The sequence below is a fragment of the Bacillus sp. URHA0034 genome, assembly GCF_056280405.1.
On sequence record NZ_JBWCDK010000002.1, the window covers coordinates 1,379,779 to 1,437,449 of the forward strand.

Genomic DNA, 57,671 nt, shown 5'->3' on the forward strand with positions numbered 1-57,671 from the left:
GGCTTGAATGGATAACTTAGCAACGTTTGCCACATCTTTTTTGGTTGGAAGATTCATCACACCGGCCACTAGTTCTTGTCTTTTTCTGAGCAGTTCCAAATAACGAGCATGACCTTCTGTCCCAGCCTTTAGGAGTTTAACGAATTCATTGTTGTCGCTCATCATGTATAATAAACCATTCATTTGTCTTTCCCACATTTCGCTAATTCGTTTGATTCCTTCAAATGGTTGATATGATTGATATGTTTTATCATTTGTCATCCAAATCACTCCTTCTTTTGGTCATTTTACAATTTCATCTGGTTTTTCTAAATGCTTACTTAACGGGAACATTAATGCTTTAATCTGCCTGGCAAAAAGATTTACAAAGCTCTTTTGATTTTCATATAATAAGCTGCCGGCTTGTTTGACAGTTTTTATATACTGCTCTCTGCCTCTCTTTCTTAGTGCAATATATTTTTCTATCATCTCAAGATACTTATCCATCGACATGGTTCTGGCAAACCGCTCGCATGGGGCTGTTACTATATTTAGCGTTTTTTCTTGGACCTGGTCAATTTGGGTATTAATATCTTCATAAGATTTTAGCGGGAAGAAATGCTGCTGGCTGGTTGTAGACATTAAAAACTCTTCTCGGGCAGTTTTTTCCCAAGTCGAAAATTCTTGATAAAATTGAGCAGCAAGTTCAATAAGATTTCCTTGATTCCGCTGAACACCATCAGCAAACTGCTTTGCCGCTCTAAAGAATAACCAATCCCGCTGATTTGCGCGCATCGCCCATTCGTCTAATTCACCAAAGACATGCTGCCATAGCAGGTCTAAGCTCGAAAGCTGTTCTTCGCTTTTTTCCTGTTTACCAGTATCTTCTACTAGTTGTTTTTTCACATCCGTATCTTCAACCTTATTTTCCTCTTGCTCGGATAAATCTTTCTCCGTTTCTTTTTTGTCAGCCATTCATTACTCACCCTTTCAAAAGTTATTAACCCTTATTCCTATAATTAACATGGAAGATTTTGTAATCTCTTAAATTATTGTTTTAAAAAAGAAATTTGTAAACATCCTAATTTCGACAAAACACAACATATTTTTAAAATAATTCTTTTAATCACAAATGGTTCTTGCGGTTTATCTCCATTTTCAAACTAGAACTAATGTTAATACCGGTATTTTTCGACATTCTTGCTACTTTGTTCACAAAAAATTCGATAATTCCTATCTCTATCTAGTCAATGAGCATCCTTATTTACAATCACTGAGAATCTAATGTTGTAACAAGTAATTCAGTCCCAAGGTATGGGACTGAATATAGATCAGCAGCGTTCTAGATTCCTTTGAAGGCCTGTTGATAGATGTCAGCTAGTTCGCTGATAAATGGCTGTTTTGGATTTGCGATTGTATCTTGATCATCAAAGGCATGTTCCGCGAGTTCAGCGACCCTGCATTCAAATTCTTCCTTATTTACACCATTTGCTTGAATACTCATTGGAATATCCATCTCTTGTGCAAGGGCAACTACTGCTTTTATTAAGCTATCTATTCCCTCCTCTGTGGTGCTGGCAGGGAGACCGAGCATTCTAGCAATTTCCGCATAGCGCTCATCCGCAATAAAGTGTTCATATTTAGGATAAGTCATGAATTTATTTGGTTTTGCAGCGTTATAACGGATTACATGAGGTAATAGGATCGCATTGGCACGGCCATGTGAAATCTTAAACTCAGCTCCCAGCACGTGGGCAAGGCTATGGTTAATTCCTAAGAAAGAGTTAGCAAAGGCCATCCCTGCTATGGTAGAGGCATTGTGCATTTTTTCACGGGCCAGTTCATCACTGCCATCTCGATATGCTCTAGGTAAATATTGAAAGACAAGCTGAATAGCCTTTAAAGCAAGTCCATCTGTAAAATCATTTGCTAATACCGAAACATAGGCCTCAATGGCATGTGTCAAAACGTCCATCCCCGTATCAGCCGTTACATGATTAGGAACCGTCTTAACAAACTGTGGATCCACGATTGCTACATCAGGTGTAAGCTGAAAATCGGCAAGCGGATACTTAATATTTGTTTTTTTATCTGTTATTACTGAAAATGCCGTAACCTCTGATCCTGTACCAGAAGTTGTCGGAATCGCAACAAATTTAGCCTTTGTCCGCATTTCCGGAAATTTTACGACACGTTTTGTCGGATCAAAGAATTTATGTGTTAAGCTCCGAAAATCTGTATCAGGATGTTCGTAAAAAAGCCACATCGCTTTGGCCGCATCCATTACCGATCCTCCGCCTAAGGCAATAATGCAATCAGGCTGGAACTTACGCATTCTTTCTGCTCCATCCATAACTATTTCAATGGTTGGCTCGGGTTCAATATTTGAATAGGTTTCAAATTGAATGCTGTTCTGATTCTTTTTTAAATAATAAAGAACCTTATCGACATAGCCATTTTTCACTGGACTCTCGCTTGTAAGGATAAAAGCTTTTGTAATACCCGGAATGGAAGCTAGGGTTTGCACCGAATTTCTCTCAAAGAAAACCTGTGATGGTACCTTAAACCATTGCGTGAACGTTCTTCTTTTTGCAACTTTTTTTATATTAATCAGATTTTTGGCCCCGACATTCTGTGACACAGAATTCCCTCCATATGTTCCACATCCTATTGTTAAGGATGGAAGCGATGTATTATAAATATCCCCGATCGCTCCATGTGTCGAAGGTGTATTAACCATAATCCGCCCCGCCTTTAAACGTAGTGAAAATATATCTACCAAATTCTGATTTGAGGTATGAATAGCTGCTGAATGTCCTAACCCGCCGTATTCTAATGTTTCTTCAGCAACTGTTAAGCCTTCTGCAAAACTATTAACTTTGTAGCAGGCTAAAATCGGACTTAATTTTTCGCAGGATAGCGGTTCATTTGGACCTACTCCTTCTAGTTCTGCAATTAAAATTTTTGTATTATCAGGTACCTTGATTCCAGCAAACTTGGCAATCTTAGCGGCAGGCAGCCCTACAATTAAATTGTTAATCGAACCTGTTTTTTCAAAAATAACTGCCTTTTCTACCATTTTTCGTTCATCTTCACTTAGAAAATAGCAATTATTTGCAATTAGTTCTTGTTTTACTTCATTATATATTTCTTGATCAATAATTAAGGCCTGTTCTGAAGCACAAATCATTCCGTTATCAAAGGTTTTAGATAAAATGACATCGTTGACAGCACGTTTGATATTGGCTGTTTTTTCGATATAACACGGTACATTACCAGCTCCCACACCAAGTGCCGGTTTCCCAGAGCTATACGCTGCCTTTACCAAGTTTGGTCCTCCTGTAGCTAAGATAAGGGAAATCTTTGGCTGTTTCATTAAGGTTTGAAAAGCTTCATGCGAAGGAGATTCAATCCACTGGATACAATTTTCGGGAGCACCTGCTCTAATCGCCGCATCCAGAATTATTTTTGCTGTTTCAGTACAGCATTGTTGACCATATTGTGGAAAGGCAAAGATAATCGGATTTCTTGTTTTAAGTGAAATTAAAGATTTAAAGATAACTGTGGATGTTGGGTTTGTAATTGGGATTACACCAGCAATAATTCCCACTGGTTCTGCAATTTCAACCATTCCTTCATTTTCATCCTCATTAATTATCCCTACCGTTTTCATTTCGCGAATGTTATTGTAGATAAACTCTGTTGCAAACATATTTTTAAAAACCTTGTCTTCATAAACCCCGCGTCTCGTTTCAGTTACCGCTAGCTTCGCAAGCTTTTTATGATTTTCTAGCGCAGCTAAAGCAACTTCCTTTACGATCTTATCGACCATTTCCTGTGTATAACCGCGAAATTCCCCCAACGCTTTTTCTGCGTTATCTGCTAACTGGTTAATTGCTGCTGTGATCATTTGCTTTTCTTGAACTACTTTCTCTTCTACAGCCATTTATTTTCACCTCATATTTTGTCAACTTCCTGCCTGCCCAAAACAGAATGCAATAGGTTAAGACCTTTAATTCTTCTGGCTAAAATATATCATCTGAGATTCTCGAAGTTTGTCGAAATTTGCGTAAAAATGAATGAATAGCCATTCATTTTTGAATAATTCACAAAATGTTCAATAATAACAGTGGCAGCATAAAAAAAGATCCTAAACTCTGTTTTGCTAGAGTTTAGGACCTTCTTCAATTTAATCAGCCTGTATTACGGAGTCCTGCAGAGATTCCACTAATAGTAAGAAGGACTTGGGTTAAGATTTCCTCATCCGGCTCTTCTTGTTTCCGTAATTCTTTAATCAGTTCAACTTGTAAAAAGTTTAACGGATCCACATAAGGATTGCGTCGATATACTGATTCCTTAATGTTCGGTGTATGGTCGAGTAATTCGCTATCTCCTGTGATCTTAAGGAGAATCGCTTTTGTTTTTTCATATTCCTCAAGAATATTCGTAAATATTCTGTCGGCTATGGTTTTGTCTTCAACAAGCGTTAAATATTCTTTGGCAGTTGTGATATCTGCCTTCATTAAGGCCATATTTAAATTATCTATTGTAGATTGGAAGAATGGCCATTTCGCATACATCTGCTGTAGTAGCTGCAGATTTTCCGTGCCTCTTGATGCGAAACTGTCTAAACCTGTTCCAGCAGCATACCAAGCCGGAATTAGCTGACGGCTCTGCGTCCAGGCAAACACCCATGGGATGGCCCTCAGGTCTTCAAATCTTCCACGATTCTTACGGCTCATTGGTCTTGAACCAATATTTAAGTCTCCGATTTCTTTTAACGGTGTTGCTTGGTTAAAGTAAGTAAGGAAATCAGGGTCACTAAAGACAAGTGATTGATATTTAGATAAAGCATAACCAGAAATTTCCTCAACGGCCTCTTCCCAAGCACTTTCACGGAGTGTTCCCTGCTCTTTTTGTAAAGAATGGGCCGCTGAAAGAAGAAGGGTGGATGTTGCTTGCTCCAAACTGCGATAAGCGATATCTTCAAGCAAGTACCTAGAAGATAAAACCTCCCCTTGCTCGGTAATTTTAACACCATCACCAATTGTTTCTGCCGGTTGTGACAGGATACTCTTATTTAAGGTACCGCCGCCGCGTCCTAATGACCCGCCGCGGCCATGGAAAAACTTAGGACCAATTTGATATCTTTTCGCCAACTCATGAATTTCGATTTGGGCTTTATACAGTTTCCAGTTAGCTGTTAAGGTTCCTCCATCCTTACTTCCATCAGAGTAACCAAGCATGATTTCCTGTTGATCCCCTAAGATTTGAAGATGCTTACGGTAGATAGGCATTTCAAAAAGGGTCTCCATAATTTTCGGACCTGCTGTTAAGTCATCAATTGTTTCTAAAAGCGGTGCAACATTTAGGTGGCTTTCAAGTGTACCATCCGCATGAAGACGGTAGAGACCCGCCTCTTTTGCGAATACAAGTACTTCTAATAAGTCACTTGCAGATCTCGTCATACTCACAAGATAGACGGTAATTGCATTTTTGCCAAACTCTTCATGTGCAGATTTTATCATTTGGAAAACTTTGATCATTTCTTGTGTTTCTGCTGAATAGTCCTCATTCAACAATAACAGTGGACGTGGATCCATTAGGATATTTTGTAATAGCTGTAATTTTTCCTGTTCAGGAAGTTCTGCATAATTTTCGGTGATTCTCACTTTACGCAGGATTTCTGTCATCGCGGCCTCGTGTTCTCCGCTATGGTTTCTAATATCAAGTGTCGCCAAGTGGAAGCCAAATAATTGTACTTGTCTAATTAACTTTTGAATGGTCCTTAGCTCATGATCACTAGGGTGATGCCTTTTTAAACTCCTATTAATCATTTTTAAATCAGCCAGTAATTCATCTGCTGTTTTGTATCCAATCTCGGATTTACCTACCTGCTTAACGCGTTCAATAATTACCGCTACGACACGACGGTAAACCTCCGTATGATTTGGCCACTTTTTATCATCGGTTAAGTATAAATCTTCTTTTTCCTCAAGGAATGTAAGAATTTCCTGATTGACGTTCACCCTTGTTGTCGAATGGCTGTATCGTTTCATGATGTCAATTAAAATATTTTTATATTTCTTTAATACAACTCTCCGCTGTCTTTGGAGTGTCTCCCAAGTAACATCACTTGTTACGTTCGGATTGCCATCACGGTCTCCGCCGATCCATGATCCAAAACGAAGGAAATTAGGGACGTTCCATGAAGTGGTTGGATAATATCTTTCAAGGCACTCTGCTACTTCCTGATGAATTTCAGGAAGAACGTCGAATAAGGTTTGGTCAAAATAATAGAGTCCATTACGCACTTCATCCAACACTGTCGGTTTGTGATCACGTAATTCATCTGTCTGCCAAAGGATTGCTACCTCATTGAATAGATTGTCCTCGAGCTTTTTCTGCTCCCTAGTCGTCAAAAGAGGATGATCGAGATTTTTCAAAATGACCGCAATACGCTGCTGTATCTCGAGAATAGAACGTTTGGTAGCCTCTGTTGGATGGGCAGTTATAATGAGTTCTAAAGACAATGTATGTAAGACTTTCTGGATCACATCTTCACTTACACCATGCTCTTTAAACTTTAGAATGGCACTCTCAATAGAAGCAGGCTGAACGATATTTCCTTCTTCAAGCTGATATTGTCTCCGTCTGCGAATGCGGTGATTTTGCTCCGCAGCATTGATCAAATGGAAATACATTGAAAATGCACGAATGACTTGTTTACGTATTGGTGAATCAAGGCTTGCAATTTCCGCCTTTAATTCCTCGTAAACTCCTTCATCGAAATGCTCCCGAAGTGTTTTGCACATGAGTCTTATTTTTTCAACTTTATCAAAAAGCTCGGGCCCGCCATGGTCGACAAGAATATCACCAAGCATTTTCCCCAGTAATTTCACATCACGACGCAATGGAAGACTGCTGTCATTTACTTTCAATTCTGTTGTCATTCTATCACCTTCCCCTTAATTCAAAAGATTCACTAAATTTTTTATATATAAATATAACATATTTTTTTGAATCATGTTCAACTTTTTATTTCATTTTTCTATTTTTTCTAAAAAAAATAAACCAGACTAGTATTTTTTCAGGTTTATTCTCCTTTATAGACATAGGTTTCACATTAAGTCCCTGCTCTATCAAAAACTAGTACATAGGTTTTTCGGTCGGTATTATCATAGGTTACCCTGATAGAAATTATTGTTTTATTGTCGTCGTCCAACTGGATCGTTTTGCTAGTTCCCCCTTCGATGGTTATTTCAGAATTGCTATAACTTGCGGTTGGATTAATCGTTACGGTTTTGGTATCACTTGCAACGGCTACATGATAAGTATACTCGCTTGAAGTAAATGTACTATCCCATGTTCCTTCAGATACCGTTAAGTTTGAAAGTGAAGCCTTGGTTGTTTTTTGAGCGGTTCCTATTGTAATCTGCCGGTTAGCGGCAAGCTGGGAAGAATTCGAGTTTGTTCTGGTTTGTGTTGGAAAGGAGCTTCCAGTCTGAGTTGGGAGTCCGCTTCCGCTTTTCGTTGAACTGTTACTTCCATTTTTTGTTGATCCAGTTCTTCCGTTTTGGGCTGATCCAGTGCTTCCATTTTGGGCTGGAACGTTGCCTTTTCCTGACGATGTATCTTGGCGTTCCACATGAACTGTGTACCTAAGCTTCGCTCCATTCTCAGCTGTTACTACGATATGGATATCTGATTTGCCCACCGGAACATTAACTAGGACGCCTTTTAACGTCACCTCTTCTCCATTCACTTCAATTTCAGCAGTTTTTTCCGCTGCAATTGGCAGGACCGTTATGGTTTGGGCAGCATTTGGGAGTTGCACAGAATAATCTGTCACAGCAGGTGAAAAAGCAGGTGAAAGTTTGCCTGTTGATAGTTTAATATCTTGAAGCTGATTCAAGCTGCTTTGCTTTCTAGTAACAATTAACGTATAGGTATTGGTTAAATTACTGCTATTATCCTTTACAGTGATAAGAAAGATATTTTGCCCGGTTTGCAGTGAGTATTGCTCAGCGGTCCCGCTTGTGATCGCTTTGTCATTAATACTTATGATTGAATTGTCATTGCTGCCTTCAACAAGCAGATGAATCGACTCTGTTTCATTATCTACTGTAGCTGAATATTGATGATTATCTGCAGAAAAATCTTTGTCGAGCTTGACTCCATCGATTTCTAATTTTGAGAGTGTATTTGTTGTTTGGGTTACTTGAGTCACACTTTCAGCATAGACGGTTGTTGGCAGATTATATCCAGTTCCCAGAACAAGTAACGAAACAATCAGGACCGCGTTACGGCCTTTTTTTGGTATCTTTGTTAGCATTGTTAATCCTCCCACTTTTAGCTAAGTGATTTTGGACTAACTTTACCATTGAATGCTTAAGAATATCTTAATTTTTATGAGAGATGTTTATTCTTAAGGATAGTTACCCTTTTAGCGGTAAATAAAACCATCTTTTTAAAAAAAGCCGCTACCCGATTGAGGGGGTGCGGCTTTAGCATTTACTTATTATTAAATTCTTCGAGTTTAGAAGAAATGGCGGCTGCTACCTCTTCATCAGATAGATTAACGGCTTTATTAAAGAGGGTATTTGCCAGTGTACCCATTGGCCCTGTTGCGTTTATATCAAGATAACCGGTCAGGCGGGTTTTATTTTTGTTGATGGCTTTTGCTTCAAAATATCCTTCCCCAAGATACTTTTCGTTCTTCCGCCTTAATTCAAAGCTCACCTTACTTGGTTCGTTCCACTCCTTAATATCAATTAACAAGGTGACCTTTTTTTTGACAATCCCGAGGTCGCTTTTAAACTCCCAGCTAATCTGCTGGTCATTCACCTTTTGATGTTGAATATAACCAGGGACAAGTGGTGCCCAATTGTTTTCATCTCGAATAAAGTCCCATATGACCTCAATCGGGATATCTAATTCTACATGTTGTATTTCACTTGGCATTGCGGTATCCCTCTTTCATTATCAAAGTAAAAGACCTTCAAGGACTGAAGGTCTTTTTTTTAAAATATATGTTTACTTTGATACTTATAGAAGAATAATTAGTTTTTTCTATACAAGGAAAAAACCTTGTGCATTGCTAGTTACATCACTTTTCTTATTTTTCAATTAAACGATCCGCTAAAAATTGTTCGATCCGTTCTGCAGCCTGGGAAAGCATCACGGGCGGCTGGACAAGGGCAATGCGGACATAGCCTTCTCCTAGTGAACCGAAAGCATCACCAGGGATCACAGCTACACCAGCTTTATCAATTAATTCAAAGGCAAATTGACGTGACGTCCACCCCTCCGGAATCTTTGCCCAAACAAACATTGTTGCTGGAGACTTTGCGACCTGCCAGCCGCCTTTTTTAAGTCCGGCAATCAAAGCTTCTCTGCGGAGCTCATATTCCTTTACCTGTTCATATAAATATGAAAAATCAGAAGTTAAAGCCTTCACAGCCGCTTGCTGAATGGGATAAAAAACTCCGTAATCAATGTTCGATTTAAAGGTTGCTAATAAATTGATAGCTTCCTCATTTCCTACCACATAGCCAATCCGGCAGCCGGCCATATTAAATGTTTTCGAAAGCGAGTTAAACTCGATTCCTACTTCTTTCGCTCCAGGAACGGCCATAAAACTAATTTGTGGATGATTGTCAAAAATCAATTCGGAATAGGCAAAATCATGAACTACTAAAATATTATGTGTCTTTGCAAACTCGATAACCTCTTCAAAAAATGCCTCATCCGCCAATGCGGTAACCGGATTCCCCGGATAACTTATAATCATCATTTTAGTTTTCGGTAATACCTCTAGAGGGATATCATTTAAGTTTGGTAAAAACCGATTCTCTGCCAGTAATGGCATTGGGTAGATTATCCCTCCAGCAATATTGACACTCGCCTCGTAAATTGGATAACCAGGATCAGGTACTAAAACATACTCCCCAGGGTTAATAATAGCAGAGGCCAAATGGGCTAAACCGTCTTGTGAACCCATCAACTGCAGCACTTCTTTAGCATGGTCTAAATCAACGCCATAACGCTGCTTATAAAAATAACATACCGCCTCATTGAATTCGGCTATTCCTTTTAATGTATAGCCATATTTACTGGTATCTTTAACAGCTTCAACTAAGGCATCGACGACAAAGGACGGTGGAGGAAAGTCTGGACTCCCGACACTAAGATCGATCACGTCGATCCCCTTTTTCATTGCCTCCACTTTTCGATCAGCCACTTCTTGAAAAATACTAGCTGACATTTTTTGAAGTTTTTCCGAACCGATGAAATTCATAGACATTCCCCTCTAATTGTTTACTTTTGTAATTTTAATTATTTTAACATATTTCTGATTATAGCAATCCATTTAAATTATCCTATGAAATAAATTAACCATTGATTATATTCGATAGATATCATAAGATTTTTAGAGTGGGTTTTTAATATTCAGAATTGTCGTTCTCCGGAGGTTTATCTGAAATGAAATTATTTCAATACTGTCTATTCTTTTTAGGATTAACCTTTTTTGGCTTAGGCAACGCTATAGCCGTAAAGGTGAAATATGTTGGGTTACATCCGTGGGAAGTGTTGAATGTCGCCCTTTATCAGCATTTTGGTTTAACAATTGGGACTTGGGGTGTCATTTGTGGTTTGGTTCTAATCCTCATCTCATTATTTGCTGCCAGAAGTTATATTAACATTGGGACCATCTTAAATGCCTTGTGTATTGGACCCATTATGGACTTCTTCCTTTGGTTAGACATCCTGCCAAAAGCAACGAATACTTGGGTCGATTATCTGATCCTTCTCTCTGGTATTGTTATAACTGGGATAGGTGGAGGCATGTATGTAGCTGCAGGAATTGGTGCAGGCCCGCGTGATGGCTTTATGCTGTCGATTTCAGACAAAACAGGGTTATCTATTAGCAAGGCCCGGGTCATCGTTGAAAGTTTTGTTTTAGTGATAGGTCTTAGTTTAGGAGGCCCGGTATTTATCGCAACTTTTATCTACACCTTTATTCAAAGCCCTATTTTCCAGCGTTCCCTTAAGATTTTTAAAGGAATAAAGGAAAGGGTTAAGACACAAAATGTGGTCTCATTCAAAAAAAATCCATCAAATGATGGACTTAAGTTATGAAATGTTCGGTACGTATACCTTATTTAACCCTTTTACCGTGAAAAAGCTTGCCAAGATTAAAAATGCAAATAACAGAAAGATATTGTTTACACCCACTCTTGAAACAAGAAAACCTGTTGTTAGTGATGTACTGATTTTCACAATAGAGGCTAGAATTGTCCTTAAACCAACTACTCGGCCGATATATTCTTTGGTCGAGTTCAACTGTATCAAGGTTTGCGTGATAATTAAATGTGACATCGTAAATAAGCCAAACACAAAGATTAGTAAGGCAGCAACTGTTTTCAATTGATTCAAGTGTAACAATAATGCACATAGAGTCATACCAGACATCGTAAGCAAGATTGCTTTTTGCTTATATTTTTTTATAAAGAAAGTCACTACAATTCCCGCTAAGATACCTCCCACTGCAAAAGATATATCGAATAACGAATAAAGTCCGCTTCCACCTTTAAACGTCTTTGCAAGCGGCAGTAGAATGGTGGTCGTCATTTGAATACTGACACTGTTTAAAACCGATAAAAACATAAGATATTTCATACCTCTGCGCTGATGAATATACTTCCAGCCTACCAGAAGCTCTGAAAAATATTGAATTTTCCTCTGAATTTTCTGCTTAGCACTGATCCGGATTATAAGAGTGTAGAGAACTGCAGCTAATAAAAAGGTGGCAGCATTAATAAAAAAGCTTAATTGTAAGGATAGTTTTATTAATAAAATTCCCGATACAGCCGAACCAGTAATAAGTGCACTTTCATTTAAGGAAGTTGATTTTGATATGACAAATGGAATATCCTTATCCGAAAAAGATTCTTTGATGAAAGACTGCTCAGCAGGTTTATAAACCGTATAACAAACTGCCAGGAGAAATTGTAAAAAGTATATAAGAGAAGCAGACTCTATTTTAAAGAAGAGGAATAAGCCCATCGTAAGGACAATAAAGAAACGAAGGGTATCTGTTAAAACGACAATGAATTTGGAATTACGGTGATCAATATATACAGAGACAAATGGAGTTAATATAATACTTGGCAGATAATAAATAGCAATCATCAAACCAATTGAAAGTGCTTCCCCTGTTAAATGATAAATATACCATGTTACAGCAATTTGCTGAATTCCATCCCCAAAATTACTAATCATGGATCCAAGCATATATAATCGTTGATTTTTTCTCATGAAAATTCCTCCTTTTCCGCCTCCCCTATTGTAATTCTTATGGTTAATATGGAAAATTAGAAAAAGTTAATAACTTTCCTTAAGAAATTCTTATAGTAGAAAAGCCCGCCATTTGGCGGGCTTTAAAAGTCTGACTATGATTGGGACCACACTTCTTGAAGCACTTTCCTAAATAACTCATTTAATTCTGTAGTATAGTCCGTTGTTGGTCCTCTCAATTTCTTAGCATAATCCTCAAGATGGTTGATTTCTTTTTCAATGAAGTCATAAATAATCGGGAAATTAAGTTCATAATCGGGATCATCCTGGTTTATTTTTCTTTTGATAAGAGTATGAATTTCCTGCTTTACTTCCTTCTCTCTAATCAATTCCTCTATTAATCGGTGGAGGTCATTTGGAGGGAAGTTGTTATATCTTTTTATCCATATACCAGCTAAGATGGGCCGAATTATATTTAGACAACGCTTACTATTTATGGGTTCTGTCTGAGAACAATTCCGATAATTCCCTTTTGCCATGTTTAAATAATGAAATAGGGACGCCCTTGGTTGAAAAATTTCCTTTTCTAATTCCTTCATCCTTTCAAGCAGTGAAAAAGCTTGATAGTAAACGATATCAGAATGAAGCCATTCCAATAAGGAGGGATTTGACTTTTTAAATAGCTGAAGGGCTTTCCGCAAATCCCATCCATTTAGATCAAGTTGTTCATTTATCGGCTGTTCAATGACATCACGTTTTTGATCAATTGATAAATACCAATCTTTTTTATGAACATATATGAACCGGATGTCGTAATCGCTATCTTTTGAAGATGTGCCCCATGCCCGGCTTCCAGCCTCAACGGCGTAGCATATCTTCACTACAAATTCCTGCTCAATCCTTTTTAATTCCTCCATGATCCTTTCTTCCACGATACTTTCTCCCTAAATCATTCTCTTTGGTTTTTTTAAATCTTCTATTGATTAAAGGAAACAACTTCGAAATTGTTACTTGTATACTTTAATACAGAAACACTAGAATTTTTAATATCTATTCCCTTATCAAGTTCAGTTGAGAATTTACTAATGATATTTCTTATTATAACGCCATGTGTTACAAGTAATATGTTTTCATTATGACTTTGACTACTTGAGACAATCTCATTTAATCCTTTTTCAATCCGTTCCCACAGTTCATTGTAATTTTCAGCATGATGAAATGGGTCAGATTTTTTAAAGAAATTCATTACGTCTTCTAGATTATGTTTTTGAAACAATTGCTTCGTGCTTGAACAGTGATTGTCTTCGGCTATTTTTCGAAAAACAACCTCAGAATATTCTCCCTCAAAGCTTCCAAAAAAACTTTCTCGAAAGGCTTTTCTTCTATTTATCACCAAATTATTCCTGTATTTATTTTGTTGAAGGATTAATTCAGCGGTTTCAACTGTTCTACCTGAATCGCTTGTATATACACGGTCGAAAGGAACAGTGGCCAATGTTTTACCTGTTTCAGCAGCAACAGCCTTCCCTTCGTCAGTTAACGGGCTGTCAGCCCAGCCTTGCATTTTTTTATATCGATTCAAATATGTTTCACCATGTCTTATTAAATACAAATTGAAACTAGTATCCATGGTATCCCCCAGCTCTTTTTTGGATTTAGCAATTTAACACAATAGAAAAGATTTATCAGCGTTTATTCCACAAACAACTAACCCACTTATTAACGATACCATACTAACCAGAAACCAGAAAGAAGCCCTTATCCAATTAAGGATAGGGCTGGTTTTGGATATTAGATTAGGTAAGAAATGAATTATGAAATCATCTTTAGCTCTTCTGTTAACTTAAGGAATAACTCTTTATCCCCATTTTGCAATGTTAGGTCGATTTCCTTTCGGATATTCTCCTTCTTAAATTCGAGCAAGGCATTGTTTAGGAACATCTCAGCAATAACAGCATCTTGATTCTCATCCGAATGTTGTGGTGAATTTAATAATTTCTTTTCCATGGAAATCAACTCCTTGAGCTTTTTTTCATTATACAAGGAGTTTTCTAAAAATTCAAACACTTTATTTCAATTTCCCAAAAATATTTTTACCTTGTTGGTGTCAGGCACCACGAAAAGACATTTGTCTTTATAGAGTAGACACTAACTTTTAATTCTTTCTACATATTTACCTTATATTTCTTATTATAACTAGGGGCATTTTTTTCATGGTGTGGGGAAAATTAATGGCAACTATTATGTGGAGCAGGAGGAATGATGTATGGAGCAGGCAGCTTTTACCGGCTATCAGACGGTAAATAATATTAATGTTTATTATGAATTTTATCCCCATCAAACAACGAATAAAACGTTTGTTTTATTACATGGATTTCTTTCATCCACCTTTACTTTTCGCCACTTAATTTCATTGTTAAAAAAAGATTTTCAGGTTTTATCTATTGATCTCCCCCCGTTTGGAAAAAGCGAAAAATGCAATCAGTATGTGTATTCCTATAAAAACCTAGCACAAACAGTCATTCAATTAACAGAATCCCTCGGTCTTAAAAACATGACCTTTATCGGCCATTCAATGGGGGGACAAATTGTTCTCAATATCCTTCATATGATGCCGGATATTGCGGATAAAGCGATTCTCCTCTGCAGCTCAGCATATTTAAAGCGATTTAAGTTCCCTTTAATCTTAACTAGCTATTTACCTTATTTCCATCGCTTTGTTAAATACTATTTCGCCCGTACGGGAGTGAAGAAGAATCTCCAGGAAGCATTGTATAACCATTCCATCATTAATGAGGAAATGATTAACGGCTATCTTCAACCTTTTTTACAGGATGAAATATTTAGAGCACTAACCAGAATGATAAGAGATCGGGAAGGCGATCTTCCAGTTGAAGTGCTTCAGCAAATCAAAACACCTTGTTTATTAATTTGGGGCGATCATGATAAATCCATGCCTCTTAAGGTAGGAGAGCAGCTGAATAAAGATTTAGCCAATTCCGAACTGATCGTATTAAAAGAAACCGGACACGCTGTACCAGAGGAACGTCCATTTGAGGTTTTTGAGTACATCAAAAACTTTTTAGACAGATATCAAACAGCTATTGAGTAAGAGGAAAGTCTCCGCAAAAAAAGGTGTATTCCCAAGAATACACCTCATTTAAACCAGCCCTTTTCTTTTGAATGAGTGATAGCTTCAATCCTGTTTTTAACTTCCAATTTGTCTAAGATAATGGAAATGTAGTTACGGACGGTACCTGTTTTGATACTAAGGGTTTCCGCAATTTCTTTGGTGTTTTTCCCGTCTGCCACAAGCTCAAGAACTTCTTTTTCCCTGTCCGTTAATGGATTTTCTTCCCCGTAAACATCATCCATTAACTCTGGCGCATAAATGCGTCGTCCCGCCATTACATTTCGGATAGAATTGGCTAACTCCTCACTTGGGCTATCCTTTAACAAATAACCGCTTACTCCTGCCTTTAAAGCCCGCTGGAAATAACCTGTCCGCGCAAAGGTCGTTAGAATGATGACTTTACACCCCAGACCCTTTAGTTCCTCTGCAGCTTCAAGTCCGCTTTTTCCAGGCATTTCAATGTCCATGATACATACATCAGGCTTATATTTCTTTACAAGAGCTACAGCCTCCTCACCATTTGAAGCTTTACCGACCACTTCCATATCATCCTCCAAATTAAGCAGGGAACCAAAAGCTCCAAGCAGCATTTGCTGGTCTTCCGCGATAACGATTTTAATCATTTGCCATCCTCCTTATCAATTGGCTTTACGTCATTTGGGACGGTTACGATTAAAGTGGTGCCGTCCTCTGTCAAAAGCTCTAAGCTGCCATTAATAAATTCCAGACGTTCCTTCATACCAATTAAGCCATGCCCCTCAGCCAGTTCATCTGTATTGCCCTTGAAAACACCATCATCATGAATCGTCATGACCGTTTCTTTCAACAATTGTGCGATAGAAATAGTACAAGTCTTTGCCTCACTATGCTTCACCACATTGTTCACCGCCTCTTTTAAACACATACTTAAAATGTTTTCGGTTAGCAGCGAAACATGTTGAAGTGCAAACTCGCCATTACATTCAAAATTAATCTGGGCAGCCTTTATCATTTGTTTAACTCTGAATATCTCATCTTTCAATCGAATCCCCCGCATGGAAGACACCATTTTTCTCACTTCACTTAAGGCAGTCCGGGCTGTCTGCTGCACATCCTTTAATTCATCCCGTGCCTGCTCAGGGTCTTTCAAAATTAACTTCCGAGCTAAGTCTGTCTTTAGGCCAATCAAAGAAAGTTTTTGCCCTAGTGTGTCATGCAGATCACGAGCAATCCGATTTCGTTCCTCCAGCTTCACAAGCTCTGAAATTCGCTTGTTGGCGTCCTCAAGCTTTTCTTCAAGCTGGCCGCGCTCTTTCCGGTTATAAATACTAAACGGGAGAAGGATCACACTAATCCAAATAATGATGACAAATGGCAGCTGCTGAAGGAACAATTTTTCTTGCATAACAATATTATAGTTGATCGATGCTGACGTACTTATGAGATGAATAAAATATAAAGTTAAAAACGCAATCCGGTCCTTAATATTACCGATAAAATAAGCAAGAAAGAAAGCAAAATAAACATAGCTATAAAGACTGGACGCTGTTATGGATATACCAATTAAAATTAAGGTCCATAAATAGACAGGCCAGCCCTTAGAAATAAACGCAATCCGGTAGAGAATAAAGAATACCAAGGTCAGTAAAATCCCTAGAACAATCCCGAGCGTCGAAGTAGACTGGAATATAAAGTAAAAGGGAAGTATACCAAGAATGGTCCATATATAGGGGGCAATACCGTTACTCTTTTCAAAGGTTAAATACTTTTTAATCATTTGTAGTTCCTCATTAGATTAATACTTCCTGCCTCACTGATTTTTTTATCATCTTAATAATTCATTTTAGCTGATATCCCTCCATCTTAAAACAAATTACTCTTCATTACTGAATTTTCTTTATATATGTAATTTACATATATTGGTAATAAATAAACTCTTGTGCCTATATAATTAATTAATCAGAGTTTTATAAATGTTTACACCTTACAAATATTGGCAACATATGTTTATAAAAACACTAGGAGGAAACAAAATTGGGAGAATTTTTTATTAGCGGCTCCGAAATTCCTTATTTACGATTTGGTGAGGGTGAACCATTAGTCTTTATTCATGGCCTTGGAGAGATAAAAGAGGGTTGGTCAAACCAGTTCGAATTTGCCGATCAGTATGATTTAATCATACCCGACTTGCGTGGTCATGGTGAATATCAAAAGCCTGGAGAGATTTCAATCAAACACTTTGCTGAGGATGTTATCAGCCTATTAAGCGGCCTCGGGATTGAAAGCGCACACATCTGTGGCTTGTCTATGGGCGGCATGGTAGCTCAGGAAATCTACCGTCAAGCCCCTGAAATGTGCCGTTCCTTAATGCTGGTTAGTACTTTTCACTATGTGCCTGAAACGCTTGGAAAGCTCTTTTTAAAGTATCGGAAAGCACATGCGGCAAATAAATCACCGGACGTATTAAGAGAAACGGCCGCAAAAATTTGCCTCTATTCATGGAATAAAGATAATTTTGAGAAGTTTTACCAATTTTACCGTCCGAATAGAGAATATTATTTTAAATCGATGGAAGCATGCCTGGAAGTGAATAATTTAACTTTACTTCCTAAAATTAAGGTCCCAACCTTAATCATTGGCGGACAATATGATTCCGTCATTCCTGTCTGGGTACAGCTGCTGATGCATAAACAAATTCCTCATTCTGAATTTGTGATTTTCAGAAATACCGGGCACATTGCCAAGCTTGAAGCAAAAGAAAGCTTTAATAGAACACTAAGAAGTTTTTTAAACAAGCACAAAACAGCAAGTTGAAGGGGGGAATTTGCATCCTCCTCCCCTTGCCTATACCCTATTATATATTTACTTGTACCCGAAATTATGACTAATTTTAAAGCGGATTGGAACGGCTCGATGCCCATTGATGGACAATTTTTGCAAACAAACCCGTCAAAGCCAAACTGACATGACCAGCTTCAACCGTGATATAGGATTTATCCTTACTAGAGGCCAAATCCATGATCGGTTTACTTTGCTCTTCAAGAATTAAATTGTCTCGTGAACCGGAAACGACAAACAAGTTGGCCTTAATATTTTTTAAGTCTACTTGTTTATCTCCAACCATCATACCTCCTTTAATGAGCTTATTCTCTTTAAAGAGGTCACTTGCCAATTGACGATATGCTTCACCCGCAAATGGAACTTGATCAAGTGTCCATTTATTCATCCTGCGCCACTTATCCACATATTTGGAATCATGTGCCCGATGCAACAGCGTGGTATAATTTGTAAAATAAATCGGTGCACCGATTGCCCTGAACATACCTTCCACTAATTTTGGAGGAATAATCCCGTAGGTTTCAATAAAGCGTTCGAAGTTTACATCTCCCTCTCTAAGCCCTTCTGCCCACTTATCAGGTCCCATAAATGGCTGAAAATCAATTGGTACAGTCGCAACAATCAGATTCTTGATTGGCTCTTCTGCAATCGACGCATAAATGGATGCTATCGTCCCGCCTAAGCAATAGCCGATTAAAGTAATTTCAGCAGCGCCTGAATGGCGAATCGCCCGCTTAACAGCTGTCCGCAAATATTTTTCAATGTAGGTGTCAATCCCCATCTGCTTGTCTTCATAACCCGGTGAACCCCAATCTAATAAATACACCTCGTAGCCCATGTTAGTAAGTCCCTCAATGACACTAGCCTTAGGGGCGATATCTAAGATGTATGGTTTATTAAACAAGGAATAAACGAAAAATAAGGGAATTTCATATTTTTTTTGTTTTGCTGGATAGTGCCATAAAACGGATTTATTTTTCCTCCAAACTTCATTCCTTGGAGTATGGCCAATTTTGGGCTCGGGTTCACTTAGAATCTTAAACACGTTAGCCCAGCGCTGCCTTTCCTTGTCATAATCAAAGTCGGGCATGAACTCTGTTAAAGGTGAATCTGCTGCCAATGTAGTTTTCTCCCCCTTCTGTTAGTTTCCTGACGATGTGCCTGTTAACACAGGTTCGATAGACTTTTCTTCTTTAATTAACTCTTTAATCGTCTCAAATTCCTGTTTAAAATCATTCAGTTTTAATAATTCAAATTTCAATTCCTGCAGTTCGGCATGCAGGCCCTTTGTATCTGCTAGTTCTTTCTTCGTCTTAACTAATTCCGTCTTTAATTGCTTGGTAAGTTTAATGATTTCTTTGGATACTTCGACAACACTTTCAATCTCTTTATTTTGTGACTTTACAGAATCCTGTAAATCCCAAATTTGCTCCTCTAAGGCTTCCATTTTTTCTTCCGCTTGAAGGGTTAGGTTAGCCACATTTGTGACATCATTTTTTGTTGGTAAATTAAGGGCACTTGCCAATGATTCTTGATTCTTTTTAAATGTTTCAAGATATTGCGAATGCAGATCTGTCCCTCTGTGTGACATTTTTACAAAGTCTTTATTATTGGTTAATAGAAAGATAAAATCATTAATTTGTTTTTCCCACAATAAACTAAATTTATGAAGGGATTCATATGGATCGTAATTTTTTTTGTCAGACATCTACCTTCACCTCTTGTTCTTTTGTTTACTCTATTACTTTTTCAAATATTTTTGAAAAGGTAAAATAGCTGATTTAACCTGTTTCGTAAAGACGTCAACAAATAATTTTTGATTTTCATAGAGGACATTTGTTGTTTTCTTCACACTCTCGAGATACTTTTCGCGTCCCTTTTTCCTCATTGAGATAAATTGTTCTACTGTTTCTAATAACTTATCAAGAGCCTGAATCTGGCCAGTTGTTAATTTTTGAACAGGGGTAATTAATAGTTGAGCCGATTTGTTCTGAATATCTTCGACTACTCGATTGATTTCCTCATAGGATTTAACAGGGAAGAAATTCTGCAGCGATGTAGTAGTCATTAACAGTTCTTCACGTGTTGACTGTTCCCATTCCTTTAGCTCCAAGCCAAATTGAGCCGCAACAGTAATCACATTTTCCTGATTTTGCTTGGCCTTTTCGACGTAGTTCCTTACTGCCTCTAAGAAACGCTCATCTTGTTTATTAAACCTTTCAGCCCATCCGTCTAATTCATCAAAACCAAGCTTCCATAACAAGTCAAGACTCGAAAGCTCCTTTTCTAATTCCTCTGTTCCTTGATTTTCTAATACTTTTTGATTATTTTCACTCATAATCGATTTCCTCCTTAATAAATATCCATTTCAAATAGTTTCTTTAATTCCTGTAATTCAATTTCTAATGTTTTAATAGGATGGCTGCGTTTATCGCTTACCTCACTATTTAAAAAAGTGGACCATTCTTCCAGTGATACCCGAACCATTGCCAGCTTTTGTTGATTTGTTTTTTGTTGGATAATGATCTCATAGATGGCATCATCCAAAGAATCAATCTGCCCCTCAACTTCTATGATTCTATTAGCAAGGGCAGCAAGTTCATCCTTAGTGGCGAGGCTCTTACGATTTAGCCATCTGGTGGTTAATCGCTTATAGGTCCTTACTTCTCGAAGATGTGAATCCATTGCCTTGCCAACTGCCATTGTAAAGGCTCGGGAATTGGTACTAGCATGAATTCTTTTATTTATCTCTGCTTCGATTTGTTTATAAAATTGAATTGGATCTTGCTGTTTAGAATTCATGGTTGACCTCTTATATTCCTGCCTATTGAAAAATTATTGGACAGCTGCAGTGGTTCCCCCATCCACGACTAAAATATGACCATATACATAATTAGACGCTTCTGAGGCCAAAAACAATGCAGGACCCTTCATGTCGTCATCTGAGCCAAAACGTCCTGCCGGAGTCCGCTCGAGTATCTTCTGTCCCGAATAATCAAGGATCGCTTTTGCCATTTTTGTTGGGAAAAAGCCTGGGGCTATGGCATTTACATGGACATTATATGGGGCAAGTTTTACCGCCAGGTCCTTGGTCAAGGTTATAACCGCCCCCTTACTAGCAGAATAGCCAATCGCATCCATTACCAATGGGTCTTGTCCGCCTACCCCTGCAATGGATGCAATATTAATCATTTTCCCGGACTTTTGCTTGACCATGATTTTTCCTACAGCTTGAGAAAATAAGAAAACACCTTTAAGGTTAATATCCATCACCTTATCCCATTTATCTGCAGGCATTTCTAATGCCGGTGCCCCCCAGCTCGTCCCACTGTTATTTACTAAAATATCAATTCGTCCAAATTCCTTTAGAGTCTCATCGACGACATACTGAATATCTTCAGGATCAGAGACATCACATTTGAAGGCTAAGGCACGAACTCCTTTTTCCTTTAGTGCTTCGGTAAATTGTTTGCAGGCATCTAAATTTCTAGAACAAATAACGATATTTGCTCCTGCTTCTGCGTAAGCCGTGGCAATTTGCTGGCCCAGTCCTCTGCCGCCGCCTGTTACAATCGCTGTTTTTCCTTTTAAGCTAAAAAGCTCTTGAATATTCATTCGGTCCCCTTCTCTCTAGTGTGCTTATACTTTTAATAATTCTTGTTCCCGTAAAACCCTTCTAAGGAGTTTTCCGACCGAAGATTTCGGCAGGTCCGAACGGATTTCTACTTCTTTTGGTGCTTTGTAGGACGCGAGATTTTCCCTTCCAAATTGTTTAATTTCCTCTTCGGTAGCAGAAAATCCTCCTTTTAGTTTTACGTAGGCTTTTACGGTTTCACCACGGTATGAGTCTGGAACCCCAATAACAAGTGCCTCTTCAATGGCTTCGTGCTGATAAAGGACGTCTTCAATTTCACTAGGATATACATTGTATCCGCTTGCAATAATCATATCCTTTTTTCGGTCAACAATATAAAAATAGCCGTCCTCATCCATCTTGGCGATGTCTCCTGTATACAGCCAGCCATCTTTTATAGTCTCCTCCGTATCCTGTGGACGGTTCCAATAACCCTTCATCACCTGAGGGCCTTTAATGACTAGTTCCCCCTCAATTCCTACTGGTGCATCAACGTATTCCCCATCTTGCTGAATAACGATTCTAGCAATCGTACTTTGGACAGGGATTCCAACGCTGCCGTATTTTCTAGGAACAAATGGTGGACTAAAGATAGCCGTTGGTGCCGATTCAGAAAGACCATACCCATCCAGCAATTTCACACCGGTTCTCTTCTCAAATAATTTTGCTGCCTCTACAGGCAGCGGTGCCCCTCCGCAGCTAACGTAATACAACTGGTCAAAACCGGATTCTTCCAAACCTGGCTGGCTGTTTAAAGCAAAATACATGGTTGGAACTCCGGACATTTGGAAAGGTTTTTCACGTTTTACGGTTTCCATTACTTCCTTAGGATCAAACCGCGGCAAAATAATCTGGTTGGCCCCTTCTCGAATCCCGCAAAGGGCCGTACTGGATAGTCCATACACATGGAACATAGGAAGAACAGTTATCATTTTAAAATCATCTGGTTTCTCACAGGTCTTATAAGCAAAATCACAAACCTGATTAAAGTTGGCGAGGAGATTAAGATGAGTAAGCATGACTCCCTTAGAAGGGCCAGTTGTTCCGCCAGTATATTGAAGCAATGCAACATCATTTTCACGATCGATATGTACTTTAGGGATGTTTATATGTTGATGTAGGAATTCGTCGAAGTATTGGTCTCCCTCAGCAAGAGCGGCTCTCTCGCCCCCTAGGCTGACCACAATAATTTTTTTCAAAGATGTTTTTGGCTGGACTTTTTTAACTTTATTATATAGAGTATCTAGAACAACGATATACTGTGAACCTGAATCGATTAAAACATGTTCGATTTCTCTTTCAACGTACATTGGGTTTACCTGCACCGCTATTCCGCCCAGTCGAAAAATCCCAAATAAGCTAAAAATATAGTGTGGAGTATTAGGAAGCATAATGGCTACGCGATCACCTTTTTGAAAGCCCTCATTATATAGACCTGCAGCAAACCGGTCTGTAACCACCTTGGTGTCATTAAAGCTCCAAACCTTTCCATAAAAGGTGAAGGCAGGTTTATCATGATATTGGGTAACTGCTCCTTGTAAAAAATCATAGAGCGAAGTGTGTTCAATTAACACATGCTCATCGATTCTTGGATCATAGATTCTTAACCACGGCTTTTGCTGATAAACCATAAAAAAGATACCTCCTAAGAATTATAGTAACCTAGCAAATATTCTCTTTAATAATGCCGTAAGTCTTAGAAGTAAATCATTTATTAATAGAATATTGATATAACTACGATTATTGTAGGAAAATGCTATTTTGTAAACCCTTCCTTATCGACATTTTTCTTCATTTCCCCAATTCCTCTCGTCCCCTATTAAAATGCGAAATGAACAAACCTTTATATATAAGAACTTTCTAAATAGCTAGGTGTTCCAAACATTCACAACATGATGAATTTTGTCGAAATATTTTATTATTTAGTGAGGTTTTCGACAACGATTAACAGTCACTGTTCTAAAATCTCTTTGTCAAATAATGAAACAAAAATTTTGATATTAATATTCTTCTATAAGATTCTAATCAAAATTAAGGGACTAAGAGGTTAACCTTTAAAAATTAAGAAGACTTACCTTTTTGGCTGGTCTTCTATAGAGCTTTCTTTCATATTATTTACTATTATTGGAAAAGAAAGGGTGGTAGAGAATGCCTATAACCAATGCCAATGGGATTGAGCTTTATTATGAGATACACGGGGAAGGCGAGCCGTTATTATTAATTATGGGATTAGGACTGAATTCAAAGTCCTGGTTTAGAACACTTCCGGCGTTAAGTAAGAAATACAAGGTCATTATTTTTGATAATCGTGGAACAGGGGCGAGCGGTAAACCCAATACACCTTATTCAATCGAACTAATGGCTGACGATAGCCGTGCGATACTAGATGCTGCTGGAATAGATTCCGCTCATGTCTATGGTATTTCCATGGGGGGCATGATTGCCCAAAGGTTTGCATTAAAATATCCAGAACGGACCCGCTCGTTAATCCTTGGCTGTACAACTTCCGGCGGGGTACAACATGTTCAACCTGACGCTGAGGTTTCTATGATGATGCTGTCCAGAGGGTCTGCGACTGCCACACCCGAAGAAATAGCATGGGCTACAGCACCAATCCTTTACAGCCCAGATTTTATTGAATCCTACCGCGACCTGGTGGCAGAAGATATTCGAAGAAGGGTCGAAGTCCCTGTTATGCCCTATGCTTACCTGCTGCAGCTTCAAGCTTGTTTAGCCCATGATACCTATAACGAAATTAATTTAATCAAAGTTCCCGTTTTGGTCATCCACGGCAATGCGGACCGCTTGGTGTCATATGAAAATGGAGTGACCTTAGCGGAGAACATTCAAAACGCTGAACTATTGACGATCAATGGTGCTGGACACATTTATGTGACGGAGGCGAATGATTTAGTAAATGAAAGAGTACTAGACTTTTTAGCAAAAGTTAAATAAAGAAAGGCCCGATTAGAACCTAGTCGGGCCAATTCTCTGGTTATTTTTATGGCTTAACCTTCATAATTTCCTCATCTCGAAGCACCTTTCTAAATAATTTTCCAACTGATGACTTTGGTAAGTCGTCAAGAATTTCGATCTCCTTTGATACCTATACCCTAGACGAAAAAGATGAACTAAAGTTCATGTTTTATTGACAAATAAGATGACAATATGTCATAATTAAACATTAGTTCAATTTTTATGTTTAATAGATTAATAGATTAAGACTGGAGGTGTAGGCCTTAACCTTTAAGGCTATACATTTGGAAATAGTTAACCTGATCATCATCGCCATTTTTATTGCCCTCACAGCCTTCTTTGTGGCTGTAGAGTTTGCAATTGTTAAAGTAAGAGGCACACGTATTGATCAACTTTTGAATGAAGGAAAAAAAGGAGCCAAAGCTGCGAAGCAAGTCGTTACACATTTAGATGAATATCTATCTGCTTGTCAGCTCGGAATAACTGTTACAGCACTGGGGCTTGGATGGCTGGGAGAGCCAACCGTATCTAAATTGTTACAGCCTCTTTTCACCTTACTACACATAGATAGTGCTGTAACACATTTCTTATCCATCGTATTAGCTTTTGTTCTTGTCACCTTTATTAATGTAGTCGTGGGCGAATTAGCTCCGAAATCTTTTGCGATACAAAAATCAGAAACAATTACGCTTCTCTTTGCTAATCCGTTGATTTGGTTTTATAAAATTTTCTACCCATTCATTTGGATTTTAAATACTTCTTCTCGATTGTTAGTCGGTTTGTTCGGTTTAAAACCCGCTTCTGAAAATGAGTTAGCACACACAGAGGAAGAATTGCGAATTATTCTTTCAGAAAGTTATCAAAGCGGAGAAATTAATGAATCGGAATTAACCTATGTAACTAACGTATTTGATTTTAATAATCGGATTGCAAAAGAAATTATGGTACCTAGAACAGAAATGGTAAGTATATCAGTCGATGATCATCGTGATGATATTCTCTCATTAATCAAGGAACAAAAATATACACGCTACCCCGTCATTAACGGGGATAAAGATAATATTATCGGAATTATTAATATCAAGGATATCTTAACCACTAAATTGGATAAGAACTGGACAGAGAAAAAAGCTCTATCACATTTCATTAAACCGGTCATCACTGTTATTGAAACCATTCCTATTCAACACTTATTATTAAAAATGCAAAAGGAAAGGACCCATATGGCGATCCTCTTTGATGAATTTGGTGGTACATCTGGTCTGGTAACAGTTGAAGATATTATTGAAGAGATTGTTGGTGATATTCGAGATGAGTTTGACACTGACGAAGTTCCTGATGTACGTAAATTAGCCAATGAACATTATATTGTCAGTGGTAAAGTCCTAATTGAAACAGTGAACGATATTTTAGGTACTTCCATCTCAAATAAAGATTTAGATACGATTGGCGGCTGGTTCTTGTCAGAAAAATTTGATGTTAAAATGGATGACCTGATAGAATATGACGGTTATTTATTTAAAATTAAGGAAATGGAAGAACATCATATATTATTCATTGAGATTAAAAAACTAGCTCAATTAGCATCCCTACTCCCCCAAAAGTCTGTTTCCTAGAAAAAGATGATTCCATTGAAAACGGGCTGAAATTATTCAGCCCGTTTTTTGCTTATATAACTTATGGAATCATATTGCCTGCAGCTTTATAAATCTGATACCATTCTTCTCTTGTTAATCGGATATCAGAGCCTTGACACGCGTCTTTTAGGCGCTCAACTTTAGTAGTTCCTAGCACCACCTGAATATTAGCCGGGTGGCGTGTGATCCAAGCAGTCGCAATGGCCGTATTGGTCACACCATATTTTCCGGCGATACGGTCAACTACCTCGTTAAGCTCCGGATAGTGCTCTAAATCACCTAAGAAAGACCCGCCAAAGAAGCCATGCTGGTAAGGAGACCAGGCTTGGATGGTAATGTCGTTTAAGCGGCAGTATTCCAAAACACTCATATCGCGGTTAATCGCTTGGTCAACCTTCATGTTAAGGGTTACCCCTGAGTCAATTATTGGTGTGTGGGCAATACTCAACTGTAGTTGATTCACTACTAACTTATGTGAAGTGTATTTTTGCAATAGTTCTATTTGAGCAGGATTATGATTGGAAACTCCAAAATATCTAACCTTCCCGCTCGTGTGTAGTTCTTCAAATGCTTCTGCAACCTCAGCAGGTTCCATTAATGGATCAGGACGATGAAGGAGGAGAATATCAAGATATTCTGTATTTAATCTCTTTAATATTCCATCCACTGACTCAATAATATGCTCTTTGGAAAAATCAAAGTAGCCGTTACGAATCCCGCATTTACTCTGTAAAATCATCTTTTCGCGGATAGAAGTATTCAATTGAATCGCTTCAGAAAAAATCTCCTCCGATTTACCCTTCCCATAAATATCAGCGTGATCAAAGAAATTAATTCCCTCTTCCATGGCGGAACGTATTAAGTTCTCTGCTTCAGTTATTGATAGCTGTGGTATGCGCATATTGCCCATAATAATGTTTGATGCTTGAAGATCTGTGTTTGCGATGCTTATGTATTTCAATTAAAACTCCTCCCTTCTACTTTCTCTTCCATTATACCCCACGATGAAAGCGCGTACCAATGATTCAAACTTTGTTTAAACCAGTTATGTTTTCTTTACTGCCTGTTCTCTGAATTCTTTTGGTGTCCGGCCATACTTTCCTTTAAAAATACGATAAAAATAGCTGATATTATCATAGCCAACTTCCTCTACAATCGTAGAAATGGACATCTCAGTACTCTCTAATAATTCTTTTGCTTTTACGAGCCGTCTTTCCTGAAGTAATTCTTTGAAGGTGTGAGAGGTTGCTTTTTTTATTGTTTTACTTAGCCCATAGTGAGATTGGTTTAGTTTATTAGCTAACTCATATAAAGAGGCATTATTGTAATGTTCTTCAATGTATTGAAGGGACTCGACCACTAAATAGTGATTCATCGATGCCTCTTCTTTTCTTTCCACAAGGTCAGTATTCTTAATCAGTTCAATCATCAATAGACCCATGTAAAGCTTAATTGTGGATTCAGAAAATGTAGAAGGATGCATGATTTCATAAATGATTTTCCCAATCATATCCTGGATAGGCTCAACATCAGCCACTTTAAAATAAAGGAATTGTCCATTTTGCGTGTTGTTATATAGACCGCTTATTAAGAAATCACTCACAATGTTGCCTGAATTTAGGAACGAAAAAATAAAATCAAAGAAGGCAGGACGAATGATAAAGTTGATAACAATATCTTCCTTGGCACATGCTTTAATTTCATGTTCAATATGCTGATTTAGTAATAACAATTCCCCTGTTTTTAAGGTAATGGGTCTGCCTCCCGCCGTTTGCTTCAGTTCACCATTATAGACATAATTAATCTCAATATAGTCGTGCTTATGCAAAGGGAAATCCACAAATCGGGTATGCTTTCGAACCATAATCATTTTGTCTTTACTAAGAAATTTTTCACTCTCTATAACAAAGTTTGTCTTGCTCGTGTAAAGTTCTTTACTTACATTCTTGCGCTGATCGAGAATGAGTTTTTCTTCATCCGTTACCTGGAGTAGCTCATTTAATAGGACCTGGTTCAACATGACTCACCTTTTCCTAAATACAATTTTCTTATTTAAGCCAAATCATATCATATTAGGATGAACTACCTGAAAAATAAATGCAGGAACTTTAAATTAAAAACCTGGATCAACGAAAAGTTGAACCCAGGTTATGTTAACTTTATGCAATTATACAGCTTTGCCTTTAAATGCTTTTGATTTTCCAAACCGTTCTTCTTCAATTTGTTTTAATGTTTTTCCATTCGTATTCGGAGCAAGAATAATACCGATGATACAATGAATAGCCAAGAATACAAGCATTACAATACCAGCTGTTTTAAATCCTAATTTATCCATAACAGTTGGTAAAATAAATGACCAGATTGCAATACCAAGTCTTACTAAGAAGTACATTATACCTTGAGCACCAGCACGGTATTTCGTTGGGAATAATTCGCTTGCCCATAAACCGTAGAACGCTTGGGCACCGAATCCGGCAGCACTACCCCAAAGTAGAACAAAAGCAAAGAGTGAGAACCAGTTCATTCCCGTAAAGGTTAGAATTAACCAAGCGGCAATACCCATTACGGCTCCAATCCCAAACAAGGCGCGTCTGCTAAATTTGTCCCCTAATTTCATGAATACAAAATAAGTGGTTGCAACGGTTAAACTCCAGAGAAGCACTTGAAGTAAATTCGCTTGTGTACCTGTTAATCCACCAACATTTTGGTAAATATATGGCATAAAATAGCCCATCGCACCTGCTGTTAAATTCCAGAACAAATAAATTCCGATTAAAAGAAATAATGCTTCACGATTTGGTCTTAGGCTGAGTAATTGTTTTAGTACCCCTTTATTATTGCTGCTTCCTTCTTTAGCTTCTCTTTCTTTACCTTCTTTCCAGATCGCTGATTCGGATAAGCCTTGTCGGATGTACCATGTAATAAATGCAATGATTAATAAGTGGATGAAAATAATACGGCTTCCTAATAATCCTAGTGGCGCAAGCAAGACTGCTAGTAAAAAGGTAATCGCTGGACCGGTTGACCAGGCTAACTGTGCCGTACCCACATGTGCAGCTCTTTTATCGGCAGGCGCTTCCTCTGCAATATATGTCCATGAGGCTGGTACCCCAGCACCTACAGCAATTCCTGTAATAATGGTCCCGATTAATAGCATTGGGAAATTAACTGAAACAGCAATTAATAAAACACCCAGCATATAAGCCAGCAAGTCATAGGTATAAATAAATTTCCGTCCATATTTGTCACATAAATAACCGCCAAACAAAGCTCCTACTGCCGCTCCAAATGCATTGGCACTCAGTGCACTTAATAAGCCCACTGCTATATTATCTAAATGAAGATATGCTTGCCACATGGTTAAACTACTTGCAGCTGCAATGATGGATCCAGCTTCAATATAGTTCGCCATTGCAACAGAGATGGTTGCTTTCCAACCGGTCGTCTTTTTAGCACCAAACTTAGCCATTGTAATACCTCCTAATAGTTTGTTTTATACAGGAAACGGTTTCATTTTTGAAACCACTCCAAAATTACTATTCTAAATAAAAGACCTCTTCTAAATTAATCGAAACTGGACTATTGTCTGCATTCGTGTCCATTAGCGGCTCCATATAGTCCCACCATTTTTTACAGATAGCTGTTTGCGACATACGCTCCCATTTCTCTTCATCCTCAATTTCTACATACGCGAATAATCTACCAGTCTCTTTATCTAGAAAAATAGAATAATTATGTGCACCATGTGCCTTTAATTCTGCCGCCATCTCTGGCCATATTCCATCATGGCGGCGCTTATATTCATCATAACTGTCACGGTTTACAAACATGATACTAGCTTTTCTGATCATATTTATTTTCCTTTCTAGAATTTAATTTTCTTTATATTTAAAATATACCTTGATAAAACGCTTACTTGTAGGAGACAAAATTCAGTTAGGGGTGAAATTATTCAGAATGTTGGAAGGGATTACATAGCAAAAGAGTCAAGGAGAATTCCTTGACTCTTTTAACATCTTAATTGTCTGATGAAGTTTTAGCGAACTGCTCCCTAAATTGCGAAGGTGTCTGCCCTATCCATTGTTTGAATAAGCGACTAAAGTATTTTGTATCTTGATAACCCACAGATAAGGAAATATCATAAATTTTCTTATCCGTTTTCTCTAGCAGCTCCTTGGCTTTTTCTAGCCTAACGGAGGTTACATAATCTAAAATGGTCTCCCCAGTTTGGTTCTTAAAATAATCACAAAAATAGTTGGGGTTCATATAGACCTGTTGGGCAATTTTCTTAATCGAAATATTGCTCCCCAAATTATTTTTTATCCACTCTTTCGCAACCTGAATAGGATTATGCTGCTCCTTTTTCAAATCTGTCATTTTTTCCATCACTTGGACAATCCACATTTTCACCCTATCCTTCAGCTGGGTGAAATTTGCTGCATTCTTTGAAATATTTAGGGCGTCTGTTAGTAAATCAGGGTCCTCCCTATAGCCATCATTTTCAATCCAATTATTCACAATTCCGATTAATAAGTAATGAATCGTTTCATTAATCATGATGGGTGATGATAAAGATTCTATTTCACGAAAAAAGCCTTGTAATGCCTTTAGTAATTCATCTCTTTTCCCTTGTGCAAATGAATTAATCACTTGTTCTGTAAACTTTAGAATAGAAGATGAGATTCCCTTCGATTTTTGAACTTTAATGTCTTCAAACAAATCAGTCTCAAAGACTTGATTTCCTCCTTGAATCATTCGAAACTGAAGTAAGGTATGCAACTCGTTCTTCATATTACTAAATAATGCAAGATCATTAAATTCATGGCCTAGAGCAACGGATACTGTTACATGAGTTGATTTGTGTATGGAGATTCTAAGTTTCTCAGCAAATTCTCTTGAAATGGATAAAAAATTGGGAGCATAGGCTTTATCTTGAATCTGTAACATCATCCAATAATTTAACTTACTGCCCCGCCACCACCAGCTATTAATCTGGTGAACTCGAATAGAACCTGCAACTGTTTCTTCTAAAATATTTTCAATTTTTTGAGTCCAACTATTCCAATCAAATTCTCTAGTTTGTGAAAAAATCTGATCAATACTAATATGAATTAATTGATAACAGCCGCTTGGAAACTGCCGGATCCAGTCTAGATACGCAATATCCTTTTCCTCATTCCAAGTCATTTCGCTTAATAGCTGCAGCTGTTTAGTATACTCCAACTGCGAAGCCTTTTCTTGCATTATGTGCCATTCCTGCTTTTCCTTGTAAAGCATCTGAATTTTTTGTTTCACTTCATCCATCTGGATTTGAAACTGTTCCTTATCAATTGGTTTCAGAATATAATTAACAGCGCCATCTCGAAGAGCAGTCTGCAAATATTCAAAATCATCAAATCCGCTTATAAAAATGGTCAGGAAGGATAGATGGCTTTTAAGTTTTTTATTTAAGGTTAACCCATCCATTTCCGGCATCCTAATATCGGAAATGAGCAGGTCAAAAGAAAGGGATTGATTTATAACCGCGTCATAAACTTCTAATCCATCAGAAAATGTACCAACGATTTCCCATTCATCTCCTAATGAGCGAACCATTCGTTCAATCCCTCTTCGAATTCTTCCTTCATCATCAACAATAACCGTTCTTATTAGTGTCATCTTCCCTCAACATCCCCTTGTATCCCCGAATAATTTGTTACCTCACTCTTTAAGATTACGGGAATTTGTATCATGATCTCTGTCCCTTTTTCGATAGAACTATTTACTCGTAATTCATATTGAGCTCCAAACATCATCGTCACCCGGGCATGAACATTTAATATCCCAAAACCAGACTCTCTTTTTCCCATAGGGTCGGATTTTAATTTGCAATTTAATTCATCAAGCTTGTCTTCATCTATTCCTGGACCATTGTCACGAATGGTAAATAAAATATCTTTTTTTCCGTTCTTATTAAGAATTTCATCCACGAAAATTTGAATACTTAACCCTTTCCTTTTTTCCAATCCATATTTAATAGAATTCTCGACAAGAGGCTGTAAAATAAATTTTGGCGTAAAATAGGAGCAAGAATCAAGCTCCGTCTGTATCTCGTAAGAAAGTCTTTCTTCAAACCTGTATTTCTGGATTTTCAAATAGTCCTGAATATGATCAACTTCATGTGTAATCGGCACCAGCCGATCCTTGTTACTTAAAGAATAGCGGAGCATTCTGCCAAGAAGGGTGACCATTTCAACGACTGTTTCAGATTCTCCATCCTCAACGGCCATACTAATCGTTTGAAGTGTATTGTACATAAAGTGCGGGTTTATTTGCGATTGAAGAGCATATAATTCAGCGTCCTTTTGACGAATTTCAATGGAATAGTTTTTCTGAATTAAATCCCTAATTTCTGTAAGCATGGAGTCAAAGCTTTGGGCTAGAATACCAACTTCATCTTTTGAATGAACGGGAATAGAGACACTTAGATTGCCTTCCTCCACCTCTTGCATGATATGTCCCAGTTTTTTTATGGGCTTTGTGACTGACCAGGCAAGAAAAACTGATATAAGGCTCGTGATGATGACAAGTGTAAAGAAGGCCAAAATAGTTACATATCTAACCATATCCGTTCCGATGGTTAGATACTTTAATGGAATACTATGAACTAAAATCCATTTATGACGGGCTGATTTATTTATACTAATGAGTGTTTTTTCTTGAGCTGTTCCTGTCTGAAAACTTCCATTTTCCAGTGGGTAATCTTTTATTTCACTAAAAATAGAACCAATCTTTGAAGGATCTGTATGGAAAATAACCTGGCCATTCTCGTCCATCACCCACATGGTCGCATTTTTTTCTTCCTCTAAATCAGTTAAGATATCTTCAATAAATGACAATTTAACCGCTAAAAAAAGCGTTCCAAGAGATTTTCTATTATCAACATCTGTTATCTGTTTCATTAACAAAATATAGGGAGGATTACCTTCAAACTTCAGACTTGCTTGTTTAGGGAGGATGAGTTCAACTTTCTCTCCTACATCATGTTCTTCACCATATGGAAGGGAGAGATTTTCAAGATTAAATCCCTCATAGGGAATCCGCGTACTGACAAAAGATCGATTTTTTGAAAGAAGGAATGCCCCCAATATTTCTGAGCTATTATCAAGATAGGAATTCGTTAAGAAACTCTCAACTACAAATTGGTCCTGATTTAATTGAGATTGATTCTTATAGCTGCTATCTCTTAAAACAGACAAAACATCACTGGAGCTATAAATTAATTCTGGGAGTCTTTCTAACTCAGCTAAACTGTTTTCTATATTATTATTCGCTTGCTTTAATAGTTTAGGAATATATTCTCCGACTTTTTCTTCAATGGATTTTGTATATTCATAGTAAGCTAGAACACCTAAAAGGCCCATAGGAATAACCGTTAACAAGATATACGTAATAATTAGTTTTGTTGATAACCGGGAGTTATTTAATTTTATTTTTTCAAGAAGCCTAGAAATCATATTGATCGATATTCTCCCTTGTAAAATCAATGGGCAGTCCCATAATGACGGTGTCACCTTTTATTTTGATATTACCAACATTTCCGATATGCTGCCCATCCTTAAGATTATCACCATTCAATAAATCTTTCGCTAAACTAACCGTTAAATAGCCTAATTTTTTAGGGCTCCATAATGTGATCATTTGTGCTGATCCATCTTTTAGAAAACTCCGCATTAAATTAGGGGTAGAAAGCCCTGTAACAGTGACCTTGCCAGCCTTTCCCGCATCCTTAACTGCCTGGGCTGCTGCAGGAGGCCCGACTGAGGAACTACCTAAAATCCCTCTCAAATTAGGATAAGTTTTTAATAACTTTTCAGCCTCTGTGTATGATTTTTGGGGATTGTCTTCCGTCTCAACTACTTCTACTAATTTCATTTCTGGGTATACTTCTTCCTGCTGCTCGATAATATAGTTCATCCATGTTGATAAATTGGCCGCAACATGTGAACCCGTTAAAATAGCATACTCACCTTTTTCCCCCATCTTAGAGGCCAAGTTATCCATTAAGTGCCGGCCAAGATTTTCCGGGTCAACCATATTAATGAATAGCTCTCGGTATTTAGGATCTGTATCCGAATCCCAGGTAATGACTTTTATTCCTTTTTCTCTTGCCTTTTGTAAGACAGGCCCTAATCTTTCTGGATCATTGGCTGAAACAGCAATTAGGTCAACGTCTCTCTGTATGAAATCTTCAATAATATTTCGCTGTTGCTTCCAATCGGCAATAGGTGGGCCTGTGAATAATACATTAATGTTTAGGTCCTCTCCAGCTTCGATGGCCCCTTCTTCCACTGCGTTGAAATAAGGAATCCCACTTACTTTAGGAACAATGGCAATTGTGTAATCATCTTTTTCATCTTTTTTGGTCTTTTGCTCTTTCTTTTGTTCACCATTGTAGATTATTTGATATTTTCCTGAGTTTGTAGCATTCAAATCGCAACCGCTTACAAATATTACTATTAAAAAGAAAACCAAAAATGTTAAGGAGTATTTTATGTTCAGCACCTCACAAAAGAGCAACCTAAATAAATGTAAAGAAGAGGCCATCTATTCACTTGGCCTCCTTAACAGTATAACATATTTTGAAATCGTTTTTATTATTTTAATAAATTATAAAATTCCCTTAAACATGGCGATAACTTCTTCTTTAGTAGGCAGGAATGGGTTCCTGTAGCACAAGCAACTTTTAAAGAGTTAACAGAAAGTTTTTCTAAAACTACATCTTCCACCCCTAGTTCTGCGATTTTACTAGGAATGCCGACCTCTTTTGATAGAGCAATAATCGCTTCAATCACTACCTCCGCACATTGCTCATCCGTTTTACTAGCTACTTCAAGCAATTTTTAAGATATTAAGATTCCTGGTCTAGGAACAACGTTAAAAGCTTCAGCAAGGTCTTGTAACTGTTGGTCCGTAATGGTTTGTTTTTTGCCTCCTTGGGCACAAACAATCGTATAAACCTGCGCTGCTTTTTCAGCTGTTTCAATTAAGCCAAATGTTTCATCCATTGTCGCCCCAGCACCAAAAATTCCATGATGCGGCCAAACAACAAGGCGGACGTGCTCCATTTTCTCTGCTGTTGCTTCACCAATTTCATTCGTTCCTGGGATAATCCAAGGAATAACACCAACACCATCAGGGAAAACCACAATACATTCTGTACACATTTCCCAAAGTGTTTTAGTAAAGTCTTCTTCCTTCAAGCTATGTGTAAATGTCATTGCGATTAGATTTGTCGCATGGCAGTGCATGATTACACGGTGGTTTTTGTCTGCTGCTAACCGTTTCATATGATTCATAAGATGTGTTGGAAGTTCGCTTGTGGCCACTCCGCCATCTTCAAGTCCCCAAAGTATCTCATAGCTTTTTCCGTCTTCAGCAATACGGATAACCCCTAGGTTAGATGATGGATCATCTTTTACATTTTTAAAGTATTTTCCAGAGCCAGTAACGGCAAAGTATCTGCCTACAAGTCCTGATGCATCAAAATTCATTGGCACCGTTCTAACCACATTATCAACATCTAGATAAGGTAAAACTTCATATTCATTTAGTAAATAACTAATATTTCCGCCATTTCGTTCATCCCAGCCTAATCGGTACAGGTTAGAGGTAGCTTCCATCATTTCTTGGATAAATGGTGCTCTATATATTAAATTTCTCACATTCATACTCATATTCAATCTCTCCCTTTAAATATGGTCTATATATAAATTGTTGATTTATCTTGTTTACATTAGTATCATAACTCCACAACAAACATAAATCAACATAAACAAAGAATTTATTTTTGTTTTTTATTTGATTTATAACAATTTCATCATATATATATTTGTTTGTTTTTGATTAACCCCAAAAAACAGACCTTTAAGGTCTGTTTTAATGTTTAACTTATTTTCTTACCATTTACTAGAATCCTTGCATTTTTAGATGTTGTAATCTGCGCTTCAACATTATCTGGCAGAGTTATTTGCAAATCAATATAATCCCCTAAATCCTTGCAATAAATATCAATCTTTCCTTGTGGAATTGGCACGGTTCCTTTTATCCATGTTAATCCATTCAATCTGGGAGAAATCTCGACTTTGTTAAATCCCGGTTCCAATGGTTTTACACCTAAAAATAGAACTCCAAACACATAGGTCGGGGCTGCAGACCATGCGTGACAATGACTGCGGCTATAATCTCCCTCGATTAATTCCCAGCCTTCCCAACAAGTTGTTGCATCATTTTCCAGCATGTAACCATAGATATCCCTGATATTTTCTAGAACCCTGTCGTTCTGACCTAATCCCATTAAAGCTTGATAGTAGAAAAATAAGACAAACGGACTTTTAATTTGAACAAAACTCTCTGGTGGATCTATTAGATACTTTTCGATAAGAGTCTTCCGTTCTTTCTCTGCACAATTGGTTAAATACACCATTAGGTTAGTTTGTAAACTTCGTATTTTTGAAGGTGTTCCATCTTTATGGATACTATCAATAAAAACTTTTTCATCCTCGTCCCATAAATATTTGTTGATCGCCCGTTTCAATTGATTTGATAAAGTTAAAAAGTCAGCTTCATCATCATTTCCCCCTAAAATGGAAGCTAAGTAAGCTGTTTGTCTTAATGCATCCACGAGGAGCGCATTTTGATGCGTAACAATTGTATGTTCTGTATCCATTGGTGCCCAATCTAACATATTCCAAGCGGAAATTTCTAATAATCCATCTTCGTTAATAAAATGTAGAAACCGCTGAACTGTCAGCTTTAATTCGGGATAAACCTCTTTTATAAAATCTATGTCTCCCGTATATCGATAGTATTCGCGGCATGCCATCATCCAGAGAATCGACCAAGCTGTTAAAATATTCTGCCATCCACTTGGAACATGAGATTCCGGCAGCGAGGAGCGGTAAACTGACTTTGAAATTAACCTTAAACATCTTTTTACTAAATCATAGTTTCCAAAAGTATAATAATTCATTAAGGAAATGTTATACGAATCTCCTGTCCATAATGCCTGCTCATATGCTGGACAGTCGATGATGGTATCTTGTGCACACATCCGAACGGTATGCTTCGATATTTCCCAAATTTGGTTTAATAGGTAATCCGAGCTGCTAAATGTTCCTACATTTCCTGTAGGGAAAGTTGTAACATCCACTTTAATATTGAATATTTTACACGGGGTAGTTAGGTTGCGAATTGTAAGCAGCATATAACGGAAACCTCTAGGAATAAAAGACCGAAAAACTTGCCGGCCATCCTTTGCAACATATCTTAAAGAGTTATTCAATGAAAAAGTATGCTCAATTCTTCCATCATGGTGAATACTTTCAAATAAAAAGAAGTCAAAAATAGTGCCTGTTGCAGCTTCTAGTTCGAATTCAATATGACCTAGGTATTCCTTGCCAAAATCAATCAGATATTCAGTATCCCCGATTTTTTTTGGTGCGACAGTTGTATAACTTTGATTGGGCAATACCATATTTTGATGTTGAAAATCCAGGGGATACGTTTTGAGGTCTTCCTTAAAAATAGAAAGAAGACTTACATTATCTGAACAAATATGGTGGTCCGGAATTTCTTTTGCCCAGTTTTTATAAGTTTCTAAGTCGCTAATTGTTGTAACCTGCTTCATTTGTGCATATTCATTTTCTTCCGGAACCGATAAGTCGACCTGTTTGCCTATCTGAAGCAAAGTTGTTGAATAAAAGGGGCCAAATCCTAGGAATTTAGATTCCTCGCGGCTAAACGGTGCTTTCAATTTAATTTCTTCTGGGAATGTAAATGCAAGGTGTATTGTTGGTTCGTGAAAAAATCCACCGACATCAATGAGTAATAAATTAGCTCCTTTTCTTAGACTTACTTTCTCATATTTTCCATTCTGTGTTTTATACTCTTCCCCATTCAGGGTATATTCCCATTTAGCACCTGCGTGGGCATCAAAAGTCAGCGTCATATCTCCTGTTGTATCTTGTTTTGAGTGGAGTTCCGTTACTAAATAACCCTGCATAATTTTTCCTGAGTTACAGTCAAACTCACCAGGAAAAAAAGTTGGTTTTAAATCAATCGAATAGTGCTGTGATATCGGCCTCACTGCTTTTAAAGATAATACACTTTTGGGGTAAATCATTTCATTGGTTAAAGGGGGAATATCTCTAGGAATAAGAGTTTTCCATGGCCCTGACCCATAAGGGCCGATTATTTTTGCTTCTTCCCAAGCAGAATCCTCGAAAGAAAGGCTTCCCCAATCATGATCAAATCGGTTGGCATTATAAATTTCTGCCCAAGATAAACAATTGGACATTTTGACGGATTCCTTAATAAAGCCATCATGAGTGGCTGTCTTCCATCTTTCATCGGTAAGAAGGTGGCCTATGATCTGGCCTTGCTGATAAAACTCTAGTTGCGCAATGAGTCCGCCGCGCCCTTCAATGTAATGCATCGTTCCCATTCCATAATGATTTACTAATATGGAAATGACATTCTTTCCTTTTCTTAGATTGCTTAATTCATATTGGTCATAATGCCATTCGGAGGTCCAGCCACGGACAGGACCAGATCCAATTAATTCATCATTAATATAAACAAAATATTTAGTATCTGCAGATATTGATAATGTTGCTGATTCATAATCTGTGGAAATGGTAAAGGTCCTTCTGAAACAATTCCATTGATTCCTAGGATGTTCCCCGCTCTTATCCCAAATCCAATTAGCCTTCCATTCCATAAAGCTGCCTCCAATGTTAAGAACCGATTCTTATAATTAGAATGAATCGGGTCTTAACTCATATCTAATTTCTTTTTTGAAATCTCTTATTTAACCGATCCTGCTGTCATGCCAGCAACAATTTTTTTATTGAAGATAATAAATAGGATAAGCGGTGGAATAGAGATGACTAGAATATTTGTAAAAAGTAGATTCCACTGAGTAATGTACATACTCATGAAATTATAGAGTGTTAACTGTAATGTAGCGTTTTCTGCACCAGGGAAGAAATATAATGGATTCACAAAATCATTGTAGACACTCACTGCTGTTAAAACAATAACCGTCGCTGAAACTGGTTTAAGCAATGGTAATATGATATTTAAAAATAATCGGAACCTTCCACACCCATCTATTAGGGCAGCCTCATCAAGAGATTTGGGGATTGTAACCATAAACCCTCGATACAATATAATCGTAAAAGGCAAGTTTAATGCTACCTCAATCAGGACAATTCCCGGCATTGTTTTAAAAAGTCCAATTTCTTGAAGTACCCATATAGTTGGGACTACTGCCGGTGGAATAATTAGCCCCGCAAGTATCAAAAAATTAATAAATGGCGTTACTTTTGTTACCTTCCGTTGTAATACATAGCCGGCAGCGGATCCAAATATAATTAGGAGAATAATCGATAATCCAGTAATCATCACACTGTTATAAAATGCACGAAGAATCATGCTATCTCTCGCATTTATAACCTCTTGCAAATTCTCGATAATATGGGAGGAACTTGGCCAGGCCATATTCAACAATGATGATTCCTGGATATCTTTAAACGCATTAATAATAACAAAATAAAATGGTATTCCAAAGATCGCCAATGTTGCTAAAATAGCGAAACTTTCAACCAAAAGCTTCCTTAGCTTTTTGCGAGTCTTCACCTTACTTTTCTCTGAAACTATTGGCTTTGTTTCTACATCACTTATGACAACCTTGCTCATTACAAGTCCACCTCTTTACTATTGAGATAAGCATATAGAGGGAAGGCTAGCGCAGATACCAGTACGAAAAGAATGACATTTCCAGCTGTTGAAAGACCGAAAAAACCGGACTGGTATTGCTTATATATAATGGAGGCAATCAGGTCTGTACTAAAGCCTGGTCCTCCTTTTGTCATTGTCCAGATTAAGTCAAAGGAACGTAGGCCTCCAATAAAGGAAAGAATAATAACTGTATTCGTCGCAGGCCGGCTTAGAGGTAAGATGATACTCTTAAATTTATGCCATGCGTTTCCTCCATCTATCATAAGTGCCTCATAGTATTCTTCTGGGATCGACATAATACCAGCAATAAAAATGACAGTCGCCATTCCAATCCCTTTCCAAACATCAACCAATGCAACAGATATCAGGGCAATTTTTGTATTACCTAACCAGTCTGGTCCGACAATTCCTAAGCCTTTAAGGACAATATTGATAAGTCCTTGTGAAGGATGCATCAACATCGTAAACGCGATTCCCACAGCTATCGTACTTAACAAAGTAGGAAAGAAGATCATTGAACGAATAAATCCAACTGTTTTTAGCTTTGAGCTAAGGAAAACACCTAATAAAAGACCAAGAATCACTTTCAAACCACATGTTACTACCGCATATATCAAGGTATTTTTAAAACCAATATTTAAAGAAGGTTCTGTTAAGAATGTTTTAAAGTTTTCAAAGCCTATAAATTTCCAGTCTGTTAACGTCCACCATGTCATACTGAAAAACAGTGACATAATGGTAGGCAACAAGAAAAAGACAAAATAAACGATACCCGCAGGTAATAGGAAGTAGTACGTATACGTTTTATTTGCTAACTTATTCATTTGCTGCTCCTCCCTTCAACCCTTTAATAAGATACTGGCCCTGCTAGAAACTAGTCAGGGCCAGTAAATGAATAGATTAAATAGAGATTACCACCCTTTTAGACCTAGTTGTTTTGCTTGTTTTTCAATATCTTTGTCGTATAGTTTGGCACCGTCTAATGCAGAACTGATTCCACTTCCTACTTGTGTTGTAATTTGCTCTAAGTTTGGTCCCTTAACCGGGCTAAGGAATTCAAGCGCTGGAGCCGTTTTTCCTGATTCAAAATATGGAAGCATATCCTTAACTGCAGGATAAACATCATCGGAAAGCTTGATCCCTTTTATGGCAACCGGTCCAGTTGGTTTGATTTTTGATGTATATAAATCAATTCCTTCTTGAGAAACATAAAACTCTAAAAATTTCTTAGCTGCAGCGATATGCTCACTATTTTTATTGATAAAGATTCCTGCAGGCATCCACACTGTTAAACCATTTTTATCAGCACTGTCGCTTGGTTGTGGGAAGAATCCAATATCCTGCATTTTGTCTGGGGAAGTCGCCGCAAGATTAGCCAATGCAAAAGTAATCATCGGGTATTGCACGCCAGTACCATCAGCTAACATTTTTAAACCTGCATCATAACCAGTTGCAAGGAAATCCTTATTTAAATAACCTTTTTTATAAACCTCTGCTAACTTTTCAAAACTGCGGAGTGCAGCAGGAGTAGTAGCAATTTTTGCTTTATTAGCTGTATAGTCATCTGCGAAATTGGGATCTTCTGCAAGAACATTATAGTTATCTGCTAGAAAAATAACCTGGGAGGTCCAAGTATCTTTATATGTTGCAATAACAGCTGTTTTCCCAGCTTGTTTAATTTTTTCGTTATTAGCCATCAAATCATCCCATGTTTTTGGAACGGAAAGACCTAGTTCTGCATAAACCTTTTTGTTATATAACCAGCCGCCGGCATTCGTTGGAGTGCCGGGAATTCCAAACACCTTTCCATTTGAAGAAACTGCTTTTTTATAATCGTCCATGATGTTTTGCATAAAGGATTCTTTGCTAAGGTCAACAAAATTCTGTTCAGGGTTTAGTGCCTGTAACTGTGACCCTGAGTTATTCCAAACCAAATCTGTCATGTCACCGGTAGCCAAACGAGTTTTTATGATATTATCACCCTCTGAGCCACCCGGACGAGTCTCAATTTCTACTTTAATATTATTCTTCTTTTCAAATGCAGCGATAATCGCATTGATTCCATCTAATTGTGTTTGATTATCAATAAGAAATGTTATTTTTTCTTTATCATTACTCTTGGTGCCTCCACCTGATGTGGCTTCTTCTTTACTACTGCATCCTGCTAAAATCCCGGCCATTAGCACACTACTTAGCAAGAATGAGACAACCTTTTTCCTTTTATTTAGGAACATCTTTTCTCCCCCTTGTATGATCTAATCATAACCACTAAGATTTTTTTCATATCTTAGTAATTAATTTAATTTTAAGCGCTTTCAAAACAAATTTTAAGTGATGCTTTTTTTGGATATACGTCCGTATTTTTTAGATAAAAAAAATAGTCTTCCTCATATTGATAAATGAAAGAAAGACTAGATTTAAAAACACTCATTTACCAGCCGGTAAGTCCCAGCTGCTTTGCTTGCTTTTCCACATCTTGATCGTATAGCTGTGCACCTGCTTTTGCTGAAATGGAACCAGTGCCTACCAGTTTCGTAATTTCCGGTAAATTTGGACCTTTTAAGGGGCTAAGATTTTCAAGAGCCGGAGTTGTTTTTCCATAATTAAAATAGGGAAGCATGTCCTTTACTGCCGGTATAGCATCATTGGGAACAATCTTACCTTTTATAGAATGCGAGCCGACAGGAATCCTTTCATTAAGCAACGATTTCACTCCTTCGGTAGAAACAAAATAGGCTAACCACTTTTTGGCAGCTTCTAAATGCTGTGTATTCCTATTCACATAAATGGCAGCTGGCATAAAGATTGTTAATCCGATTTTGTTAGAGTTATCGCCAGGCTGAGGAAAGAATCCAATATCATTAATTTTTCCGGGATAATTGGCTGCAATCGTATTTAATATTCCCGAAAGCATCGGGTATTGCACACCAGTTCCTTCAATGAGCATTTTTATACCGTCCTTATAGGTTGCAGATTGGAAATCCTTATTTAAGAACCCCTTTTTGTATACTTCCGATAATTTCTCAAAACTTCTTAATGCTGCAGGTGTCGTAGAAAACTTTGCTTTATTAGCTGAAAAATCTGCTGCAAAAGTTGGATCCTCAGAAATAACATTGTGGTTATCAGCAACAACAATTAGCTGTGAAGTCCAATCATCCTTATACGTGCCAATGACTGCAGTTTTTCCAGCGGCTTTAATTTTTTCACTATTTGCGATTAATTCAGCCCATGTTTTTGGAACAGCTAGGCCTAGCTCGTGATATACCTTTTTGTTATATAACCAACCTCCCGCAATGGCACTACCCATTGGAAGGCCGAATACTTTACCGTTTATAGTAACCGACTTCTTAAAAGGGGCTGCTATTTTTTCCATATACCGCTCATTTGTCAAATCAACAAAATATTCCTCCGGATTTAGCGCTTGCAAAAGCGAACCGGAATTATAGATAACCAAATCGGCCATATCACCTGTTGCTAATCGTGTTTTCATGACCTGATGGCCTTCCACTCCACTCGGACGTGTTTCAATTTCTGTTTTAATATGATATTTCTTTTCAATTTTTTCAGTGACTGCTCTGATTCCGTCTTGTTCCACTTGATTATCAATTAAAAGGCTTAAGGTAACCTCTTTTGCGTTTGAATTATTATAGGTGTTTCCATTATTACTGCTGCAGGCTGCTACAATGCCTAAAAAAAGAAATATACTTGAAATTACAGCTGATATTTTCATATTGGTAAACATACACATTTCCGCTCTTTCTATCATTCTGTTTCATTATTTTATTTATAAGAATTAAAAAGAATCTCGATATTGACCAGGATTGACACCAACATGCTTCTTAAATAATTCAGAGAAATGTCTATAAGTATGGTAACCTACCTTTTCACTAACATCCGCTACTTTTTTACCGTCCTGTAAGAGTTCCTTTGCCCGCTCCATCCGCAGCTTAGTCAAATATTTAATATAAGAAAGCTTCATTTCTTCCTTAAAAAGAAGACTAAAATAAGTAGGATTCATGCCGACAAACTCTGCAACGTCCTGTAAGGTCAGATCTTTAGAATAATTTCTTTCTATATAAGTACATGCTTTTTCAACGGCATCATGTTTCTTATCCTTCCGTATCCGAAGAAACCAGTCAATAATCATTTCCATTTGTGACTTTAGCCAACTGAACATTTTCTCTTTTGTATTTAATAATCGTATGTCTACATGCGGCAGATAATTTACTTGACTAATAAGGGATATATCCTCACCTGTTTCTTTTGCTACTTCCATGCCGAGATAAATAAGCTTTAAGATCTCACGCTCTATCACGTCTGGATTTAAGCGTTGTAACTGAATTTTGCTGATAAATTCATCTAGCTGTTGGAAAAGCCCTTCTTTATCACCCGTTCGTAAATAGAAAATAATAGCTTCTTCTTGTTCCGAGAGGTCACCGGGAATATTAGGATTTTCTCCTATTTCCTCAAATCGTGTCCAGTCCTCCTGTTCCATAAACTGTCCATATCGTAATGCCTGTAATGCTTCTTTGTAACTTTTTGGTGCGTCTATAAGATTTGGATAGGTTCGCCCCGATCCTATCGTAATTCCATATTCGCTTGGCCAATATAATAGCTGATTCAGCAGTTCTGAGGAATCATCTATAAGATGAAAAATGACTAGTAAGTATTCTGCTCCATTGCGAATATATACAGGAAAGTAAGAAGAATGACTTGGTAAGACAGGACTTTTTTCTGACAATGCCAAAACAGTAACCGCCTTAATATCCTTAATTTCCTCTTCAAAGCTTTTTCTCCACTTAGGTAATGCCTCATCACCCTGAAGAAGTAAATCAAGGGTTGCTTTTTCTATCAGCTCGATTCGGCTATCCTCCCATTTTTCCTCTAGAGAAAGTACCGTTTTCTGGTGATGTAATTTTTCCAGTATTCTTTGGATTGTATCGTCCATCATAGGAATGGTAATCGGCTTTTCAAGATAATCCGATACACCCAGCCTGATAGCTTTTTTCACATATTCAAATTCATTGAATCCGCTAAAAACAACACAAATAATCTCAGGTGCAGCCTCTAGAATCTTTTCTACAACCTCCAAGCCATTCATACCCGGCATTCGGATATCCGTAAAAACAATATCAGGTGAATGTGTTTCAACTAGATCGATTGCAGCGTATCCATTACTAGCTGTACCCACCAGCTCAATTCCATACTTTGACCAGTTTATCATTTTTTGCAGCCCCTGAAGAACAATGTATTCATCATCAAACAACACTGCTTTTAGCAACCATTACTCCCCCTTTCCATTCATCACGAAAACTAATCTCTATACAAGTTCCTTCATTAACCTTACTTGAGATGAAAAGTGTACTGTCTTCTCCGTAAAACAATTTAAGTCTCTCCCGAACATTCTTTATTCCATAGCCGTATTTGGTTTTCTCTAAGTCCTGTATTCCCACTCCATTATCCTTAATAGTAAAGGTAACCCATCCCTCTGAAATTCTCCCTATTAATTTAATGGTTCCTTCCCCCACTTTTGTCTCTAAACCATGGTAAATAGCATTTTCGATAAACGGTTGAAGCAACAGCTTAAGGATGGGTTTATCCAATAAGGCTGAGTCAACATCTTCTATATAACGAAAACGGTTATGATAACGAAAATTTTGGATGGTCAAATAATGGTGAATATGCTCCAATTCCTTCGATATGGGGATCATATCTTCTCCATTGTTTAAACTTAGTTTAAAACTTTGTGATAAAGCAACGGTGAGTTCTGCGATATCTTCATTGTTTTGTAAGATCGCCATCCAGTAAATAGAATCGAGTGTATTATATAAAAAATGCGGTTTAATTTGGGCTTGCAAAGCACGAAGCTCAGCTTCCCGTTCTTTTAACTGTGAGTGGACCAGCCGCTCATTTAATTCTTTATTTTCAACAGTTATTCTTTGAAATGTTTCTCCAATGACGCCAATTGTGTCATTTTCATTGTCTTGTCCAGACCCCCACAGCCCTTTAGCCCAATCAACCGTCATCTTTTTTAATTGAACCCACGGCCTTGCAACTTTACCAGATAAAACATAAGAGATTAATAAAGCTGCCAAAGCAATAATAGTAGAAATACATGCCGTAATAATCCCAATTTTATTAGACTGTTTTAAGAGTTCTTTTTCTTTTGTAATATTGGCGAAGGTCCATCCTGTCGTATTATTGGTGTAGCTACTAATCAGATAGCCCTTTTGTTCTAAGTGTTGAAACATAGATGAGGAGTTCTTCCCTAGAGACAACTCCCTATCCAATGAAGGAGAATTATTAAAAACAGTATTTACTCCATTTTGTGATGAATCGATTACAGCTATAAAGCTATTGCTATCATCATTTAAAACTCTAGCAAACATAGATTTTTTAATATTTACAACTAATAGGCCAATTTGCTTGGGATTAAAAACATTCTGTGGGTCACGTAATAGTTTAACCGAAGAAAAAGTAGTCTCATCTGCTGTATTTACTAAGACATTATAACTGAAGAAAGTTGGCCTTCCCTGAGCCTTAACACTTTTTTTATACCAATCCGAATTAGATATCTCCTTGTACATATTGTTAATGTCATAGTTGCCAATACTATTGTGGTTTCCATAACACACTGGTCGAAAATGAACATCAAATAAGCAGACTGAATCAATATCTTCCGTATCAATAAAATAACTAGAAATTAAATCCTGCATTCGTTTGGTTGTATTCTCGTCTAATACATTCTTCCCCACTTCTGAAAAAGCAGCACTATCAATTAATTCTTCGCGAACACTATTGCTCCATGAGATAACACGTTCCATATTAATGATATTTCGGAACAATAGGTCCGTCACCTCACTAGAGGTCCGAAGATTATTTCCAGTCGTTTCAACCTGATTTTGAACTAGTGTATTTTTGGCTATATTAAAGGATATAAAACCCAATAATAAAAGAGGAAATATGGATAGACAGAGCATAATAATAAAGTATTTATATCTAATCTTGTCATTATTTAAAAAGTTTCCGACTCTTCTGAATACTCTTCTCATCATTGTCCACCTTTTGGAATGATTACTCTTTAACTTTTAAGAAAATTGGGTCCCTTGTTAGCTTCATCATAATCGCAGAAAAAGGGTAATTCCATATGTAAACAGAAAATTTTTTTGTTTAATATATATATTTGTTAATTTACTTCCGTTATAAAAATGTCACAGCCCCTGCCTTGTGGCAAGGGCTATGAATTATACGTCTAAAATCAAGGATTTTCTCTAGGGAAAACATTGTGGATTATTATTTTACCTTAAAAGCTAAGCTATCAATTCTAAGATCAGGTGCATCGAACTGAACGTAAATGGTATGTTGTCCTTTTGGCGCATTTTTGCCTAAGTCCACAGTAACATCTGTGTAACCAATTTCATTCACAGTAACACCTGCATTTTCAATGATAGACGTCTTTTTTCCCGTTTGTGGAACATTTATAACAGCAAAAGGGTCACTATTTACAGAATCTGCATGTAAAGTTATTTGTCCGCCAGTGGCATCTGACGCAACGGAGGCAGTTACTTTCTGTGAACCGGTCAATACTACTTTAGGCAGTGCTACCCATGAACCATCTTGTTTAGAATGGACCGCATAATACCCGCCAACAACCTTCTTGGCTTTTAAGTTTTCAGCAGTTCGAGCTTTAGATACTTCATTATAAAGCACTTCGTTCGATGAGAATGCATGATCGTAAACATTAAACGGCTTATTTGTAGGCAGTGCGGCCAGCGAGTCACCTGAAATTGATACTCCTTTCTGGGCTCGGATGTCTTGTGAAGAATCTCCGACCATAAGGCTGTAGTCTCCGTCCTCAACGATGAATTCACCCGCATTTACGTCCCAAATGGCAAAATCTTTAGGATCGACAGTAAGTGTTACTGTTTTGGTTTCTCCAGCTGCTAGTGAAACCTTTTCGAAAGCAACCAGTTGCTTTTGCGGTGCATGGCTTCCGTATGAAGATTTTTGGTTTTTGGCATATAACTGAACGACTTCAGACGTGTCTACCTGTCCGTCATTTTTGACTTTTACTGTTACTTTGAAAGGAGACTTTCCGTTAGCGCTTCCTGATGCATTAAAATCACTATACGAGAAGTGGCTGTAAGATAGGCCGTATCCAAACGGATAGGTCACTTTCGCCTTTGTATACATGTATGTCAGCTTTGATTCCTCAGGATCTGCATTTGTCATATCGACTGTATAACGAGGATCAACGCCGTCTATGGTTACAGTTGTATTCCCTTCAGGAATGGAGTACTTATTAATTGCTGGGAATGAGGACATGTCTGCATACCATGTAGATGATAAACGTCCTGTCGGTGCGTAATCCCCGTATAGTACCTGAGCTAATGCAAGAGAATCATATTGACCGCCATATGGCTGGTACACAATGGCAGATACGTTCGGATTGTTTTGAATCTTTTCCATGCCCACAGGGAAACTGGACTTCACGACAACAACCGTCTTTTTCCCTTTCGCTGCAAAAGCGGAAGAAACTTTATCAACTAATTGGTAATCAGCCTCACCCATATTTAAATCAGAGCGATCCGTGCCTTCTCCTGCACTGTGACGAGGAATTGCACCGACAAATACCACAGCATAGTCGTCTGTTTCTGCGCGCTTAACAGCATCTGCGCCCACTTCCTTAACAACTGTTTGTTCAAATTTCACATCATCATTTCGACTGGCAGCTTTCGTTTTGTTTTCAAGTGTTGATGCCGAGGTCTTCAGTTTTCCATCTGAACTGGTCGTAATAAAGCGGCCATTTGCGTAATACCAATTCGAGAAGTCACCTGTAAATCCAGTCCGGTAACCGTTCGCAATTAAAGATACGGTTTTGTCGGAATTCTCCTCCACTCGAATTGTTGGCGGGATTGCACTGGTATTACCAAGCATTTGGGCAAGATCCCAATCGTTATTTGTTAGGTTTAATGCAGTGTTATTTGAATTTTCAATTGCAGCATTCGCCGTTGTCGGAGATGTTACCCAACGGCCATTCTTTTGGGAACGCAAGCTGTAGCCCTTTTGACCCCAATCAAACACTTCAAATAATTGGGCAGGGTTATTCACATCCAATGGATTAGCGCTTGTTAAAAGTTGGGAACCTTTTGTAACATCCGCGGCATTAACATCAGCTGTAACCGTTTGGCCATTAGATTTGGACTTTAACGCGACTACTTTAGCCCCGGTGGTGTACGATACATTATTAGCCCCATTCGCTTTAATAATAGCTAACAACGGCGAGATTCCAGAGTTTTCAATGTTTGGCGTTGTTCCTACTGAGTATGTTGTTTTGAATCTTGCATCTGCATATACCCCAGAAACGGCAGCCTTTTTGTTCTTTGTGAGCGGCAAGGCTCCATCGTTCTTGAGCAATACGATACTCTCCTTCGCGGCGCGCAGAGCTACTTGCTGATGATCAGGTGTACTATATGTGGCTGGCTGCGACCTTACATCCTTCGCCTCTTGAGCAAATGGATAATTCTTAGGAATACCGTTTTCATCTACTTCATTAAATATACCTACACGAACCATTTGGTTTACATGCGGACGTGCTGCCTCGATAAGATCCTCTTTTGTAAGACCGTATTTACCCTGTTCAACGGCATTCACTATAGCAGCAACATCATCTTTGGCATTCTGCTCGTTTGGACCTGGACGGCCCGCGTTTGCCTTTGCCAAAATCATTAAAATAGTCGCGTTTGTTCGATCTGTTGCGTACTTAGTGTCATACCCATTCCCTTGCATTCCTTCTTGGAAGACAAGTTGGTCCGCATTAAAATCCGGAGAACTGTACACTCCGTATTTGGAGTAATTATTCGCATGACGTTGAAACGGTGAAAGAATGTTTGGAATTCCGTTGGTACGTCCGAAGGAGGTCATGACTCCACCGACTGATCCAGAGCTAAGCGCTTTCAAAGGACTACGGGTCTGATATTCAAAAATCGAACGCGCACTAGCACTGTTATTAGCTGTTTGACGGAACCACTGTGCATTATAAACGGAAAAATGCTTCGTACCTACTACCGCACGCATCCAGAACCCATCATTACTCTTTTCTTGATCCGTACCACTTAGACCTGCTGCCATCTTATCAATTAGAGTTCCAGCCATATAAGGATCTTCTGAGAAGCCTTCGTCAAATCGCCCGCTTAGCGGATTAATACGCATATCACTTACAACAGTGAAAGCAACAGTGGCAGAAGGATTTGCTCCGCCATGTATGTTTGACTCACCTTGTTTTACTTTTAACGTACTTATTTTCTCGCTCCCCATTACTTTTCCAATATCGGAAAGAAGATCTTTGTTCCAAGTCTCCCCCATACCAACTAACGCAGGGAAATCAGTGGATACTCCTTGAACGTTGTCAGCTGCCGAAAGAGCACCGGGTATAACTTTGCCAGCATTGGTTCCACGTTGCAAAGTATAATGATTCCTTGAACCTGTGGCATAAACTGCTGGTCCTTCTAGTCCCGTATAATCAAAATAAGCATCAACAAATTCATCTAGATGTTCTGGTACACCGTCAAAGAGAGGCATCCCATCAAAAACCCCTCCAACTTGCTTTTTAAATACAGGGATTTCTTCAGCCTTTTTCGCAGGAGCATTAAAACCAACTAAACCCGCTGCAAGTGTAGTAACGACCATAATAGATAAAGTTCTTTTTCCCATCTTAAAGAGCTGGGATTTTTTCATCTAGTTCACACTTCCTCCCCAAGAATTCTAAAGCGCTTCCATTATTCAAGAAATAGGGACCGGCCACCTATACTACTATCATAGGACAGAGCTTAGTAGTTCGATAGTGTCAGTTTTTTCTGATTAATGTACGCATTTTTTTGGTAAGGATTTCAGAAAAGGACAACCCCAAAAAACTACCTGATTGTCCTCTCCTACTCCTTACAGGTTATACTTGCGAATTAAATAAGTTGGTGTACAGCTCCAAGCATGGCAATAGCTATTGATTAAATGACTTCCATAAGGAGAAAAGTCTTTATTTTTTGGATCGTATAATTCCCAGAACGTATCCGCTCCATCTTGGATCATGCCGCCCCAATAGTTCTTCATTTCTGCGATTGCCAGCTCTTTTTCTCCTGAAACCAGCAAGGCTTCAATCAAATGATGATACATGTATGGCGTTGAAATTCCAACAGCTGGATTTTCAACTAAAAGACGCTTCATTAGTTTATTATTTTCTTCCTTAGTCAAAACACCTGCCAGGACCATCCAAATTTGGCTTGCCCAAGATACTTGACGGTCGGAGCCACTGATAAAAAATTGCTGTTTTTCATCCCACAAATAGGTTTTAGTAGCTTCTTCAATTTCTGCAAGACGGTCTTTCAAACTATCTTTTTCTGCTGCTTTTAATTCTTCCGTAAGACGGATTGCCTGCTTTATGGTGTAGATTAATACTGCTTGAGATGGAGCTTGTTTGTTTAACCCTTCCTGCCAATCAATAAATGACCACCAATCGGGAGTATCTTTTAAAATATTGTTTTCATCTAGTCTCTCAAGTGCAAGTTCAACTTGGCGATAGGCTGTCGGCCATAGTTTTTTCAATGTCTCTAAATCGCTTGTAGCAAAATAGTAATCATGTAATGATGCAACAAAAAACAAAGAATAGTCGAATAGATAAGTATCATCTGCAATAAGCTGCGGTACTACAAAAACATTTGCTGGAACCTTGCCTTTGTCATCTGGAACACCTGCAAAAAGGTAAAGGCATCGTTTAACAAGGTTATTGTTACTGAAAGTTTCATAGTTCGCTAGTGCTTGCAATCGTAAGTCGCCTAACCAAAGCCTGCGATCACGTTTTGGGCCGTCTTCAAAAACATCCTGCATGCAATCTGCAAGTGTTTTAATACTAATTTCATCTATTCTTTGAAGCTCCTTATCATGATGAGAAATCTTTTGAACTGCATTTATATTTGCTGATGTAACAGCCTTACATTCTACATTTTCAAAGACAATTCGATATTTAGGGGAGGTATCAATCACGTCAAACTTTACATATCTAAAGCTGTATCGACGAGGTAAGGTTATAAGAGCAGGAAATACATCAACAAAGATAGTCTCTTCCTGAAGCCACGAACTGCTAAGCCATCCGCTATAATTCTCAAACGGTTCTGCCATCTCAACTGGCATCTCCCCAATTGTGAGTTTTAGTTTGAGAGGCGCATCAGGCGGACTGCCAGCTGAACGAATCTTTATCGTTAGATACCCAACCTGATGGTCACCAAAATCCAGAACAAACGAACCATTTTTTCCATATTCAGAGTCTGCTAGAGTGGAAGCAGGTGCAACAACCTCCGGCCTCCAGCCATGAATGACTTCTGAATCGGCTTTAATTTCTACGATTGATGAAGGCTTCACAATTGTTTCATGAAGAAGTGGTTTTAATTGTTCTGCTGATTCAATTAATTTCTCATTTCTGACAATCACTTGATTTTCTAGTTTTTGAATACTCATACCGCTATCCCCTGTTCTTAAAGAGTATCAGACCTATCCTTTTGTTGCGCTATGCAAATTTGAAAGCAGATCTCCTGTTTTAAGCTGGAAGGTGTAACAACCCGACCCTACCAGATAAACTAAACCATTTGATGTGTCTGAGACCGAAATATTCTCTTCACCCGGACTGAGAGTTTGAACCGTTAACATATCTTTGCTAATATCCTTTAACCAAATCTCAGCTTTTGAGTTAACTGGTATCTCCACTTGAATTTTAGTTAGCTCTTCTTTTCTTTCCCATGAGCACGAAATCGTTCCATAAGGGGATTCTAATGAAGCTTTTGCTGATGATAGACCATAATCAGAAATATGTGGCTGGATTTTTATTGTTCTATAGCCTGCTTCTTTAAGATCAATCCCAGCTACATAGCGGTATAGCCATTCCCCTATCGCCCCATACGCGTAATGATTATAGGAATTCATATCGTCACTCCAGAAAGACCCATCTTGTTTGATACCATCCCAGTGTTCCCAAATCGTAGTGGCACCTTGTAAAACAGAAAACAACCAAGAAGGATAGCTTTCCTGTAAGAGTAAACGAAGAGCTGTTTCATGATAGCCATTTTCAGATAAAGCCATACACAAATATGGAGTTCCAACAAATCCAGTAGATAAATGATAGTTGTTATCTTTTATCAAATGGTTTAAATCAGCCGCGACTTGTTCACGAACCTTCCCATCTACGAGATTAAATACCAACGGAAGGATATGAGCTGTTTGGGTATTCGCTTTAATTTTTCCGTCAGCTGAAATAAATGTTTTTTGGAATTCCTGAATAATTCCACTCAAAAGCTGATCATATTTTCTTACATCTTCTGCAATATTTAAGACTTGTGCAGTGTCTCTTACGATTTGAGTAGAATAAGCGTAGTAGGCGGTTGCTACTAAATGTTCAGGAGTAGCTCCAAAATAAGAATCCTCTTCCGCATCAAGCGCCAGCCAGTCACCAAAGTGAAATCCAGTATTCCAAAGATATGGTTTTGCTCCCTGGGCTCGAATATAGTCAACCCAAGCTTTCATACTTTCATACTGTTCCTCAAGTAGTCTTTCATCGCCAAAGGTGCGATAAATAGTCCACGGACAAATGGTTACAGCATCTCCCCACGCTGAAGAAGTATAGTTATAATCCCCCCACATACCAGAAATGTAGTCTTCTAAAACGTCCGGGATTACAAATGGAACGGTTCCATTGGCAGTTTGATCGCTTTTTAGATCTCTAACCCATTTGGTGAAAAACGGGGCTACTTGATAGTTGTAAGCTGCTGTTCGAATAAAAATTTGCGCATCACCGGTCCATCCGAGACGCTCATCACGTTGCGGACAATCGGTTGGAACATCGACAAAGTTTCCTCTCTGTCCCCAAAGTATGTTGTTATATAATTTATTGACTTTTTCATTTGAGCTTTCAAAGTATCCTGTTCGAGGCATTTCTGAATGAATGACCTCCCCGACCAAGGTGTCTAACAATTGTTGTTCGGTTAAACCTTCTAAACCTTCTACTTTCACATAACGAAAGCCTTGGAAGGTAAAATTGGCTGCATAAGAGACAGGACCATTTCCATTAGAGATATACTCTACTTTTTGCTTAGCTTGACGTAAGTTTCCTGTGTAAAAATTTCCTTCTTTATCCAATACTTCAGCGTGATATAAAACCACTTTTTCGCCTGCGGGTATGTTAATATCCATCCGAACTCTTCCGACCATATTTTGCCCCATATCGAGGACGGTTTCGCCCTTAGGTGTCTTAATTGCCAAAATAGGAGTAATTACTTCTGTTACTTTTGTCGGCCAGTTTTCTTGAGCAACAAGTTGGTTAAATGGGAGATCACAAATTTTTGTATTTTTCCAGACAGAATCATCCTCATTGAGATCATCACTTAACTCTAATCGTGCATCGTAGGTTTCACCAGCATAAAACTCTGATAACAAAATCGGACCGGTCGACGTTTTCCATGTTGAATCAGTCACGACCACTTCTTCTGTTCCATCATCGAAAATAATGTGTAATTGCAAAAGAAGCGCTCGTTTGTTACCATAGATGTTTCTTTTTAAAAGCCAAGTTAATTCCCCTTTATACCAACCATCTGCGACCATGGCGCCAATAACAAATTCACCCGGGGATAGCATGTCCGTTATGTCATAAGTCTGATATTGGTGACGATGTTTGTAACTGGTCCAACCAGGAGCGAATAAATCATCCCCAATTTTTTCATTGTTTAGGTAAAGATCATAAAGCCCTGCAGCTGTTGCATAAATTCGAGCAGACAGGACCTTTTTTTCAATCTTAAGCGATTTACGGAATACTGATATAGGTTTTGAGTCTAACTCAAAGAAATTAGGGTCAGGAGTAATCCATTTTGCTTGCCAATTATCTGAGGACATTAACCCGGTTTCGAACCAGTGGATATTGCTCCATTCTGACTCGCGTCCATAATTGTCCCAGACACGAACACGATAATAATAACGGGTTCTTGGATTCAAATCAGGCCCTGTATATGGTAAATGAATAGATTGTTCGGATTTATTCTTTCCTGTATCCCATAATAATGAGTTCTCAAATGTCTTTTCCAATAAGGATACTTGAATTTGGTAGAATTCCTGCATCGTATTATTTCTATCAGAAGTTAATTTCCATGAAAATCTCGGATGAGAAAGATCTGTCCCCAATAAAAAATCTCTGTATTCACATGTCAGCGTTTTCAATTTTAACACGCCGCTCTACCTCCCCTTGTTTATACTCTAAGACCGTAAAAAAATCGTTATAAAGTTTATTTAAATAGGCTTTTAAGCCTCTTCTACCCACTCTAGTTATTATTTGGTTAAGTATCAATCTATATTATGGAAATCAATTTTTCTGTAAAGCTTCCAAAATGACAAATTTCTTATTGATATGCCAATAAGTAAGGAATATACAAATGCTAGAAAAAAAGAATACGAATATAACAGGAAACTTATAGGCGATAAAAAATATCATATAAATACAAATTATGTTTAATAGTGTTAAGTGAAATTTAAAAAAACTAAATTTAATAGAATTAACCAGCAACTGTTTAATTGTAAAGTAGCCGTTAACCATTAACGGAAACACATGTAAAATCGCAGCTATATAAAACACCAACATGAAGCAAAAAAATATATAAAGAGCTATACTTAGATTCGAGTGAATTTGTGTAATAATTTGAAAATCGACATAAAGTAACAAACCCAATATAATAATAAAAACGCCTACGACCATACTTTGTCTAAGATTTTCTTTAAATAATTTAAAATAGATTGAGATAATATTTGGTTCATGCTTTTTTACCCATTGTCTCGAAACCCCAAAAGCAGCCGCCAAGGCAGGAAATATGGTAATTATAGGTATACAACTAATAAGAAATAGTAGGTTTAAAAGTGTTATTTGATAAATCCAAGTACATGTCTTATATAAAAAGCCTTCTGTAGACAACATAATTGTACCCCCTTGATGAACTTAAGTTTTGGATCTTTGCATCGTAAATGAATTACCAAAATAATACCTATAAAAAAATTATAACCTATACAGCAGTGTACTTTATTTTGTCTTTTGGGTATACTTTTTTTAGATTATAATTGAATGGTAGAATTGATGCGGAAGGAGTTGATTCCATGTATACCTATATCATCGTAGACGATGAACCTCTAATTAGGAGAGGAATGTTAAAAAAATTAAAAGCGTTTTCAGAGGAAGCCCGATTTGTTGGAGAGGCGGACAATGGCGTTGATGCCCTGGAATTAATCCGCGAAGTAAATCCTGATATTATATTTACTGATATGAGAATGCCAGAAATGGATGGAAAAACTTTCTTAAAAACACTACAAAATAATTATCCTGAAAAAAAGATTATCGTCATAAGCGGCTACAGTGATTTTGAATATATGCAAGAAGCCATCTCTGCGAAGGTTGTCGGTTACTTACTAAAACCATTTAATCGGGAAGAAATCCATTCAGCCTTACAAAAAGCCATAAACTTGATTAATGAGGAACGCGCCTACCAACAAAAGCTGGAAACAACTGAGACTGAAAAGGAAGAGATAAAATACCAGTCTGACTTACAAGTTTTAAATAACGTAATCTTAGGTATCACGAAAAATTTTGAGCCAAAATCTACTATATTTCAAAATATCGATGATGGTCATCAATTTATATTGTTTTCACTTTATTCAACTAACAGTCTGGTTGACTATCTAAATGATCGGGGTTTTATTCAAAATATAAAGTCAAACGGCTTTATTAACATCCCTAATACCGGTAATAGTAATATTTATTTCTTTCTTTTTTACTATGAAAAGAATGTCAGGGATCTGCAACAATTAATCTCATTGAAATGTAATTTGCTTTACGAAGGCATTAGCAGCAGAATCCCTAAAGATTCTATATATATAGGAATCAGCAAAACAATAAAAACTTTATTACAGCTAAATGAGGCATATACGGAAACCATCTCTGCATTAAATAATAGAGTTGCTACAGATAGTAACAACATATTGTTTTATAAGGAAGGGCAAACAACATTTGATATTCCAAATTGGGAAAAAACCGATGAATTGCTTTTTCACATTGAGTCAGGCCACTACGACAAGGTTCTTGAATTAACTACCGACTACTTTAACTTTATATGCGAAATACCGTCCTTGACTATTTTAACTCTAAAAATTTTATGTAATGATATCATCCATGAAGTAAGAAATATGCTCTCAAACTACTTTGACACGATCACAAAAGATTCTCATTCATCCAGTTTTGATTCGATGCTTGATACAGCATTTGACATAGAATCGATTAAATCATACTTTTTTCAAGTTTTACCTAGCTTAACAGAGGTTTTTAAAGAAAAGAATATTTATG

The 57,671-nt window shown here is 37.7% G+C and carries 45 protein-coding genes (2 of these 45 only partly in view); 6 read left to right on the forward strand and 39 right to left on the reverse strand.

Annotation, left to right across the window (positions count from 1 at the left end; translation table 11 throughout):
* From ACZ9EE_RS08795 to ACZ9EE_RS08825, 7 genes are all read right to left on the reverse strand, one after another.
* On the reverse strand, positions 1 to 261 hold the start of the coding sequence (locus ACZ9EE_RS08795; protein ID WP_476026265.1) for a polyhydroxyalkanoate biosynthesis repressor PhaR. Its footprint begins 318 nt before the window's first position; 261 of the gene's 579 nt are visible here — the first part of the coding sequence; its start codon is at positions 259 to 261; its stop codon lies beyond the left edge, outside the window.
* 21 nt (positions 262 to 282) lie between these two features.
* Positions 283 to 954: a hypothetical protein gene (locus ACZ9EE_RS08800; protein WP_476026267.1), complete on the reverse strand. Its 672-nt coding sequence runs from the start codon at positions 952 to 954 to the stop codon at positions 283 to 285.
* A 367-nt stretch (positions 955 to 1,321) separates the two neighbouring features.
* Positions 1,322 to 3,925, reverse strand: a complete 2,604-nt coding sequence (gene adhE / locus ACZ9EE_RS08805) for a bifunctional acetaldehyde-CoA/alcohol dehydrogenase (RefSeq protein ID WP_476026268.1) — start codon at positions 3,923 to 3,925, stop codon at positions 1,322 to 1,324.
* 247 nt (positions 3,926 to 4,172) lie between these two features.
* Positions 4,173 to 6,932: a phosphoenolpyruvate carboxylase gene (gene ppc / locus ACZ9EE_RS08810; RefSeq protein WP_476026269.1), complete on the reverse strand. Its 2,760-nt coding sequence runs from the start codon at positions 6,930 to 6,932 to the stop codon at positions 4,173 to 4,175.
* A 173-nt stretch (positions 6,933 to 7,105) separates the two neighbouring features.
* On the reverse strand, positions 7,106 to 8,314 hold the full coding sequence (locus ACZ9EE_RS08815) for a cadherin-like beta sandwich domain-containing protein (protein WP_476026271.1): 1,209 nt from the start codon (positions 8,312 to 8,314) through the stop codon (positions 7,106 to 7,108).
* 179 nt (positions 8,315 to 8,493) lie between these two features.
* Entirely contained in the window at positions 8,494 to 8,943 is a 450-nt protein-coding gene (locus ACZ9EE_RS08820) for a CoxG family protein (RefSeq protein WP_476026273.1), read from the reverse strand.
* Between the two features lie 154 nt (positions 8,944 to 9,097).
* Entirely contained in the window at positions 9,098 to 10,279 is a 1,182-nt protein-coding gene (locus ACZ9EE_RS08825; protein ID WP_476026274.1) for an LL-diaminopimelate aminotransferase, read from the reverse strand.
* Positions 10,280 to 10,464: 185 nt separating this feature from the next.
* Between ACZ9EE_RS08825 and ACZ9EE_RS08830 the strand changes: the two genes are divergently transcribed.
* Positions 10,465 to 11,121 (forward strand): YczE/YyaS/YitT family protein, encoded by a 657-nt coding sequence (locus tag ACZ9EE_RS08830; RefSeq protein WP_476026275.1) that lies wholly within the window; start codon positions 10,465 to 10,467, stop codon positions 11,119 to 11,121.
* Here the strand turns inward: ACZ9EE_RS08830 and ACZ9EE_RS08835 are convergent.
* From ACZ9EE_RS08835 to ACZ9EE_RS08850, 4 genes are all read right to left on the reverse strand, one after another.
* Positions 11,116 to 12,300 carry an MFS transporter gene (locus tag ACZ9EE_RS08835; RefSeq protein WP_476026276.1) on the reverse strand — a complete coding sequence of 395 codons (1,185 nt, stop codon included), beginning with the start codon at positions 12,298 to 12,300 and terminating at the stop codon, positions 11,116 to 11,118. The two genes, ACZ9EE_RS08830 and ACZ9EE_RS08835, sit on opposite strands and share 6 nt — an antisense overlap.
* A 134-nt stretch (positions 12,301 to 12,434) precedes the next feature.
* Complete coding sequence (locus ACZ9EE_RS08840; protein WP_476026278.1) at positions 12,435 to 13,211, reverse strand: nucleotidyltransferase domain-containing protein; 777 nt, start codon at positions 13,209 to 13,211, stop codon at positions 12,435 to 12,437.
* A 44-nt stretch (positions 13,212 to 13,255) separates the two neighbouring features.
* Positions 13,256 to 13,909 (reverse strand): histidine phosphatase family protein, encoded by a 654-nt coding sequence (locus tag ACZ9EE_RS08845; RefSeq protein WP_476026280.1) that lies wholly within the window; start codon positions 13,907 to 13,909, stop codon positions 13,256 to 13,258.
* Positions 13,910 to 14,091: 182 nt separating this feature from the next.
* Positions 14,092 to 14,286 carry an IDEAL domain-containing protein gene (locus ACZ9EE_RS08850; protein ID WP_476026282.1) on the reverse strand — a complete coding sequence of 65 codons (195 nt, stop codon included), beginning with the start codon at positions 14,284 to 14,286 and terminating at the stop codon, positions 14,092 to 14,094.
* A 259-nt stretch (positions 14,287 to 14,545) separates the two neighbouring features.
* On the opposite strand from ACZ9EE_RS08850, the gene ACZ9EE_RS08855 reads away from it, so the two are divergent.
* Positions 14,546 to 15,391: an alpha/beta fold hydrolase gene (locus ACZ9EE_RS08855; RefSeq protein ID WP_476026284.1), complete on the forward strand. Its 846-nt coding sequence runs from the start codon at positions 14,546 to 14,548 to the stop codon at positions 15,389 to 15,391.
* Between the two features lie 44 nt (positions 15,392 to 15,435).
* On the opposite strand, the gene ACZ9EE_RS08860 is transcribed toward ACZ9EE_RS08855, so the two are convergent.
* Complete coding sequence (locus ACZ9EE_RS08860) at positions 15,436 to 16,035, reverse strand: response regulator (RefSeq protein WP_476026286.1); 600 nt, start codon at positions 16,033 to 16,035, stop codon at positions 15,436 to 15,438.
* A complete protein-coding gene (locus ACZ9EE_RS08865) occupies positions 16,032 to 17,168 on the reverse strand; it encodes a sensor histidine kinase (RefSeq protein WP_476026288.1) in 1,137 nt (378 codons plus the stop codon). The genes ACZ9EE_RS08860 and ACZ9EE_RS08865 overlap by 4 nt, the downstream gene beginning before the upstream one ends.
* Before the next feature lie 257 nt (positions 17,169 to 17,425).
* Between ACZ9EE_RS08865 and ACZ9EE_RS08870 the strand changes: the two genes are divergently transcribed.
* Entirely contained in the window at positions 17,426 to 18,205 is a 780-nt protein-coding gene (locus tag ACZ9EE_RS08870; RefSeq protein ID WP_476026290.1) for an alpha/beta fold hydrolase, read from the forward strand.
* 76 nt (positions 18,206 to 18,281) lie between these two features.
* Here ACZ9EE_RS08870 and ACZ9EE_RS08875 read toward each other — a convergent pair whose 3' ends face one another.
* The 6 genes from ACZ9EE_RS08875 to ACZ9EE_RS08900 are packed head-to-tail and all read right to left on the reverse strand — an operon-like array spanning position 18,282 to position 23,494.
* Positions 18,282 to 19,349, reverse strand: a complete 1,068-nt coding sequence (locus ACZ9EE_RS08875; protein ID WP_476026292.1) for an alpha/beta fold hydrolase — start codon at positions 19,347 to 19,349, stop codon at positions 18,282 to 18,284.
* 21 nt (positions 19,350 to 19,370) lie between these two features.
* Entirely contained in the window at positions 19,371 to 19,937 is a 567-nt protein-coding gene (locus ACZ9EE_RS08880) for a polyhydroxyalkanoate biosynthesis repressor PhaR (RefSeq protein ID WP_476026294.1), read from the reverse strand.
* A gap of 33 nt (positions 19,938 to 19,970) precedes the next feature.
* Positions 19,971 to 20,567, reverse strand: coding sequence for a hypothetical protein (locus tag ACZ9EE_RS08885; protein WP_476026296.1), 597 nt, complete (start codon positions 20,565 to 20,567; stop codon positions 19,971 to 19,973).
* A 14-nt stretch (positions 20,568 to 20,581) separates the two neighbouring features.
* Positions 20,582 to 21,031, reverse strand: a complete 450-nt coding sequence (locus ACZ9EE_RS08890; RefSeq protein ID WP_476026297.1) for a hypothetical protein — start codon at positions 21,029 to 21,031, stop codon at positions 20,582 to 20,584.
* 33 nt (positions 21,032 to 21,064) lie between these two features.
* Positions 21,065 to 21,844 (reverse strand): SDR family oxidoreductase, encoded by a 780-nt coding sequence (locus tag ACZ9EE_RS08895; RefSeq protein WP_476026299.1) that lies wholly within the window; start codon positions 21,842 to 21,844, stop codon positions 21,065 to 21,067.
* Positions 21,845 to 21,868: 24 nt separating this feature from the next.
* Positions 21,869 to 23,494, reverse strand: coding sequence for a long-chain-fatty-acid--CoA ligase (locus ACZ9EE_RS08900; protein WP_476026301.1), 1,626 nt, complete (start codon positions 23,492 to 23,494; stop codon positions 21,869 to 21,871).
* A gap of 517 nt (positions 23,495 to 24,011) precedes the next feature.
* Between ACZ9EE_RS08900 and ACZ9EE_RS08905 the strand changes: the two genes are divergently transcribed.
* On the forward strand, positions 24,012 to 24,818 hold the full coding sequence (locus tag ACZ9EE_RS08905) for an alpha/beta fold hydrolase (protein ID WP_476026303.1): 807 nt from the start codon (positions 24,012 to 24,014) through the stop codon (positions 24,816 to 24,818).
* A gap of 305 nt (positions 24,819 to 25,123) precedes the next feature.
* A complete protein-coding gene (locus tag ACZ9EE_RS08910) occupies positions 25,124 to 26,455 on the forward strand; it encodes a hemolysin family protein (protein WP_476026305.1) in 1,332 nt (443 codons plus the stop codon).
* Positions 26,456 to 26,516: 61 nt separating this feature from the next.
* On the opposite strand, the gene ACZ9EE_RS08915 is transcribed toward ACZ9EE_RS08910, so the two are convergent.
* The 20 genes from ACZ9EE_RS08915 to ACZ9EE_RS09010 all read right to left on the reverse strand — a co-directional run bounded on the left by ACZ9EE_RS08915 (position 26,517) and on the right by ACZ9EE_RS09010 (position 56,255).
* Positions 26,517 to 27,437 (reverse strand): aldo/keto reductase, encoded by a 921-nt coding sequence (locus tag ACZ9EE_RS08915; RefSeq protein WP_476026307.1) that lies wholly within the window; start codon positions 27,435 to 27,437, stop codon positions 26,517 to 26,519.
* A gap of 84 nt (positions 27,438 to 27,521) precedes the next feature.
* Entirely contained in the window at positions 27,522 to 28,496 is a 975-nt protein-coding gene (locus ACZ9EE_RS08920) for an AraC family transcriptional regulator (RefSeq protein ID WP_476026309.1), read from the reverse strand.
* A gap of 147 nt (positions 28,497 to 28,643) precedes the next feature.
* Positions 28,644 to 29,945, reverse strand: a complete 1,302-nt coding sequence (locus tag ACZ9EE_RS08925; protein ID WP_476026311.1) for an MFS transporter — start codon at positions 29,943 to 29,945, stop codon at positions 28,644 to 28,646.
* A gap of 67 nt (positions 29,946 to 30,012) precedes the next feature.
* A complete protein-coding gene (gene rhaM, locus ACZ9EE_RS08930) occupies positions 30,013 to 30,327 on the reverse strand; it encodes an L-rhamnose mutarotase (protein WP_476026313.1) in 315 nt (104 codons plus the stop codon).
* A gap of 166 nt (positions 30,328 to 30,493) precedes the next feature.
* Positions 30,494 to 32,134: a response regulator transcription factor gene (locus ACZ9EE_RS08935; protein WP_476026315.1), complete on the reverse strand. Its 1,641-nt coding sequence runs from the start codon at positions 32,132 to 32,134 to the stop codon at positions 30,494 to 30,496.
* Entirely contained in the window at positions 32,131 to 33,972 is a 1,842-nt protein-coding gene (locus tag ACZ9EE_RS08940) for a cache domain-containing sensor histidine kinase (protein ID WP_476026317.1), read from the reverse strand. The genes ACZ9EE_RS08935 and ACZ9EE_RS08940 overlap by 4 nt, the downstream gene beginning before the upstream one ends.
* Positions 33,962 to 34,948 carry an autoinducer 2 ABC transporter substrate-binding protein gene (locus ACZ9EE_RS08945; protein ID WP_476026319.1) on the reverse strand — a complete coding sequence of 329 codons (987 nt, stop codon included), beginning with the start codon at positions 34,946 to 34,948 and terminating at the stop codon, positions 33,962 to 33,964. The genes ACZ9EE_RS08940 and ACZ9EE_RS08945 overlap by 11 nt, the downstream gene beginning before the upstream one ends.
* Before the next feature lie 164 nt (positions 34,949 to 35,112).
* Positions 35,113 to 35,355: a hypothetical protein gene (locus ACZ9EE_RS08950; protein ID WP_476026321.1), complete on the reverse strand. Its 243-nt coding sequence runs from the start codon at positions 35,353 to 35,355 to the stop codon at positions 35,113 to 35,115.
* 3 nt (positions 35,356 to 35,358) lie between these two features.
* A complete protein-coding gene (gene rhaD, locus ACZ9EE_RS08955; RefSeq protein WP_476032907.1) occupies positions 35,359 to 36,186 on the reverse strand; it encodes a rhamnulose-1-phosphate aldolase in 828 nt (275 codons plus the stop codon).
* A 215-nt stretch (positions 36,187 to 36,401) separates the two neighbouring features.
* A complete protein-coding gene (locus tag ACZ9EE_RS08960; protein WP_476026323.1) occupies positions 36,402 to 39,236 on the reverse strand; it encodes a family 78 glycoside hydrolase catalytic domain in 2,835 nt (944 codons plus the stop codon).
* Between the two features lie 86 nt (positions 39,237 to 39,322).
* Complete coding sequence (locus ACZ9EE_RS08965; protein ID WP_476026325.1) at positions 39,323 to 40,216, reverse strand: carbohydrate ABC transporter permease; 894 nt, start codon at positions 40,214 to 40,216, stop codon at positions 39,323 to 39,325.
* Positions 40,216 to 41,082 (reverse strand): carbohydrate ABC transporter permease, encoded by an 867-nt coding sequence (locus tag ACZ9EE_RS08970; RefSeq protein ID WP_476026327.1) that lies wholly within the window; start codon positions 41,080 to 41,082, stop codon positions 40,216 to 40,218. The genes ACZ9EE_RS08965 and ACZ9EE_RS08970 overlap by 1 nt, the downstream gene beginning before the upstream one ends.
* A gap of 87 nt (positions 41,083 to 41,169) precedes the next feature.
* Complete coding sequence (locus ACZ9EE_RS08975) at positions 41,170 to 42,492, reverse strand: ABC transporter substrate-binding protein (protein ID WP_476026329.1); 1,323 nt, start codon at positions 42,490 to 42,492, stop codon at positions 41,170 to 41,172.
* A gap of 197 nt (positions 42,493 to 42,689) precedes the next feature.
* Positions 42,690 to 43,988: an ABC transporter substrate-binding protein gene (locus ACZ9EE_RS08980; RefSeq protein ID WP_476026330.1), complete on the reverse strand. Its 1,299-nt coding sequence runs from the start codon at positions 43,986 to 43,988 to the stop codon at positions 42,690 to 42,692.
* Positions 43,989 to 44,051: 63 nt separating this feature from the next.
* Complete coding sequence (locus ACZ9EE_RS08985; protein ID WP_476026332.1) at positions 44,052 to 45,539, reverse strand: response regulator; 1,488 nt, start codon at positions 45,537 to 45,539, stop codon at positions 44,052 to 44,054.
* The gene (locus ACZ9EE_RS08990) at positions 45,517 to 47,082 is read right to left on the reverse strand and encodes a sensor histidine kinase (RefSeq protein WP_476026334.1); all 1,566 of its coding nucleotides are present in this window, start codon (positions 47,080 to 47,082) and stop codon (positions 45,517 to 45,519) included. Before ACZ9EE_RS08990 ends, ACZ9EE_RS08985 begins: the two co-directional genes overlap by 23 nt.
* Positions 47,083 to 47,551: 469 nt before the next feature.
* The gene (locus ACZ9EE_RS08995) at positions 47,552 to 50,995 is read right to left on the reverse strand and encodes a glycoside hydrolase family 3 C-terminal domain-containing protein (protein WP_476026336.1); all 3,444 of its coding nucleotides are present in this window, start codon (positions 50,993 to 50,995) and stop codon (positions 47,552 to 47,554) included.
* A 201-nt stretch (positions 50,996 to 51,196) separates the two neighbouring features.
* Positions 51,197 to 52,765 (reverse strand): alpha-L-rhamnosidase-related protein, encoded by a 1,569-nt coding sequence (locus ACZ9EE_RS09000; RefSeq protein ID WP_476026338.1) that lies wholly within the window; start codon positions 52,763 to 52,765, stop codon positions 51,197 to 51,199.
* A 33-nt stretch (positions 52,766 to 52,798) separates the two neighbouring features.
* Positions 52,799 to 55,516 (reverse strand): family 78 glycoside hydrolase catalytic domain, encoded by a 2,718-nt coding sequence (locus ACZ9EE_RS09005; protein ID WP_476026340.1) that lies wholly within the window; start codon positions 55,514 to 55,516, stop codon positions 52,799 to 52,801.
* Positions 55,517 to 55,649: 133 nt separating this feature from the next.
* Positions 55,650 to 56,255: a YesL family protein gene (locus ACZ9EE_RS09010; RefSeq protein ID WP_476026342.1), complete on the reverse strand. Its 606-nt coding sequence runs from the start codon at positions 56,253 to 56,255 to the stop codon at positions 55,650 to 55,652.
* Positions 56,256 to 56,431: 176 nt separating this feature from the next.
* Between ACZ9EE_RS09010 and ACZ9EE_RS09015 the strand changes: the two genes are divergently transcribed.
* On the forward strand, positions 56,432 to 57,671 hold the 5' portion of the coding sequence (locus tag ACZ9EE_RS09015) for a response regulator transcription factor (protein WP_476026344.1). 317 nt of this gene lie beyond the right edge of the window; only the first 1,240 of its 1,557 coding nucleotides appear in the window; its start codon is at positions 56,432 to 56,434; its stop codon lies beyond the right edge, outside the window.

Bases quoted from the DNA above. Each gene is read 5' to 3' on its own strand.
- ACZ9EE_RS08800 (WP_476026267.1), bottom strand. From the start codon at position 954: ATGGCTGACAAAAAAGAAACGGAGAAAGATTTATCCGAGCAAGAGGAA.
- adhE (WP_476026268.1), bottom strand. From the start codon at position 3,925: ATGGCTGTAGAAGAGAAAGTAGTTCAAGAAAAGCAAATGATCACAGCA.
- ppc (WP_476026269.1), bottom strand. From the start codon at position 6,932: ATGACAACAGAATTGAAAGTAAATGACAGCAGTCTTCCATTGCGTCGT.
- ACZ9EE_RS08815 (WP_476026271.1), bottom strand. From the start codon at position 8,314: ATGCTAACAAAGATACCAAAAAAAGGCCGTAACGCGGTCCTGATTGTT.
- ACZ9EE_RS08820 (WP_476026273.1), bottom strand. From the start codon at position 8,943: ATGCCAAGTGAAATACAACATGTAGAATTAGATATCCCGATTGAGGTC.
- ACZ9EE_RS08825 (WP_476026274.1), bottom strand. From the start codon at position 10,279: ATGAATTTCATCGGTTCGGAAAAACTTCAAAAAATGTCAGCTAGTATT.
- ACZ9EE_RS08830 (WP_476026275.1), top strand. From the start codon at position 10,465: ATGAAATTATTTCAATACTGTCTATTCTTTTTAGGATTAACCTTTTTT.
- ACZ9EE_RS08835 (WP_476026276.1), bottom strand. From the start codon at position 12,300: ATGAGAAAAAATCAACGATTATATATGCTTGGATCCATGATTAGTAAT.
- ACZ9EE_RS08845 (WP_476026280.1), bottom strand. From the start codon at position 13,909: ATGGATACTAGTTTCAATTTGTATTTAATAAGACATGGTGAAACATAT.
- ACZ9EE_RS08850 (WP_476026282.1), bottom strand. From the start codon at position 14,286: ATGGAAAAGAAATTATTAAATTCACCACAACATTCGGATGAGAATCAA.
- ACZ9EE_RS08855 (WP_476026284.1), top strand. From the start codon at position 14,546: ATGGAGCAGGCAGCTTTTACCGGCTATCAGACGGTAAATAATATTAAT.
- ACZ9EE_RS08860 (WP_476026286.1), bottom strand. From the start codon at position 16,035: ATGATTAAAATCGTTATCGCGGAAGACCAGCAAATGCTGCTTGGAGCT.
- ACZ9EE_RS08865 (WP_476026288.1), bottom strand. From the start codon at position 17,168: ATGATTAAAAAGTATTTAACCTTTGAAAAGAGTAACGGTATTGCCCCC.
- ACZ9EE_RS08880 (WP_476026294.1), bottom strand. From the start codon at position 19,937: ATGTCTGACAAAAAAAATTACGATCCATATGAATCCCTTCATAAATTT.
- ACZ9EE_RS08885 (WP_476026296.1), bottom strand. From the start codon at position 20,567: ATGAGTGAAAATAATCAAAAAGTATTAGAAAATCAAGGAACAGAGGAA.
- ACZ9EE_RS08890 (WP_476026297.1), bottom strand. From the start codon at position 21,031: ATGAATTCTAAACAGCAAGATCCAATTCAATTTTATAAACAAATCGAA.
- ACZ9EE_RS08895 (WP_476026299.1), bottom strand. From the start codon at position 21,844: ATGAATATTCAAGAGCTTTTTAGCTTAAAAGGAAAAACAGCGATTGTA.
- ACZ9EE_RS08900 (WP_476026301.1), bottom strand. From the start codon at position 23,494: ATGGTTTATCAGCAAAAGCCGTGGTTAAGAATCTATGATCCAAGAATC.
- ACZ9EE_RS08905 (WP_476026303.1), top strand. From the start codon at position 24,012: ATGCCTATAACCAATGCCAATGGGATTGAGCTTTATTATGAGATACAC.
- ACZ9EE_RS08920 (WP_476026309.1), bottom strand. From the start codon at position 28,496: ATGTTGAACCAGGTCCTATTAAATGAGCTACTCCAGGTAACGGATGAA.
- ACZ9EE_RS08925 (WP_476026311.1), bottom strand. From the start codon at position 29,945: ATGGCTAAGTTTGGTGCTAAAAAGACGACCGGTTGGAAAGCAACCATC.
- rhaM (WP_476026313.1), bottom strand. From the start codon at position 30,327: ATGATCAGAAAAGCTAGTATCATGTTTGTAAACCGTGACAGTTATGAT.
- ACZ9EE_RS08935 (WP_476026315.1), bottom strand. From the start codon at position 32,134: ATGACACTAATAAGAACGGTTATTGTTGATGATGAAGGAAGAATTCGA.
- ACZ9EE_RS08940 (WP_476026317.1), bottom strand. From the start codon at position 33,972: ATGATTTCTAGGCTTCTTGAAAAAATAAAATTAAATAACTCCCGGTTA.
- rhaD (WP_476032907.1), bottom strand. From the start codon at position 36,186: ATGAATGTGAGAAATTTAATATATAGAGCACCATTTATCCAAGAAATG.
- ACZ9EE_RS08960 (WP_476026323.1), bottom strand. From the start codon at position 39,236: ATGGAATGGAAGGCTAATTGGATTTGGGATAAGAGCGGGGAACATCCT.
- ACZ9EE_RS08965 (WP_476026325.1), bottom strand. From the start codon at position 40,216: ATGAGCAAGGTTGTCATAAGTGATGTAGAAACAAAGCCAATAGTTTCA.
- ACZ9EE_RS08970 (WP_476026327.1), bottom strand. From the start codon at position 41,082: ATGAATAAGTTAGCAAATAAAACGTATACGTACTACTTCCTATTACCT.
- ACZ9EE_RS08975 (WP_476026329.1), bottom strand. From the start codon at position 42,492: ATGTTCCTAAATAAAAGGAAAAAGGTTGTCTCATTCTTGCTAAGTAGT.
- ACZ9EE_RS08980 (WP_476026330.1), bottom strand. From the start codon at position 43,988: ATGAAAATATCAGCTGTAATTTCAAGTATATTTCTTTTTTTAGGCATT.
- ACZ9EE_RS08990 (WP_476026334.1), bottom strand. From the start codon at position 47,082: ATGGAACGTGTTATCTCATGGAGCAATAGTGTTCGCGAAGAATTAATT.
- ACZ9EE_RS08995 (WP_476026336.1), bottom strand. From the start codon at position 50,995: ATGAAAAAATCCCAGCTCTTTAAGATGGGAAAAAGAACTTTATCTATT.
- ACZ9EE_RS09000 (WP_476026338.1), bottom strand. From the start codon at position 52,765: ATGAGTATTCAAAAACTAGAAAATCAAGTGATTGTCAGAAATGAGAAA.
- ACZ9EE_RS09010 (WP_476026342.1), bottom strand. From the start codon at position 56,255: ATGTTGTCTACAGAAGGCTTTTTATATAAGACATGTACTTGGATTTAT.